We start from the raw sequence: 57671 nt of genomic DNA on the forward strand, positions 1-57671 counted from the left end.
CCGAGCGGCCGGCCGGGACGACGCAGGTCAGCGCGGGCGGTGAGCAGGTGCTTGTGCAGGTGGGCCACCGCCACATCCTGCCCCTTGATGAGCTCGCCAAGGTACTCCGGCAGACGGGTCACCACGTCCAGCTCCCCTTGCGAGATGCGATTGAGGGGCACGCCGGTCCACTCGGCGATGACGGCGGCAATCTGGGTCTTGTCGACGTGAGCGGAGACCAGCACTTCTCCTTGCTGCAGCTCGGCCAGCTCGCGCTCGAGGGTAGCCAGCTGCTCGGCAGCGGCCTGCGGATCGAGGGGCGCATCGGCGAGATCCAGCGCCTCTCTGGCCAGCATCTCATCCTGCTGATCGGCCAAGAGAGCTGCGCGCAGCTCGACAATCTGGTGCACCAGCCCCTGCTGTTGCTGCCAGCGGGCCTCCTGCTCGGCCAGTTCTTCACGGCAAGCCTGCTGGGCCGCCTGCAACTCGGCCAGGCGCTCTGCGTTGTCACCAAGACCTATCAGGCTCTGGCGCTCCAGCTGGCGGATCTCCAGCTCGCGCTGGCGCAGCGCATTTTGCAGGTGGCTGACCGCGCGCGGCGGGGTGGTGAGGTTGATGGCCACCCGGGCACAGGCGGTATCGAGCACGTCAATCGCCTTGTCCGGCAGCTGACGGCCGGAGATGTAACGGGCGGAGAGCTGGGCGGCAGCCTGCAGCGCCTCCTCATCGATCAGCACCCCGTGGGCTTTCTCGTAGATGCTGCGCAGGCCGCGCAGGATCACGGTGGCCTCGTCGGCATCGGGTTCACCGACCTTCACCAGCTGGAAGCGGCGCGACAGGGCTGCGTCTTTTTCCACGTATTTCTTGTACTCGCCCCAGGTGGTGGCGGCGATGGTGCGCAGCTCGCCCCGGGCCAGCGCCGGCTTGATGAGGTTGGAGACATCCAGCCCGCCGGCCTGGTTGCCGGCCCCGATCAGGGTGTGCGCCTCGTCGATGAACAGGATGACAGGTTGCACGGCGTCCTTGACCTCCTGCATCACCCCCTTGAAGCGCTTCTCGAACTCCCCCTTGACCGAGGCGCCGGCCTGCATGGCGCCAAGATCCAGGGTCATCAGCTCGACCCCGCGCAGCTTCTCCGGTACCTGACCCGCCACCATGCGCAGAGCCAGCCCCTCGATGAGGGCGCTCTTGCCGACACCGGCCTCCCCCACGACTATGGGGTTGTTCTTGCGACGACGGGAGAGGATGTCGATCATCAGATCGATCTCGTGATCCCGGCAGAGCACGGGATCCAGGCTGCCCTGGCGGGCCTGCTCAGTCACATTGACTGTAAAGCGGGCCAGCAGACTGGCATCGGCCGGCAGGGCGGCCTGGGCCGTCTTGCCGCCGGGGGTAGTGGTCACTTGTGTCTCGGCAGACTCCTTGACCCACTCGTCAAACTGCTGGCGCAGCAGCTCGCGATTGACCTTGGCGAGCAGGCGGGTCACCGAGCCCGGCAGATAACGCTGGGGGGTCATCAGCAGCACCAGCAGCATGACGCCGCTGCGCAGCTGGGCGTGTTGCAGCTCGGCGGAGGCGAGCAGCCAGCTGTCTTGCAGCCACTCCACCAGCATGGGCGAGAAGGAGGGGTAACCCTGGCCATAACCGTTGTCAGCCGGCGAGGGTTGCAGCAGGGCCTTCAACTCTTCAACGTCGACCTCGGCCACCTTCAGGATCTGGCGCACGTCGCTCAGCGGGGTCTCCAGCATCTTGAGCAGCAAATGCTCGATGCGGATCTCGGCTCCCTGGTGATTGACACAGAGGGCCGCGGCCTCCTCCAGCATGTGACGGCAGATGGGGTTGAGTCTTTCCACCAGTACCGGTAGCTCTATACGAATCAAGGCGTGCTCTCCTTAGTATTTTATTTTAATAATTCGCCCAGTTGACGCAGAACGTCCTGGGTCTGGTTATTGAGTTGGTGGTGATAGAGGCCGAAGATCAGCGCCAGGATCAACGCCCCGCCCATGAACAGGCTGCGCAGGGAAACCTGCTTGCGCAGCTGATAGCGGGAGGCCTGCTGCCCCAGATCGAGGTGAAACGCGCTGGGCGCCTCGCCGCCGGCCTCGGGGGCCAACTGCTTGTGCAGCTGGCGCACGATGCGCTCGAACTCCCCTTGTCCCTTGCTCATCACCTTGTAACGCCCTTCGAAACCGAGGCACAGACAGAGGTAGATGAACTCCAGAATGTCGCGATAACGCACCGGGTCTTCCTGCAGGCGGGCCAGCAGCACGAACACCTTCTCGCCGCCCCAGGTCTCGTTGTGAAAGCGGGTCAGCAGGGAGTGCTCGGACCATTCGCTCTGGCTGCCCCAGTCGCGGCCCATCACGGCCTCGTCGATGAAGGTGCAGAGGATGTAGCGAAACGACAGCACCACCCCGTTCTCGTAGCCCTGGGCCATCAGCTCCTGTTCGATGGCCTGGATCTCGGTCACCACCCGCTGGTAGAGCTCGGGCACCCGGTCGTAGCGCGACAGCAGGCGTACCCGCTGCACCAGCCCCAGCAAGGGGGTCACCGCATCGATCATCGGGTTGATGCTCTGGCCGCGCAGGCGGAACCAGTAATCCGAATCCATGTCAAGCTGCTCGGCATGATCGAACAGCAGGTCGCTGAGTTGCTCGTTCTTGATAATGTCCGTGGTCATCTCTGCTTATTCCTTGGTGCGATCACTGGCTGCGAATGGCCCAGAGCTGCATGTCGAGCTCGGGGAAGTCGCCGGCGATGTGGAAGGCAAGGGTGTTGCCCACCGCCAGCATCTGCCAGGCCGGGCTCTGCCGATCGAGCTGGAAGTAGCTGTAACCGGCGTGATAGGGCAGCTGGCGCGGCGCCACCGGCAGCGGCAGCAGCGGAATGCCGGGCAGTTGCAGGCTGATGAGCTCGCGGATCTTGTCGCTGGAGGCCACCTTGGTCTGCTGCAGCAGCTGTTTGCGCAGCTGCTCCTGCGGCATACGGGCACGCACCGCCAATACGAAGTCGGCGCTCTGCATCAGCTCGCTCTCGTTCACCATGGCCACCATGATGCCGTACTGGTGCTTGCGCAGCTGGATGGAGACGGCGCGCGGCGACAGCACTGTGCTGAGCGCCTGGCGCAGGGCCAGCATCACCGGCTCGAAGCTCACCTGCTGATCGTCGTGGCGATAGGCGGGGAACTCCGGCGGCAGGCGGGACTCGTCGGTAAAGGTCATCAGCTCGCCGCAGAGCTGCACCAGCGCCTCATGCAACCGCTCGGGGTGCAGGGTGCCAAGGCGAGCCAGATGGGAGAGCTGGGGCTGGGCCCGGTTGAGCAGTTGCAGCATCATGAACTCGGCCACGTCGGCCACCCCCTGCTGACCCGGCGCGGCGATGCGCTGGGAGAGGCTGCGGGCCCGCTCGGCGACCAACCCGGCCGATTCGCCGAGGAAACGCTTGAGGGTCGGGATGGCGGAGACGCTGATGCTGCAGGGCATGAAGTTGGGATCCAGCACCAGGCCGCCGTCCGGACGCTTGTCCAGAATGCGGGCAATGGCGAGCGACGCGTAGGCGCTGCGATCTTCCCGCTCCAGCATCAGTCGCAGGCTGACCCGCCCCACTTCGAGGGAGACCACGTCCCCCCCTTCGCTGTGCAAGTCGCGCACGTCGTGGCGATGGGCCTGCAACCGGGTGGCCACCTGGCCGCCCTGATTGACCTCGTTGACGCCGCTCACCGAGAGCGGCAACGCCAGATAGACCTTCTGGTTGGCCACCGAGGCATCGGTGACTTCCAGCGGGGTCGGCAGCACGTCGTCATTGGGGATGTTGAACACGGTACCGTCCGGCAGGATGCCGGTGGCCCCCACCAGGGCGATGCGACCAAACCCCAGGTAGTCCTCGTTGATGGCAAGCGACTGCAAGCCGTAGAAATAGTCGGACAGCGCGCTCAGGCGAGCGTGCAGCGCGTAATCCGAATGTCTTTGTTGTTGCTGGAAGTGCTGGGGCTTGATGAACAGCCCCTCACGCCAGATAACCCGATTTCGACTCGACATGGTTATTCTTCTTCTTTTTGCAGTTCCACTTCATCCAGGCGCAGGTGCACCAGGATTTGATAAGCCGTTCCCTTGCTCTTGATCTTGATGACCTTGCGCCACTCGGCGCTGTCGGGGTCGGCGTAGCGTGCGATCACCCCGATGTAACGGGTCTTCTCGTCGAGCTTGATGGGGGGCAGGTATTTGAACTGGCCCGGCAGCAGGGTGTAGTCCTGATGGTCCAGGTAGTTCTTGCCAAGGGCCTTCTCCACGTCCGCAGTCACCTGGTCGTAGTCGGTGGCGAGCAGCTTGGAATCTTCCGCCAGCAGCACCACCTGAAACTCGATGGGCGCCGCCTCCCCGCTCTCGTTGGGGTTGACGTCAGGCTCCGCCAGCAGGCTCAGCCCCAGGGTAGAGGGCTGATCATTGTTGCTGCCCACCTGGATATCCGGGTTCATGGCCACATCGGCCATCTTGCCCATGGTGGTACAACCTGCCAGGGCCAGCAGCGCGGCGCCCAGCATCAGCGCTCGTATCATCAAATCAGTCCCTGTTGCTGACGCACGGCCTGGTCATAGGCCTGGGCATACACCTGGTGGAACAGCTTGTCGAACCCCTGCTGGCGGGCGGAGGTGAGCTCGCGGTAGTAGTGCTGATACATGTCCCAGGCCCAGCCTTCGTCGGCCGTGCCCGGAGCACCGCTGCGGCGGTATTGCTCAAAGCGCCCCAGCAGGGCCTGCGGCGAAAACGCCTGCAGGATGCTGTCGAGCGCCGCGCCGATGGCCTGCTGGTTAGCCACATGGTGGATCCGCACGTTGTGCAGGCTCTCGGCCACAGCCGCCGGCGCGCTCAGGTGGACCGGGCTCTTCTGCTCGGCAAACAACACCGCCAGGGTCTCGTCATAATCAAGGCCCAGGCGCAGCGGGTTGTCCTCAATGGGACGCAGATGCTTGTCCGCCAGCGCCGCCTGTTCGTTTTGCAACTGCAGCAGCCCCTCCACCATGGCCCGCACCGTCTTGCCCATCTCTTCGAGCATGTCGTGGGCCTGCTGGGTGTCCTGCAGTTGCAAGGGTTGACCCAGGCCGCGCATCAGCGGAGTCAGGGCCACGTGATCGACGCCGTCCAGCGACAGCGGGTAATCGGGATGGTTCTCGATGGCGGGCATATCCAGAAATTCTTGGTTCATGGTGTTCTCGACAGCAGAAAAAGGGGCAAGAGGGGGGGCGTCCACATCCGGTTGTGAACGCAATGAAGCCTGCAGGCGACCGTCCGCCAGCGGGCCATCCATCAACGGATTGGGGGCCCTGCGCTCCTGCTGCAAGGCCAGCAAGGGATCGGCCGCCAGGATGCGCGGATCGTCTGTGGGCGCAACGGGTTCATCGCTGGTCAGCCACTCGTCGAGTTGCTCGGTGGGGCGATTGCCCAGCACCTGTTGCAGGCTCTGCTCGGGAGTGATGGCCCCCAGGTAGGCGCGCAGCCGGAACGGGCCGACCACGAGCTCGTCCCCCTGCTCCAGATGCACCTTGCGGGCCCGCCCGATGGGCGAGGTGGCACCGTTGATATAGGTCTGGCCGCTCAGATCGCACAGGCAGAAGCGACCGTCGTTGAGCTCGATGCGGGCGTGGGCGGGCATGACGGCCCCCAGCCTGTCGCGCAGTTGCCAGTCATCCTGTTCGGAGGCCCCCAGGGTCCCCCCCATCTCGTCGAAGCGGTACTGCACCTGCTGGCTGCCATCGAGCTGTTCGCTGTTGAGCACCACCAGGGAAAGTTGCTGGTTAAAATCGTCCACAGTTACTCCTGCACTGATTCCTGTAGTTAAATTTTCTGCGCTGCTGATCTCTGCACTTATTCCTGCACGCAGATGGTCACGAACGGATCACTCGGCGGCTGGCCGAGAAAGGTACTCCACCCCAGGCGGGCACTCTGCTCTTCCCCCAGCCTCAGTCCCCTCGCCTGCTCCTGGCCGAAACCCAGCCGCAGATCCCAGGCCAGCTGATCGCGCAGGATGAAGGAGACGAAGGTCACCAGAGCCTGGAAGTGCTCCCCGTTCGGCAGAAAGCCGAGAAACTGGCCAAAGCTCAGGTTGTTGATCTTCAACAAGAACTTGCCGGCACAGTCGTTCACCTTGTCGCCGATGACAAAATCGCTCCCCAAGGTGGCGCAGGCGCCGCCGAGGCGATTTTGCTGATCCTGATGAATAGGCACCTTGCGCCACTGCCAGGCGCTCACCTGCACATCGGCCAGATCGAAACAGTGGGCCACCAGACCGGCCACCACCTCGGGGGAGCGGCTGGGGCTGGCCAGCATGCCCGCGTAGGAGAGCATCTTGGCCCGGTTGACCGGCAGGCTCTGACAGACCGCCTCGTTGCCAAGCCCCACCAGGGCGAACATCAGGCGGGAGAAGCCATCCTCGCCGTTGTCCTGAAACCGCACGTGGTAGCGATACTTGCGCCAGATCCGGTGCAGCAGGGTCAGCAGACGGTGGTGGAAGAAGTCCAGAAACAGGCCGAGCTTCTGCTCCCCCTGGGCGTACTCCCACGCCAGCGAATCGAGGTAATAACCGGGCATCGGCGACTGACTGCCGTGCAGGCCGAGGAAGGCCACCTCCAGCTCGTGGCGACCCTGTCCATCCCGGCCAATCTGCAGCACGTCGCTGGTGGGAAACCCCAGAGAGGCGGTCGCCTTGAAGCGGATGTTCTCGTCACCGGGCAGGTAGTCGAGCCCCCGCTCCTGATCGGCGCCATCGAGCCGGTTGAGCAGCTCAACCAGCTGGAAGAAGTTGAAGCGGGGCGCCTCCCGGGCGGCGCTCACATCAGGGAGTGCTGACCGATCTGGACTGGCCATTGGTAGCGCTCCTTGTTGTCGAGATTGACCACCTCAAGCAGGTGGAAGGCGTTGACGCTGGCATAGAGCGAGAAGAAGTGGGCCAGCACGGTACTGAACAGATAAAGCTCCCCTTCGCTGCCAAAGGCGGACTGGCGGATGGAAAGCACCGACTTGAGCCCCCGCACCGGCATGCCGCGCACCAGCCTGTCCACCGGCTTGGTCTCGATCTCCTCGATCCCCGCCAGCCGCTTGCGCGAGGCCTGCTCGGCCTGCTTGTCGTGCAGCGCCGGAAAATCGTAGGTGCGCAGCACCTGCACCAGGGCATCGCGGCGCAGCAGGGAGACATAGTTGAGCGACAGGTTGGATATCAGCGTCCAGTGCAGACTGCCGTCCAGCGCCGGGCGCAGCGGCCGGGTCGGCCGGATCAGGTTGCGGAAGGTGGCAAACGAGGGCGAGCTACCGGTCGGTACGCAGACGCTGCCCACCTTGAGACGGGCGGCGCGGGAGCGGTTGGTGCAGGCGAGCGTCACCGAAATGGATTCATCCAGTTCGACCGTGGTGGTTTCATCCCCGCGCACGAACGAGAGGCTATGCTCGAAACCATCCCCGCTCACCGCCTCCTTGACCCGCACCCGGTAATAGAGCGCCAACCGCTGCTTGGCCCGCTCGATCTGGTGCTGGAAGCTCTCGAATGGCTGATAGATGCGTGGCGTGCCGCGGGAGCGGCCGAGGTTCCCCTCGACCCAGCCTTCCACCTGATCCACCGAGAAGATCTCGAAGCTGTCGGCGTGGCGATAGCTCGCCTTGAGGGGGTACTCCGCCTGACGGCCATTGAGGTTGACCGGCTCGCTGTCGTGCTGGAACAGGTTGATGGCCGGCACGCAGTTGAGCATGAAGGAGTCGGGACGGATCTTGAGCTCCGCCGGCAGTGGCCGGTCGAAGCAGAAGTGCACCTTGAATTCGCTCACCGGCAACGGCTGCTTGGGCCAGTCGCCACCGGAGAGTTCGAAGAAGAGGAAGCTTTCCGGGAAGCAGAAATACTCCTGCAGGATCCGGTAGCCGGAATAGACGTTGTTCGGGTAGGGCAAGAGCGCATCGCCGCGCTCGAAGCCGACCGGTTTGAGGGCCTTGGCCTCCTGGCGAAAGCGCTTGCCGTCGATCTCCAGCTCGATATGGGAGAGCTGGTTGGAGAGCCAGAAGTAGAGCTCATAGGCGGTGTAGCTGTCACCACCAAGGAAAAAGCGCAGCTTGTCCAGCTGCAGCTCGCAGAGCGGCAATGGGGCATGCAGGGCGATATCCAGCGAGATGGTGGAGAGATCGTTGCCGCTCTGGGCGGCGATATGACGGATATCGGCCGGATAGACCCAGGTATCGTGACAGGTCTGGAAATGACAGGTCACCTCGTCCAGGGGCAGGCTGTCGAGCTGACAGCCTTGGCCAACCAGCGCCGGCTGGGCGATGGCCCCCGGAATGACCGAAAACTGCATGATGGTCATGCTGGGCACGGGACGCAGGTAGTTGGGCCAGAGCATGTTGAGCAGACCGTGGGTCAGCTCGGGAAACTCATCCTCAATCTTGGCGCGCAGATTGCCCGTGAGGAAGGCGAACCCCTCCAGCAGGCGCTCCACGTCCGGATCGGTGTTCTGCTCCGACAGAAAACGGGTGAGCTCGGGATAGGCGTCGGCAAATTCGCGCCCTTGCAGGCGCAAAAAAGCCAGCTCATCCCTGAAGTAATGTTCCAGCGACATTGATCAGACCATGCGGTAGTGACGGTGACTGTCCATATGGACGTTGAACGAGGTAACTTGCTCGAGCTGCTCCAGCCGCACGTGGGCCGTCACCTGAAACGTCATCTCAAGCGGGCTCGCCTGATAGTCGGGTGAACGGACTTCCACATGCACGATCCGCGGCTCATAGCGGCGGATGCATTGCCGGATCGCCTCCCGGATCCGCCCCTTGATGTCGGCACTCCCCTGGGTGGCGTCATTGAGATCGATGACGCCAAGTTCGGGGGCACTGCGACAGTTGCCGGGACGGGTGTTGAGGATCTGATCGAGCTGCCGTTTGACGGAGTCCACCAGTTCATCCACTTCCGAACGGGGGGAGGAGCCAAGCCCCTCCCCCCGGATGCGATCAAACAGACTGGCCGCATTGCCTCTATCCCAGGATGAGAGATGCGGCATCGGGCCTTATTCCTTGTCCAGACGACCTACCAGAGAGAGCTCGAAGCTCGCTCCCATGTACTTGAAGTGCGGGCGCACGGCCATGGCAACCTGATACCAGCCCGGTTCCCCTTCCACGTCCAGCACCTTGATCTGGGCGGCGCGCAGGGGACGACGGCTACGCACGTCCGCAGGGGGGTTCTCCTGGTCGGCCACGAACTGACGGATCCAGTTGTTGAGTTCCCGTTCCAGATCCTGGCGTTCCTTCCAGGAACCGATCTGCTCGCGCTGCAGCACTTTGATGTAGTGGGCCAGGCGGTTGATGATGAACATGTAGGGCAGCTGGGTACCCAGCTTGTAGTTGGTTTCCGCTTCCTTGCCTTCCTTGGTGTTCGGGAACACCTTGGGCTTTTGCACCGAGTTGGCGGAGAAGAAGGCGGCGTTGTCGCTGTCCTTGCGCATGGTCAGGGTGATGAAGCCCTCTTCCGACAGCTCGTATTCACGGCGATCCGTGATGAGCACTTCGGTCGGGATCTTCGCCTGCAACTGACCCATGGCCTCATAGACGTGCACCGGCAGATCGTGAATGGCGCCACCACTCTGCGGACCAATGATGTTCGGGCACCAGCGGTACTTGGCGAAACTGTCGGTCAGGGAGGTGCCCATCAGATAGGCGGTGTTGCCCCACAGGTAGTGATCATGATTCGAGCTGATCTCTTCCTGGTAGTTGAAGCCCTTGATGGGGTTTTCGGTCGGATCATAGGGCAGACGCGCCAGGAAGCGCGGTGCAGTCAGACCCAGATAGCGGGCATCTTCCGACTCGCGCAGGGAGCGCCACTTGGTGTAGGCCGGCCCTTCGAATACCGATTTCAGGTCCTTGATGGAGGGCAGATCGGTGAAGCTGTCGACCCCGAAGAAGGCGGGGGCGACGGAAGAGATGAAGGGGGCATGGGCCATGGCGCCCACTGCACTGACATACTGCATCAGCTTGATGTCAGGGGAGCTGTGGGTGAAGGCGTAGTCACCAATCACGGCGCCGACCGGCTGTCCGCCAAACTGGCCATAACCGCTGGAATAGACGTGCTTGTAGAGGCCGGACTGGGTGATTTCAGGAGAAAATTCAAAATCTTCCAGCAGCTCTTCCTTGGTGGCGTGCAGCACCTGGATCTTGATGTTCTCGCGAAAATCGGTGCGATCCACCAGGAGCTTCAAGGAGCGCCAGGAGGACTCCAGCTCTTGCAGCTCCTTGGCGTGCAGGATGACGTCCATCTGCTTGCCGAGCTTCTTGTCGAGCTCGACGATCATGCTGTCCACCAGCGCCTTGTTCACCGGCTCTGTGGTGGTGCCGCTGTCCAGAATGTTGGCGATCAGGGCGGCAACACCCTGCTTGGCGACGCTGTAACCCTCATCCACCGGGGTGATGCGGGCCTGCGCCATGATTTCGTCCAGCAGGGACGAGGAGGCTGCACTCGCCCCCGCTTGAACCTGTTCTTCGACCAGAGACATAATTTTTCCTTATAAGTCAGTCAATTAATCTGCTGATCACTCGGCAGGCTTAATCAAATCCAGCTCCTTGAGCAATTGCTCGCGAGCGTCGTCACTGGACAGCAGATCCTGCAGACGGTTGCGGAAGGCGGGGATATTGCCAAGCGGCCCCTTCAGGGCAACCAGCGCCTCACGCAGCTCCAGCAGCTTACGCAGCTCGGGCACTTGCTGGGCAACGCTGTCAGGGGTGAAGTCTTCCAGGGACTGGATTTTGATCGACACGGGCAACTCGTCCTGGCTGTTCTCCTCCAGGCGGTTGGGAACCGAAAAATTCAGCTCCAGTGCAGATTCTTTCATGACGGAAGAAAAATTATTCTTGTCGATAGAGACGGTCTGACGCTCCTCGATGGGGGTCTCTTCAGAGCGCCCTTTCATATTTCCAACCACCATCATGGTCAACGGAAGCTCTATTTCCGCCTGTTGGCCACCGGTTGCCGGCACATATTTGATATTGATACGTTCTTTGGGCGCAACAGTGGCGCCATCAATCCCTTTTCCCATGCTCTAGATACCAAGTTGAGGATCCATGAAGACCCAAAAGCTTATAGCCAATGCTTTTGTCGGCAACTGTAAAAAATGACAGTTGACGTGCTCAGGACGAAAATGAACAAAAAAGCACCAACCAACCACGCCTTTTCGATATATTCCAGGAGAGAGCCTGGATATCCAAAAGGCAGCATTCAGCTTGTTATTAAATACAATCCGATTACGTCTCTACTCTTCGTTAGAGATCATGATTGACTAAAGAGTCATTTGTGACTAATGGTATATTTTTGATGATGGCAACGTCAACGAGAAATATATTTATAAATGTAACAAAAGCAATGAAAATATAAAAAAACCAACAAAATCAATAATATAACAAGCAATAATAATAGTATAAACTTGAAGTGTAAAGTGTAGGGAAGTTGCATGCCATGAAGAATCAAATAGGAAAAATCTGATTTTAAACCATCATGACTGCTCATGATAAATCATAAGTAAAGCTGATTTTACGAACACAAAATGAGATTTTTCTGACAACGCAAGGTGTTATTTTTGTCAAAAAAACCGCCAAAATGTATTATTAAGGCGGTATTGGATGGCGATAATGAGTGGGAAATGGCAATATCCACTCACGGTTACCTTTATCACTATGTCTCATTCATGTTATGGGGATAGCATCATATACCCTCTGATGCCTTCCCTATTTCACCGTGCTTATCCAGTCTGATGAACCAGTGCTGCGCCAGTTTTTGACCGGCACTTTTTTCTTGTGCCGTCATGCCTTTTTCAAGTTCACGGCTGGCGGCGGTTGCATCAATATTGCCATCCGTTGCGGCCAATAAATACCATGCATAAGCATGCAATCTATTGCGGGGGGCTCCCCATCCCTGCTCACGCATGATGCCCATGCGATATTGTGCTTGCCGATGATTGGCGTTTGCTGCTGCCCGATACTGTTTCATGGCTTCGGTATAATCAGCCTCACCACCCTGCCCCAGTCGCAGCATCTCGCCGTAGGCATATCGAGCCTCGACATTGCCCTGCGAGGCCGCCAGAGAGAGGCTCTTGCGCGCAGCTTTCAACTCCCCCCGTTCCTGTTGCAGGGTCGCCAGTTCAAGCTGAGCCTGGCTCACTCCCCCCGCCGCAGCCAGATTCAGCCAGTGCTCACGTGCGGTGATATCGCTTTGCTGCAGGCTCAATTGATATTCGGCTTCATGGGAACCATTGCCTGCCGCCAGCTCCAGCCAATAACGGCCAAGCGCCAGATCCTGGGCAACCAGATCCCCCCTCAGATAGCCCTGCCCCAACCACAGCTGGGCAGGAGCAGCCCCTGCATTGGCGGCGCGCTGATAGAGGTTGAATGCCTCTTCAGAGGGCGCCTTGCTCGCCAGTACCAGCAAAGCGTCCGGCTGTTGCTGGGCTGCGGCTTTCTCATACCAGCGCAGGGCAAGATCGGCGCGCTTGATCACCCCTTTCCCTTGCTCATAGCGAGCGCCAAGCTGGAATTGGGCATCCCGATTCCCTTGTTCGGCGGCTTTCTCCAGCCACTTGACCGCCTCTTCATCGGCCCCCGCCTGACCTGCATACCACTGCCCCAGAACCAGTTGGGCATTTCCATGATCCCGCTTGGCGGCCTGCTCGAACCAGTCGAGGCACTCACTGGTAAGCTTGCCCTTGTGCCGTTGCCGGCACTCCTGACCCAGTTGATAGCTGGCCTCCCCATTGCCCAACTTGGCGGAGCGCTGCCACCACTGCCTGGCCAGTACAGGATTTTTGGGCTCTCCCAACCCCGCCTGATACCAGCTTCCCACCTGTAGTGCAGCCTTGCCCCTAATATCGGCATTTGCCGCCAGCGGACCCACTTGATCGGCAGCCTGCTTCATCCAGCGCATCGCCTCGGGATAATCCGGCTTGGCCGCCAAACGATTGGCCAGCTCATATTGCGCCTTGCCCTGACCCTGCTGGGCGGCTTGGGAGAGTTCAGACTCGGTGAGTCGTGTAGTTGTAGAACATGCAATAAGCAAACTAGCTAATAACATCGATAGTAAAGCTCGATATACCATCTATAACACCCGCAGTTTTAAACAAGAGGATAATAAGAAATTTAGTAGAGATACCCAAAATACCAAAAGCACATAATAAAAAACACTCAACTATAATCTAGATAAAATTAAACGTATCACAGCAAAAGATTTGCCAAGCCTGATTTATGGTGTTCCTTTTTTATCAAAGATGCATAATGTTGATCATGGTAGTCAAAAGTTAAACCATCAATATATTCTTTTGAAATACTGTGGCAAGCATGACCTGGTAAAAAAAGTCATCTTCTATTTTGTATGGATAACAATCCACACCATATATGGAGCAATAGATGTAGCAAGCACTAGCGGTAAATTGAAAGAAATCTTCTTTACTATCTTTATCTAGCGTGCCGATCAACGCATTCATTCCTTTCGTAAGATCTTCTAGTGATAGAATCCCCCGTTCAATATAGGTTAGAAGACGCCCAGTTGAACGATAATGGCCATGCTCTCCCCAATCTCGGTCCATAACCAAGAATCCCTCATTTCCTCTAAAGAAATTCCATGGTTTTGTTTTGAACTCTGATATGAACTCAATTTCATTATATGGCTTCATTATTGCCATCTCATCGTATCATCAAAATAACTAAGCAGCTTTTCGATATACCCATCATGTTTTATGTTTTCCGCACCATGCAATGCGGCTTCTTTTGCCCCACCTTTAGTTTTCCCGCCAGGAACCCATTCACCAGAAATTGCCCCTGGTTCATTGCCAGTAGCCACTTTATATTTAAACCGACTATCACCTCACCCTTGGATTATGTATCCCCGGTGGGGAGCTACTCTTTCATTCATCGCCATTTTGCAAGTGGCTCTGAAATAGTTCCATTTTCAACATTAATATCATGTTGCCAAAAACGCTCACCTTTAAATGGCGGTTCATGTGCAAGAACAACTCTTACTGTTTTTTCTGCGGAAGCCGATTGGTTTGCTAAACAATATATGCAACTACCAAGTTCTTTGAATGACAAACGGGTAATAAAAAGTACCCTCCCCTCCTTATCAAAAAAACTAATGCTAGAGGCATTTAAAGCCGTCACGCCATCTAACTTTTTATCATAAGCAGCGTCAATATAATCACCTATTACTTTTGTTTTTTTACCATCACAAACCCAAGAAATATCATCATCATTTAAATAAACTCTCATTTTTATTCCTGTGGAAAGACTATGCAAGCTTGTTGCCATCGAGCGACTGCCAGTAGACTGGCCGCCCATGACATCATGCTTGAAATAGCTGAAAACCCAGCTCATCCTACTCGGTCGTCATCTTGCCGTAGAGGGAAAGAAAACAAATAAAAAGGTCATGGTATTACGTTGTCCTAACCTATACATATCCACTTCCTGAATTAATAAAGGTTCAGTCCAGTGACCGACGATAACCATACTATACAAATTTCTCTGATGATTTCCTATTACACCACACTTATTAACCCTATGCCCTGCACATATTAATACGGGCGCTTACTCTAGCAGGGTTAGTTTATCCATATAAATACATTAGTTTATCTACCAAATCTCTTTCCTCGGAACTGAATGGCTTTTTGCTAAATATACTAACATGTTCAAATATCGCTCTAATTGGAATGGGGCGTTGATCGTCAGATATTATATCGATGAAACGTTTAGCATCTGGATCTATACCTAAAAGATGATTTTCTATCAATCTTTTTGCATCATCTCTTAATTTATGTCTACCCATATCATTCTCCTGGCAATATATCGACCTTATCCTCCTTTATGTATATCAGTTGATATAACAGTTTCACTTCCCTGTCGGCAGCCTTCCACCTGGGAGAGTCTCAATATTTATTTTGCTCTAACCATAACGATACATAGCTTCATCAAGCATTTCTTTCTCAGCATCAGAGTACTTTGATTGGTCGCACCCTCTCATACTCTCCTTAATCCCCCTGATCGGTATTCTTCTATTTTTATCTTTGAGGATTTCAATTAAATATTCATAGTCAGAAATAAAATCCTCTTTATGATTTTCAATAATAATTATTAATTGCTCTCTAAAGTATTCACCTTCGGTCATAATCATTCCTTTGGTAAAACATCAATTGCATCAGCCTTTACAGATTAAAGCATTTCTTTATTAGGCACTAGTTTTACAATTCCATCCATTCCATACCTGGAGCATTTATCAATAAATACTTCCAAGTCATTACCTCACCAATAAAGCTATTTAACGCGGTAAAAACATAGGTCGTCCCAACATCTATTACCAACTCCCATATCCCCACCACACCCTTTATACTGCTACTCCACGATTGCTTCCTGGCTTTATTATCAATCTTTCATCTACTTTACGGTTGCGGCACATTTCAGCAAACCGAAATGTTTTATCTTCATTTCCCCTATAATCGTTAAATTCACCCTCAGTTATTTCATAATATTCTTCATAGTCAAACATGCCATTGCTAACCGGTATAGATAAATAATACATCCCTGATTTTTCTATGCCGCCGCATAAGCGGACGCCCTACTCGTGAGCCACGCCAAGTGCTTGATGGCATTCTCTGGATACTTCACACCGGCGCACCTTGGCGAGATCTGCCAGAACGTTTCGGCCCATGGAACTCGGTCTACAACGCCTTTCGACGTTGGCAAAGCACAGGTCGTATCGATGCCCTCCTTGCAGCACTGCAACTGCATCTCAATCAAGAAGGGCTTATCGACTTCGACCTCCGGTGCATTGACGGCTTCAATGTCAGAGCATCCAAAGATGCTGCCGGAGCGCGTAAAAAAACACTCCGGTGAATCAAGCTCTTGGTCGTTCTCGTGGTGGTTTTGGCAGCAAAATTCACTTGGTCACTGATGGTAATGGTTTACCGCTGGGGTTCTGCCTTTCGCCGGGGCCGTCAGCGGAAATCAGATATGCGACAAGTGCGTTGGCCATGGCAAGGCTCCCGACTTCATCAGGCCGTTATCGCACGCGGCCAACGCATCTTGCCGCAGATAAGGCCTATAGCAGCAGGGCTCTGCGGGCAGAACTCCGGCGCAGAAAGATAAAAGCGGTTATCCCGCAACGCAGCGACCAGCAACGGCACCATAAGGGACGTCCACTGGTGTTAGACAAAGCTCGTTATCGTAGGAGAAATGTGGTCGAACGGTGCTTCGGATGGCTGAAGAAGTTTCGCCGATTCTCAACGAGGTATGAAAAGCTGACAGGAAGTTTTGCTGCTTTTATCAAGCTGGCTTTCTGCCTTCGTTACTTACGGGAACTATTAGTGGACAGAAAGCCAGCATTTTGAGAACACAGCCTAAACTGGAATAGATAACCCTCACTATCTTTATCCAGTGAAGATATGAATTTATTAATTCCTTCCGTCAGATCTTTTAGTGATAACGCCCCTTTTTCAATATAGGTGAGAAGGCGCCCAGTCGAACGATGATGGCTATGTTCCCCCCAATCGCGGTCCATCACCAAGAACCTCTCACTTCCTTTGAAAAAATCCCATATATTTTTTTGAACTCTGATGCAAACTCAATTTCATTCTATTTTTTCATTCTTGTAATCTCATCGCACTATCAAAATAGCTCGGAAGATTCTCGATACTCCTATCATGCTTTTGTTTTCAGCACTATGTGATGCTGTTTATTTTATCTCGCCTTTATGGCAAACAATCACAATGCCACCAAGAATAAACCGAATTAATACGGGTGTAGTGACGCTCAATACTTAAATTTAATAGCACTGTGTATGTCAACCAATTCTGTACATAGCTATCACCTACCATTTATATGTTGAGCATAAATAAATGTCATATGAATACTTCTCGAAACTTATATTTTTGATAATTATCAATTATATCTTTAGCAAGAGAATCAACTTCACTTTCACTTGTCGATATTTCATTTGCATTGAACTTGAAGTTCCTTGTGAAATCTACTGAACCATTACAGTAAGCGACCTTCAAAATAAAATGACCATCATTGTTATATAATGAGTAGAACCAATTCTTCTTTATAATCAATCTCACTTTATTACCGCCCCTGTCTTTAAGTTTGTGACTATGAAGTCGCTTCTTTGAAGCCCTTCCATTGATATAACAGCCTCACTTTTTCCTGTTGGCAGCTTCCCCCCCAGGAATCCATTGTGAATTCGCCCCCACTCATTACCAGATGGAATCTGTAGCCCTAGCTTTTTGGGGTTAGGGAAATCTATTTTTAATAAAACATCACCCTGCAACTTTTCTGGGGGAATACCAAGTTGTTTTGCTAAATCTGTCATACTCCCACCTGAACTAGAAATAGCTTCATCAATATCGCCTTTTGTGCAAACAAACTCAGACTTCATTGCATCTGGTTTTCCCAATCCATATTCATGATAATCTGACGCTTTCATGATTCGTGAGGCTCCATTATCAAACTGAGCTAAATGTGAATCAATATATGCACTAGGAAAATACACTTCTGGGGAGAGTCTTTGCCCTTTAGGTGTATTTAATATTTCATCCAACTTACGCTGTGAAAGTGGTACACCCTCTGGCACCGTTGACACCGGAGGGCATTGCCCCGGCACATTACTTAACCCCAGCGGCTCCACCCAGCCCGTAGGGTTGGGGGCATACTGGTAGCTATTGAGCCCGCCAGCCAAGCCTATCGGGTCGGGGGTGATAAATCTACCCGTGTCGGGCTGGTAATAACGGTGACGGTTATAGTGCAGTCCAGTCTCGGCATCATAATACTGCCCCTGGAAACGCAAGGGGGTTGCCACCTCGGCAATTTCTTCCCGCCAGACATTGCCATAGGCTCGATAGCGCACCTGCCAGGCGGTGGCCCCGCTTGTGCGGGTCAGTGCCAAGGGCGTGCCCAGGTGGTCAAGCTGGTAGTGGAATACCTCGGCCTTCTGCCCCTCCCCTTCCAGCTGTGCCAGGGGTTTGAAACTGCCGGGTTCATAGATAAAGCTGCGGTACTGCTCGTCAGTACGATGCTTGTCGTCTCCGAGCAGATAGCAGCTCTCGGCAATCAGGTTGTTGGCCTGCCACAAGAATTCGATGGTCTTCTCACCATCCTAGTTTTCAATCTCGCTGAAGAAGAGATTGGTGGTGTCGTCGCGATACGTCAGTACCCTGCCACCCACGGGATGTGGCGACGCACCAAATGAAGCTAGAGGTGATATTCGCAGCGAGTCTCGCTGCCCGGCCAGCCCCACTAGCCCGCCACCTGACAGTAAAGGGGAAGTCAACATATAAAAAGATAAGAAAATGGCGTCATTCTGACCTTTACACATCCATCTTTTTAAAAAATGACTGAGTTAATAAAATTACCCAGCTATAACCTGATCTGCACTGATTAATCAGAAAATACCGGATTACGCGGGAGAATCGAACCTACGACACTGCTTGATATACAACCTCAATCATTCAAAGGCTCACCCAAAATCGCATGCACCACAACATTTACATTTTTATCTTTATATTCTAGACAGCCATAATTCACATTGCTTTACGTAGTCATCTTTGTGAAACTTATGAGAAACAACTTTTTCCACCTCATCCCATCCTCCATTAGAATTCTCTGAGTACAAAATCAACCATCCCTCCCGACCATCATTCTCGATCAGATAGCTATCACCATTCTTATTTAGCAAAGCGGTCCATGACAAAAAAACCTCTTTTAAATCTGTGAACTGCTCTAAAAAAACATTATTTGTCAAAGCTATTTGTTGAAGAACATCTTTCTCAATCATTATTTAACTTTCTCTACAAATATATCCTTCTCTGCTGTGAATAGCTATGTTCCTCCACCAGAGGATTATTGACTCATACCTCTAACAGAAAAAGCATCATCAATAGCCTTAGAGGTAGAACAAAGCGCCTTAGTTTTTTATTAACTACATATTGCTTCTTCAGTTTAAGTTCCACTGTACCTTTAGCCCTATTCTCCCCCATCTTACCAATACCCAACTCTGATGGTGTCACATTACTATGCATTGCATAATAACTACCTTGTGGGGCACCTGGTGATTGATACTGATATCTTTCTTACCTCTATTGATAATTTAAACACGTACATCGTAGTTAAAGTCAACTCTATTCAAATGACTAGGTATGCTTTCCTCGGAAAAACCCTGCCCCTTATAAAAGTCAAATGCAATTTTTTCCTGGCTCTCTGATTTATGTCAGCATTGATATCACCAGTACGGGACGTTGTTTACCAAATCAACCATCAAGCCACAACTGCCCCAGCCCCAAGTGACCGTTACACTCGGGGCTTTCTGACAGGCAGACCCAGGGTATTAGGTTTGTTTATGGCGCTGACATACGCCATTACCTATCCCACTTGGCCGTTGTAGTTACGCAGACTGACTTTCCCTGCCAACAACTGTTTGAACCCATACATCGTTGTCTCTGCAAGTGAGCGACGGTGATACCCCGATATCTTCTTCCAGTGCGCCAGTCCTTCCTTGCGCATCACCAGCACCGCGTCATTTCTTGCGTGTCCTTTTTCCAGGAAGTGAGCATCACGATTACCCTGTTCAGCGGCTTTCTCCAGCCACTTGACGGCCTCTTCATCGGCCCCCGCCTGACCTCCATACCACTGCCCCAGAACCAGCTGGGCATTTCCATGATCCCGCTTGGCGGCATGCTCGAACCAGTCGAGACACTCACTGACCAGCTTCCCCTTGTGCCGTTGCCGGCACTCCTGACCCACTTGATAGCTGGCTTCCCCATTGCCCAACTTGGCGGAGCGCTGCCACCACGGCTTGGCCAGTACAAGATTTTTGGGCTCTCCCAACCCCGCCTGATACCAGCTTCTCACCTGTAGCGCAGCCTTGCCCCTAATATCGGCATCTGCCGCCAGCGGACCCACTTGATCGGCAGCCTGCTTCATCCAGCGCATCGCATCGGGATAATCCGGCTTAGCCGCCAGACGATTAGCCAGCTCATATTGCGCCTTACCCTGACCCTGCTGGGCAGCTTGCAACAACTACTGCTCATTCTGAGTTGACATGTTTACCGAGCATCCTGAAATGGTCTAGGACAATGACAGAATGCCAGTCACTGACATTAATTTTAAAAACATATTCCTGTCACTACCTTTTAATAAAAATCAAATTTGCTCAGCGCACTTATACACTATTTCATCACAATCTTTTTTTACGAAATTGATAACACACTGACTGTTCTTTCAGTAAATTATAAAACATCATTTCTCTCATTATTACCAAACCTGAATAAATATACACCTAATACATCTTCACTATATCATAGACATCCAAATCATCGATAAAGCCAGACACTGACGCCTTAAACCAAGCTTTAAAAGCTTGGCAGAACACCTTCATTACATCTTCACATATTCTTGTGTTTTTATATAAAAGCCGAACCTTCACCAAAGAAAGAAACTCCAGTGTGGAATGTTTCAACATACAAGCGATGAGTAAATATCCATATAAAAGGATGACTCATCTTCACCAACAGAATAACTGTATTCATCTTTAGAAATAAAGATAGCGTTTCCATATTTGTTTATCATAACAAAGTCATCAAGAAATCCATTTGATGTTACAGACTGTTTTATAATTCCCTCTAAAACTCCCCCGTCAGAGCTTAGCTCAACCTCAACATCTATATTCACATCTTTAGAGTTAAAGATAAGCAACCATGCGCCTCCCTCCCCTTTAGAGATATGGATGAAGTGGCGAATCAAGGCAGTTATTGCAGCATCAGAATCATGATACTCATTGATGACATTAGCTCGAGAAAAAACCTTCTTATAAAACTCTGAAGCAGGGGACTGTTCAATAAAGCGATGTTTACAGTTAAGCCCCTCAAAAAACATCGAGGTATTTTTCTGCTTCATATAGGACTTAAGTCTAGAATTCATTTATTTACCTTCCCTTTTCTGAAACCAAACTTTATTTCAGGAAAATGCCCTGGGTACTGTTTGTACTTGCCGGGAAGCATGGGAGAACCTTTACTATCATCAGCGCCATGAAAGTGAGGGCCTCGACCAAACTTGTCATCATCATGAAGCACGATATATTTTTTGCTTCCATGAACATCAAACTCATAGACAGTTCGATTCTCATATTCTTTATCATAAACATATTTATGTGTTTTATATTGAGCTGAACGTGGGATGCCTGCTGCTTCTTTTGCAGCTCGAAAGCTCTCACGCCTTGAAGGCGACGCGTCGGGACACTGCCCCGGCACATTACTTAACCCTAGCGGATCCACCCAGCCTGTAGGGTTGGGGGCATACTGGTAGTTATTGAGCCCACCGGCCAAGCCTATCGGGTCAGGGGTGATAAATCTACCCGTGCCGGGCTGGTAGTAGCGGTGGCGGTTGTAGTGAAGCCCCGTCTCGGCGTCAAAATACTGCCCCTGGAAACGCAAGGGGGTTGCCACCTCGGCGATTTCTTCGCGCCAGACATTACCATAGGCTCGATAGCGCACCTGCCAGGCGGTGACCCCGCTTGTGCGGGTCAGTGCCAAGGGAGTGCCCAGGTGGTCAAGCTGGTAGTGGAATACCTCGGCCTCCTGTCCTTCCCCTTCCAGCTGTGCCAGGGGTTTGAAACTGCCGGGTTCATAGATAAAACTGCGGTACCGCTCGTCAGTACGGCGCAGATCATCACCTAGCTGATAGCTGCTCTCGGCAATCAGGTTGTTGGCCTGCCACAGGAATTCGGTAACCTGCTCGCCTTTTGCTCCCTTTACCGTCTTGCGAATGCGGCGACCAAAGGCATCGTAGTCATAACAGGCAGTGTTGCCATCGGGCAGTTCGGCCCTCACCAGCTGGTGCTGGCAGTCGTAGTGATAGCGGGTCACCAGTTGCTGACCCTTGCCGCGCCGCTCCAGCGCCAAGCGGCCAAATTCGTCGTACTCGAAGTGGCGATCGCCACTCAACAGCAGCCGATTCCCCTGGGTGCGAGCCCCATCGAACTGACCACCCGAACGCTCACCCAGGAGGTTGCCGGCCGGATCATGCAAGAAGCGCTCGGTCAGCTCGCCCCGCACCTCCAGCAAGCGGTCCAGCGGATCGTAGCGGTAGTGCTGCTCCCCCTGCACGCTGTCATCGATGCGCAGCAGGTTGCCTGTTCTGTCATAGCCATAGCGCCGCTCGCGGGCGACCTGCTTGCCCCGCTGCAGACGCAGTGCCGAGAGGCGCCCCTGCTCGTCATATTCGTACTGCTGGGTCAGTGCCCCTTGCTGCCTGCGCAGCTCAAGCCCACCCACCACCTGGTGGCGCGTGAGTTCGGCGCCGTTGAGATCAATGCCGCCAAGCGCGCCGTGCTGATAGTGATAGCCAAGCCAGTTGCCGTCGGGCAGTTGCCAGTGTGACAACCGTCCCATGGCATCGTATCGGAAATGGCTTGAGGCCCACCCCTGATGCTCGGCCACCAGATGACCAGCACCATCGTAGTCAAATGCCAGGGGCCAGGCACCATCGTCGACCCGGATGAGCTGACCGTGGCCGTCATACTCGAAGGCGATCTCGCGACCATCTGGCAGGAATTTTTTCAGCAAGCGCCCCATGGGGTCGCGCTCATAGCGGGTGACCAGTTCGGTCCCCTGCTTGCCGAACTCCACTTTTTCGCTCAGGCGTCCGTTGAGATCATATCGGTAGGCGGTGGTACGACCATCAAAGCCGGTTTCCCGTGCCACCAGCCCGTTGGGATGGTAATGGATACGATGCTGTTCACCATGCTCGTTCTCGATCTCGCTGAGAAAGAGCTTGGCGTTGTCGTAGCGGTATTTGAGCTCGCTGCCATCGGGGTTGATGCGCCGACTCACCAGATGCAGGCCGGGGTGATATTCGAAACGTGTCTCGCGACCCAGCTCGTCCCACTGCGCCGTGACCTTGCCATAGGCGTTGTACTCATAGCGGCGAACGCCGCCCCCGGGCAGATGGACGGCACTGAGGCGATCTGCCGCGTCCCATTCATAGCGTGTGATTGCGCCACGCGGGTCTTGCCGCACGGTCTGGCGGCCCCGCTCGTCATAGCGCCAGCGGCTTATCCCGCCATCGACCCCTTTTTCTTCGATCAGTTGGCCAAGGCGGTTCCATACCAATTCGGTGCGGGTGCTGTCCGGGTGAACCACAGAGCACAGCTTGCCCTGAGGGGTATAGCCATAACGGGTTTCGCTCCCCAGGGGATCCCGCCTGGCAATCAGATTCCCTTGCGGATTGTGCTCAAAGCGCCATTCGCGCTCCCCCTGCACTACCTTGCGAACCCGGCCATCCCAGTAGTGATAGGCAGTCTGACTGCCGTCGGGAGCCACTTCGAGGGCCAACATCCCCTCTTCGTCGTAGTGATAATGGGTCTCGGCCCCCAGCGGATCACGGGCCAGTACTTTCTGACCCTTGCCGTTGTAGGCAAACTCGGTTATCGCACCATCCGGATCCTGCTGGCGGACAAGACGTGCCTGGCTGTCGTGCTGATACACCTCCTGACTGCCATCGGCATTGAGTACCGTCACCTCGCCCTTGTCATCATCCCAGCCATAGGTGACATCAAAACCCGCCACATCGCTCCAGTGGCGGATGGCGCGGGCAGCCTTGCCTTCCCCTTCCCACTCCCAGAAGAAACCGGCACCGCCAGCCAGACGGCGCTCCACAATGACCCCATCATCACGATAGCGATAACGCTCGCACTCCCCGGCCCCATTCTCGGCCGCCACCAGGTGACCATGGTCATCGTAGTGGTAGCGTTGCAGCGTGGCCTGGGGCTGCCAGGCAATGCCATCAAAGCGCTGCAACTCGAGCGCCATGATGTGTTCGCCCTCGTAGGCGAGACGAAGGGCCAGCCCAGCCTCATTTTCAACCCAGGCGGGGCACCCTTGACGGTCAGAACGCACTGTCAGTCGATTGCCGTAGGGATCGGAAAAACCGGTCAGCCGCCCGATCTCGCCATGCCAGGTAAAATGCAGGAACGGCGAACCAGCCTTGGCCAGGATCACTTCATCAGCCTCGTCACCGAGGTAGACCGCCGCCTCCGACAGCAGGTTGGTCACCATGGGTCTGGCGGCTGATGGCAACGGCAGTTCCGTTGCCAGGGACTCCTCATCCCACCAGGTCAGGGTATCGCCGTGACGTTCAAGTCGGTGCGCAAGGGCATGTGTCCAGCCAAGCCCCATGCCGCAGGATTGCGCGACGGCGGAGGTGCGATAGAGGCGCCCGAAGACAAAGGGAAGCAGACCCGGCAGTTCGCCATCTTGCAGTGCCAGCAACTCTTCCCCCGTCACCATGGAGACCGGGCAGTTGTTCTTGCAGGTGCTGGCTTCCGGTTGATGGGGCCGGTTATTCGGGGTAACTGCCTGTTTGGAGGCATCCGGAGTCTTGTTCACCTGCTTGATTTCGGTGTGCCCCTGGAATCGGCGTTTGGCCGCCGTGCCTTTTTCCACCAGCGTGTTGGCATTGCCATCGACCAGCTTGAGATCCGCTTTTTTGGCCGGGCTCAACGGTGCAGCCCCGGTGATCAGCACCTTTTTCGCCTGCTGGGCGTGCTGGGTCAGGTTGTGTTTCCTGGAGAGATCGACCAGGGAGGTGACCAGTCGCATGACACGGTCACTGTTCTTGGCCATGGTGGCAGCCTTGGCACCATAGCGTGCAGCCAGGCCTGCCCCGCCGGTCAGTATCACCCCGATGATCACGTCAATCAGTACCGACGAAATTACCTGAGCACCAAACTCGGTCTGCTGATCCGGGGGCAGCATCTTGACCCAGCACACCAGGGCATAGGCATAAAGATAAAGCAGTGCTTCATCTTGCAGTACCAGCATGGCAGCTTCCATCTGGGAGGCTCCGGCCTTTGCCATGGCCGCTGCGTCCACCCCGAGCTCGGCCAGCTTTTTGGCGTTGCCTACCGGATCGGCCAGCAGGTTGTAGATGGTTTTAAGATCGTCCCACACTCCGACCAGTGCCTTGCCGATACCGCTTGCCGCCGCCAGCGCATGGCCGCCAAACCCGCCACCAGTACCGCTGTAACGGGCCCACGCAGCCTTGTGCTCACTGTTCCACTCCTTGGTAAGCCATGCCTCCAGATCTTTTTGAACCGGGGCATAAGAGGCAAACAGCGTATCCAGGTCGCTCTTCTTCACATTGGGGTAGAAGGTCACCCGATAGGACTTGCCCGGGGTCAGCTTACCAACCTCGGCAATACCCTTGGCATCCAGGGTTCCCTCCTTGACTACCGCCTCGCTGACAAAACGTCCGCGCACCAGTTTCCCCGCCTCCACCTTGTACGGGGTATTGCCGATGGGAATAAACCTGACGGATTCGAACAGATGAACCAACCGCAGCGTGCCGCTCAGCGGGCACTGCGTCACCACGGACTGCGCCTTCTTGCTGCCGGACGATGCCGTGATGGTCTTGTCGCCCACCTTGATGGTCTGCTCCATGTCCATGCTGAGCATGTCACCCAGGAAGAAACTCTCGGCATCCTTGCGATAGGCACTCAGGACGTTGCGATAATCGGCGATCACTTCGTTGAAGACGGCCTGGCCGACATTGCTCATGCTTGAACCTCATTGATCAGCGCCGCTTCCAGCGCCGGAAACAGATCGATATCGGGGGATGGATGACGGGAAACAAAGCGGGCGACCTTGCAGCGCAGGTTCGCCTCGGGAAACGCCCAGTAGAGCTGACCGTTGTGATCCGCCAACTGCTGCATCAGGTTGTTGATAAGAGGGGCGGGATCCTGTCTCGCCAAGGTCGCGGCAATGGCAGGGGGCAGCTCCCACCAGGGGAATTCGCGTGGTGCTGCGGCTTCTGACGCAGCCCATTCGAAGCCGTCCCCCCCGACCCAGATCCCGTTCACTCCAGGCAGCAGGGCGGTGAAGCCCTCTCCCAGCTGGACCAGAATGCGTTTCAGATAAACACCATCCCAGTAACGGAAGAAGACCGCCTCCCCCTGGTGCCAGATCTGGGTCAGCCCCTGCAGATGGGCATAGAGGGCATCGACAGGCTGCTCGCTCGCCACTATCCAGCCCCAGTCTCTCGCCTCGGCGCCCTGCGCCCACTCGATAAAGGGGCTCTCCTTGTCGAGGGCCACCAGATAGGGCATGACGGGATGCCAGTCTTCATAAGGGGTGCCGAGATAGAGCCCGCGTGGCGTTTCGCGGCCATCGAGCTGGTAGTAGTGCTGCAAGGGAGCCGCATCGCAGGCCCCCGCCAGCACGGCATAAAGAGGGGCTGATTGCCTCTGTATCCACGCTTCCAGCGGTGTGCTCTCAAATCTCACAGCCACCCTCCTTGCATTTTTCACACTCTTCACAGAAAGGGGCGGCACTCTTCATGGTGGCCAGTTGGGCAGGAGTGAGCGGTACCTTGGGTTTGGGGGGAACACTGACACCCAGAGGGCCCAGTGGTAACTTGCCGCCCCATCCCGAGCCGGCACCCGGGCTGCCGCCCGAGTTCATCTTGATGGTGGGCCCCACCAGGGTGACGCCGCCGCCATCGACCCTGATGAAGCAGCCGCCCACCTTGACGGTAATGTCTGAGCCCGCCTCCAGCACCACCTTGGCACCGGCTTTGACGTGCACTTCCTGCCCCGCCTGGGTGAGCCAGCGCTGACCGAGTTTTTGATGCATGGAGGTGTCAACGCCGAGTGAGTAGTCCCCCTTGATGTGATCCCGTTTTTCACCGTTCACAGTGAGGTGATCATTGGCCTTGATGCGGGTCACCCGCTCATTGTCGATATCGGTGTGCTGGTCGTGCTTGATGTGCCAGGCGGCGTCGTTCTCTATCAGCACGTTCAGGTCTTTCTGACCGTGGATGTAAATCTCTTCCTGCCCCGCCTGGTCTTCAAAGCGCAGTTCGTTGAAACCCTCCCCCTGATGAGTCTCGGTACGCAGCACGGTGCGGGTCTTGTTGGCTGGCAGCTCGTAGGGCGGCCGGTTGGTGGCGTGGTAGGTGCGACCGGTGATGATGGGCTGGTCGGGGTCCCCCTCCAGGAATGAGACGATAACTTCGTGGCCGATGCGCGGGATGGTCATCATGCCGTACTGACCCCCGGCCCAGCCCTGGGATACCCGCACCCAGCAGGAACTCTGGTCGTTGGAGCTGCCATATCTGTCCCACGGGAATTGCAGCTTCACCCGGCCGTGCTCGTCGCAGTAAATCTCCTCCCCCTCGGGACCCACCACCATGGCGATTTGCGGGCCGTCCACCATCGGCTTGTGAGGGGCCTCCGGGCTGCCGATGCGTGCCCGCCAGGTAGTGCTGGCTTTCACTACGCCGAATTCGTTGTGATAGACGGTGGGGCCGCTGCCCCCCTCCTCTTCCAGCGCCTGCGGCTGCAAGCCGGTGTGCTGGATGCGCACGATTTGCCAGTCGGTGTTGAGGCTGCCGTTAGGGTGCTCGGTGAGCGAGAAGCTCTGCCCCGGCTGCAAGGCGGCGCAGTTGGACTTAGCCTGGCCCGCCACAGCATCATTGCGCAGGGCATCGAGCCGATGCTGGGCAAAGGCCTTGCCGCTGCCATCCTGCTTGTAGCGGCCCGGGAAATCGAAGTGCTGATAAGTGTCCCGTTGATGCTCGAGCTCACTGCCCTGCTTTTTGTGAGAGAGGCCGTAGGCCGGGGTCTTGAAGCTGTAGTCTTTGAGCTCCACATCCGATGGGCGCACCGCCTCGCGGTAGTGGAACTGGCGCACATAGGGGCCCTGCTCGAGGGAACGGTTGCCGAGGTTGAAGAAGAGCTCGGGGCCTTGAGTCAATGCTGCGGCATCGTCAGCAAACACGATGCGGTGCTTGCCCGCTTCAAACTCGTGGAAGTAGAACATCCCCTCTTCGGCGGCGAGGCGGTTCACGAAATCGAGGTCACTCTCCCGATACTGAACACAGTATTCCCGCTTGGTGTGCTCATTCTTGAGCGCAAAGGCATAGTCGGTGATGCCGTGCTCTTGCAAAAGAATGCTGAGGATTTCATCGGGCTTTTGTGCCTGGAAGATGCGGGAATTCTGGCGAAGTGACAGCCGCCATAGGGCTGGCTGTACCATGAGCTGATAGCGGGTGCGGCGAAAGCCGCTGTCACCCTGCGCGAAGTCACTGACCACCCCGCACACCCGGCGCTGCAGCTCGCCGTTGTACCACACCAAGAGCTCGCACGGCTGGTCCAGCACGGCGCCAACGTCGATGTCGGGCTGAGCACTTGCCAACTCCAGGCGCAGGTTGAACGGCCGGTTGAGCGCTTCATCCAGCGCAAACTCGGCCACCACGAAGGTGCTCTCGGGCAGGGCCCCCACCTTGACGGTAAATTGTAATCCTGTGCTGTCTGCCATCGCTGCGCGCCCCTGAAATATCGTGCGGCCCCATCAGGTGGGGCACATCAAGCCGTGTGAGAGCTTCGCCATCGCCTGGATTTTTCTTTCACCATGGCTGCCGCACGCCCTTGACGGCGTGCGGCAAGACGTAAACTCGGATTTTTTCTTGCACCCGCTCACACCAGGCAAACGGACAGAAGAAAAAACGCGTGGGTTGAAAAATCGGAAATACGGTCTCCGGGCAGGTTGTCCTTGCAGATACGATAAAAGGGCACCGCAAGCAGTGCCCTTTGGCTCGGAATTACGCTTCGATCGGCGCACGCCAGTCATCCGCACCAGAGGTGCCGGCAACGGTGTGCTCCCAGTCGATCTTGCGGTAGGCCATGGAGACCTGGATCAGCTGGGTGAAGTCGGACTTCGCCGGATCCTGGCAGTGGGGCATCTGGCAGTCGATGTCAACGATGGTGGCATCGGTCAGCACAGTGCTGAAGAAGTGCTCCTGCTTGCCCTCGACGGAGGTGCGGTACCACTTCAGGGTCACTTTCGGCAGCATCTCGCCGGAGGCCAGGGAGTTGTACATCAGCGGCACGGCCTTGTTCAGGGCAACGGTGAACTTGAACGGCTTGTGGACACGCTGACCCGCCGGCTGACCGGATTGCGGATCGGTCGGTACGGTGACGACGTGCTGGAACTCTTGTACCAGCATCTCGTCTTCATGGCCCTGCACGAAGATGTTGCCGACGGAATCGGAGGTGAAAGCACCGGCAGTGATGTTGCCCTGGGTTTGACCTTCGATGCTGATATAACATGGAGTTGGCATGGAATTGCTCCTGATGGTTGAACGGTTATGACACTCGTCCGAATCCGTTAGCAGTGACCATGCCAATACATTTTTTTGTTTTAAAACAAATAGTTGAATAGAAAACCGATTCGCGCCCCCACACCATGACGCAACAAGTTGCGCAATCAATGCATTTACCCATTAAACCTTGCACATGCAGCATAAATGACTGGTGTGAATGCAACATATTGCGCGTGACGGAGTTTATCTCTGCCTTCAAGCTACTTCCCCAAACCAGGCCAGCGGCATCTCCGCTTCGCCTGCGAGCCACCCCCATCACAGGCAAGATCAGATTGTCGGCAACTAAAACAAAAGGGCCTGTCTCGCGACGGCCCTTTTGTTTTAGTTGGCTGTATGGGCGGGATGATTCACCACTGCGTGGCTCACCCCTTCGGGACGGCCTGCAGCCGTTCATCCCGGCAAGCTGCTCTGCTTGAACCCGACGGGGGCACTCCCCCCCTCTTCCGCGTGAGCGGAAAATGCTTCCCCAAAGCAAAAAACCGACCATGAGGTCGGTTTTAACATCTGAGGATGGGTCGGGATTGACTCGCGCCGTCCCTGGCGCTCGCCCTGCGGGCGGCCTCTGGCCGTCCATGCGGGCTATCCTGCCCGCCTGTCGAACCAGGGCCCGAACCAAGCCGCCCGTCACCGGATAAAACAAAAAGCCCCGTCGAAAGACGGGGCTTTTTGTTTTATTTGGCGGTGAGGGAGGGATTCGAACCCTCGATACGTTGCCGTATACACACTTTCCAGGCGTGCTCCTTCAGCCACTCGGACACCTCACCAAATTTTCACTGCTTGAAGTGGCTTTCGGAGCACGCTGCGCGTGCATCTTGCCGACTTCGTCGGTGGGCAGCCACTCGGACACCGCACCCAATTTTGGTCTGTGCTTTAACGTGTTCAGCCAACACGAATTCGCTGCGCCGTTGCGCTGGAACGGGGCGTAATGTAAGGGATAGGCGCGAGGCGGTCAATGCAATTTTTTATCTTTTGCCACTGTTTGCTCAATAAGCGAACCAAGTGACTAAAAATATGCCATTTCCTATCCCTTTCCATCAATTTTCAACCGCTTCGTGCAAATGTTCTCCTCGAATCGCCTCTTCCAGCGAACCGTAGAACTCCAGCTCTCCCGCCACCGGACGTACCTTGGCCCGCGCCAGGGTCTTGAGGGGCTGGAACTGCAACTCGGCCACCTTGAGCTGGACACCCGATTTGGCCATGCGCCGGGCAAATTGCTGGAAGGCGGAGAGCCCACCGGCATCCAGGATGGAGACGGCCTCCATCTGCAGGATCAGCGCCTTGTGCTCCCCCACCTGGGCCAGCAACTCGTCGAACACCCGCTCCGCCGCCGCAAAGAACAGGGGACCGTTGATCTTGTAGAGCAGGGTCTGCGCCGGCACCTCGCTGGCATAGCGGCCGTGCTCGGCCAGGTTGTGCAGCCGGGTCATCTTGGCGATTTCACGCATAAACAGCAGGGACGCCAGGATCACCCCGAAAGTGATGGCGATGACCATGTCGAAGATGACGGTGAGGGACAGGCAGACCAGCAGCACCAGCACATCCGAGCGGGGCGCCCGGCGCACCAGATCCACCACCTTGTGGGCCTCGCTCATGTTCCAGGCCACCAGCAGCAGCAGGGCGGCCATGGCAGAGAGCGGCAGCCAGGAGAGCCAGGGGGCCAGCACCAGAATGGCGGCCAGCACCACCAGCGCATGGACTATGCCGGAGATGGGCGAGGTGGCACCGGCCCGCACGTTGGCGGCGGAACGGGCGATGGCGGCCGTCGCCGTGATGCCGCCGAAGAAGGGGGCGAGGATGTTGCCAAGCCCCTGCCCCACCAGCTCGCCGTTGGAGCTGTGCTTGCGCCCCGTCATGCCGTCCAGCACCACGGCGCAGAGCAGGGATTCGATGGCCCCCAGCATGGCCATGGAAAAGGCGGCGGGCAGCAGCCCCTCGATGGCTGCCAGATCCCAGACCACGGGGGCGCCGTCCGGCCCGGGCAGGGCCCAGGGCATCACCAGGGTCGGGGCTATGGGGGGGATCCCCATGCCCTGGGTACCATCGGCCAGGGTATAGCTGAACTTGCTGCCAATGGTGGCGACGTCCACCCCGAACTGGTGCAGACCAAACCCGAGCCCCACCCCCACCAGCACGGCGGGCAGATGGCCGGGTACCGGCAGGCGCAATCTCGGCCAGAGCAGCAACACCGCCAGGGTTGCCACACCCACCAGGGTGTCTCCCCATTGCCAGCTTGGCAAGGCATGGGCCAGCGCCTGTACCTTGCCCAGATAGGTTTCCGGCATATCCAGGACCTGCAGGCCGAAGAAATCCTTGATCTGCAGGGTGGCGATGACGATGGCGATACCACCGGTGAACCCCAGGGTCACCGAGGGGGGAATGTACTCGATGAGGCGCCCGAGACGCGCCATGCCCATGGCCACCAGGAAACAGCCCGAGATGAAGGTGGCCATCAACAGGCCGCCCACGCCAAATTGCTGGGCCACCGGGTAGAGGATCACCACGAAGGCGGCAGTGGGGCCCGAAATGGAGAAGCGGGATCCCCCGGTCACGGCGATGACGATGCCGGCGATGATGGCGGTATAGAGCCCGTGCTGGGGCGGCACCCCACTGGCGATGGCCAGTGCCATGGCAAGGGGAATGGCGATGATGCCGACCGTGATGCCGGCGATGAGGTCGCGGCCAAAGCGCGCCACGCTGTAGGGTTCGTCAATGCAGGATTGGCGCAATGCGATGGCCAGCTTCACGCCTTGTAAGGAAGCTTGATTGTGCATGTCTAGGGTAATACCAGAAGAGGGAGACAAAGGCCGGGGTGAACCGGCACCCGATCATCATCAAGGGCCGGCAGAGCTGTCGACGCGGCGATGGTATCGAAGGCAACCATACCCGACCCGGCCAGATAATTCGATGGGCAGGATCAAGAAATGGCCATGAGCGCGCAATATTGTCGGTGACACCCCGAATATCAACGCCGTTTCCCGCCACGGCAGGTTTCCCCGGGCACGGTACTCTGCGGATGAACGACACCACGCCTCCTCCTGGCAGCATGCGGGAATCAGGGGACAAGGCAGGCACAACCCGGCCAAAGGCGCGATCTCAAGCTCCTGATTGTGCTGAAAATAGTCCGCGCTGCCCAAGTTTTGGGCAAACGGGCCAAAAAGCCATTTTTTACGCCGACAGGCGGGTTGACACCCGGGAGATGGGCCATTAATATCCGCCCCGTCTCGACGAGACAGGCCATTCCTCCTTAGTTCAGTCGGTAGAACGGCGGACTGTTAATCCGTATGTCACTGGTTCAAGTCCAGTAGGAGGAGCCAATTCCCTCGTAGTTCAGTCGGTAGAACGGCGGACTGTTAATCCGTATGTCACAGGTTCAAGTCCTGTCGAGGGAGCCACATTTTAAAGCCCAGCCTTTTGGCTGGGCTTTTTCATATCTGCTCTTCCGCGCCTGTCCACGGCCCCCTGCCCGATGGCGCGCCAAACCGCCACCTGCTTGCTTTCCTGATTCCCCATGGCCTTCGATGACGACCCTTACTCATCACCAGGGTGTCACAGAGATCCCAAAGACTATGATTGATTCGAAAAGGACCATTTGGATCCATTCAGTCAAGGAGCCATCATGTCACACCCTGCTTCACTGGCCAGTCGCCTGCATGCCCTGGCACTCAACGACACCCTGTTCCCCGATCTCCATCAACTCGAGAAGGCAGAACGGACCCGGACCATCTACCGGATTTTCCACACTGTCGCCAGCACGGCTGCACTCGGGCAAGAGGATATCGTTGACGACCTGGCCCCCCTCCTCACCCTGATGGAGTCTCCCTGCCTGACCCGGCAAGGGGGGCTCTGCCCCTTGCTGGCCAGTCATTACAATCTCTATCTCGGCACGCTGCTGGAGCTGGGGGATCGGCACCATCCGGAGATCATCGGCCAGATTGAGGAGGCTCTGGCCCTGCGCACTCACGGGCTCTATCTGGTCACCGAGCTCGGTTGTGGCAACAATGCCATGAGCATCGCAACCGAAGTCCGCTACGACAGTGCCACTGACGGTTTTATCCTCCATACCCCCCATCGGCATGCCGCCAAGTTCATGCCCTACATCGCCCTGGAAGGGCAACCCAAGAGCAGCGTGGTGATGGCCAGATTGTGGGTCGGCGAGCAAGACTGTGGCATTCATCCCTTTCTGGTGCCCTGCCGGGACACCCGTGGCGCACTGTGTCAGGGGGTCAGCGTCTCCAGCCCGGACGTGCTCGATCTCCCCTACTTCGACGTGGTGGATCACGCCATCATCACCTTCGAGCAGGTGGCGCTCCCCCGCTGGGCATGGCTCAGGGGTCATGAGCACGACATCAGTGCTGGGGGCGTCTTTCACTCTCGTCTTGCCAGCCAACGCGACATTTTCTTCAGCTCCCTGCGCCGTGTTGAGTGGGGAAAACTGGTGCTGACCGCCTCCCTGATCTCCGGCTTGAAACTGAGCCTCGCACTGGCCATTCACTACGCGCAGCAACGACCGCTGCACGCCCACAACGGGCGGGTCATACCGCTGGCGCACCATGCCCTGCACCGCCGGATACTGACTCGTGCCTATGTGACGGGGCTGGCCGCCATGGCGCTGTATGAAGGGGTAAAACAGCGACATTTGCCGGATGGACGGCACTCCTCCCGCTTTCAGACCGACGCAGGCCTGGTCAAGGCCGTCGCCGTCGAACTGATGCGAACCTCCCTGCAACATTGCATGCAGCGGTGTGGTGCCCAGGGAAAATTCCTGCGAAATCGCATCGCTCCTACCCTGCAACTGTGCGATCTGGTCGGCACCGCCGAGGGAGACAGCATGCCCGTCCTGATGAAGGTGGCGAAGGATATTCTGGCCTGGCCTGATGAATCCCTGGATGACGGCACACCCCTGGGCCAACTGCTGCTGCGGATGCGCCGACAGATGAATCAGCAACTGGCCGACGCGACGGACAAACTGGTCGCATGGCACGACCTCGGCTGCGAGGCGGCCCGCCTCGGCTGGCTAGCTGGCAACCTGGAAGCCTTGCGTCACCTGGGGAGCAGGGACGACATCCGCACGGCCTGCCGGGAGCAGCTCATGCTCGATTATGCTCCCCAGCTCCTGCACCACGGGCTTTGCAGCCCCGCCGAGATTGCCGCCCTGCCCGCACGCCAAGAAGCCACGCTGGATCATGTCTGGGAACATCACGCCGCCCGCGTGCCGGACGAGTTTGACGTTCGTGACCTCATGGCCGCGACGCCGCTGGGCAGCCCGGACCTGGCTTCGGCCTGGTTTGCCCTGGCCCCATCCCTGCATGATCCCCAGCCAGAAGGTTGAACGTTGGGGCCAGCAGGCCGCCCCTCCACTCCCGGTGCCTGAATCCCCCCAAGCCCGGCCATCGGTCGGGTTCTTTCTTATCCCCCTGCCCCACCTCGGGGCAAGGGCGCTCGCCTTCCCCCCGCATCCCGATGCGCCCGTCCCTTGCCCTCATGGCCTGTTGCCACAAGATGGCGCAGGCTTACCCTCTATGGGGTACCACTCTGGTGCGCCCTGCCTTGCCCCTTGATGACATAAAAGTCATCCATATGATTTTTCAATAAAAAATTACTGACACTGGCCTCGATAGCGACTCAATTGGCTGGCACAGCCCTTGCACTTTGTGATGCACGCAGGGACGTCACAAGGAGTTGCCTATGCTGCCTATCAAGCCCCCCGGACCCGGTTGTTACGACGAGATGCTGCTCACCGACAACCAGTTTCGCGATCATTACCACGCCTACCTCTCGTGGCTGCACCAGACCGACGAGAAGAGCATAGAGCGTAAGCGTGAAGAGGCCGACCTGCTGTTTCGCCGGGTCGGCATCACCTTCAACGTCTACGGAGACGGGGACGGCGCCGAGCGCCTCATCCCGTTCGACAGCATTCCCCGCATCATTCCCGCCCGGGAGTGGCAACATCTGGACAAGGGGATCCGCCAGCGCGTCACCGCCCTCAATGCCTTTCTGCACGACATCTATCACGATCAGCGCATCCTGAAGGCGGGGGTGATCCCGGCCGCCCAGATCCTCACCAATGCCCAGTACCAGCCCTGCATGCAGGGGGTCGACCTGCACCGGGACACCTATGTCCACATCACAGGGGTCGACATCATCCGCAACCACGACGGTGAGTACTATGTGCTGGAGGACAACCTGCGCACTCCCTCCGGGGTCTCCTACATGCTGGAGAACCGCAAGATGATGATGCGCCTCTTCCCGGAGCTGTTTCACAACCAGCCCATCGCCCCGGTGGAGCGCTACCCGGCCCTGTTGCTCCAGACCCTGCGCGAAAGCAGCCCGGTGGACAACCCCTGCGTGGTGGTGATGACTCCAGGACGCTTCAACAGCGCCTACTTCGAGCACAGCTTCCTCGCCCAGCAGATGGGGGTGGAGCTGGTGGAGAGCGCGGATCTGGTGGTCAAGGATGGTCAGGTGCTGATGCGCACCACCACGGGGCTGAAAAGGGTGGATGTCATCTATCGCCGCATCGATGACGACTTCCTCGATCCCCTCGCCTTCAACCCGGACTCCCTCATCGGCGTGCCCGGGTTGCTCTCGGTCTACCGCGCCGGCGGCGTGGTGCTGGCCAATGCCATCGGCACCGGGGTGGCGGATGACAAGTCCATCTACCCCTATGTGCCGGAGATGATCCGCTTCTATCTGGGGGAAGATCCCATTCTCAACAACGTGCCCACCTGGCAGTGCCGCGAGCCGGCTGCCCTCTCCCACGTGCTGGCCAATCTGGAGGAGCTGGTGGTCAAGGAGGTCCATGGCGCCGGCGGCTACGGCATGCTAATCGGCCCCTGCGCCAGTCGCGAGGAGCTGGCCCGTTTTCGCGAGCTGCTCAAGGCTCGGCCGGACAACTACATCGCCCAGCCGACCCTCTCCCTCTCTACCTGCCCGACCTTCGTCGACGCCGGCATCGCCCCCCGCCACATCGATCTGCGCCCCTTCGTTCTCACGGGGCAGGAGCTGCGCCTGGTGCCGGGCGGCCTGACCCGGGTCGCCCTCACCGAAGGCTCCCTGGTGGTCAACTCCTCCCAGGGCGGTGGCACCAAGGACACCTGGGTCATGGAGGGCAGCCCATGCTGAGCCGCACCGCAAGCGAACTTTACTGGATGTCCCGCCACCTGGAGCGGGCGGAGAACACGGCGCGCATGCTGGACGTCACCCAGACCATGTCGCTGATGCCCTCCATCGACGCCGATCACAGCGAGCTGGTGGCGCCTCTCACCATCAGCGGCACCCATGAGCCCTTCCTGGCCCGCTACGGCCAGGTGAACATGGAGAACCTGCTGCAATTTTTCTGCTTCGACGAGGAGAACCCGAGCAGCATCTTCAGCTGTCTGCGCATGGCCAGGGACAACGCCCACGCCGTGCGGGGCAAGATCCCCGGTGAGGTGTGGGAGAGCATCAACGCCGCCTGGATAGAGATCCGCCGGCGCCGCCAGGCGGGCCTCTCCAGCGGCCAGGCCCAGGAGTTCTTCGACTGGATCAAGGAGCGCTCCCACCAGTTTCGCGGCGCCACCTATGGCACCATCATGCGCGGTGACGTGCTCTGGTTCCTGCGCCTTGGCACCTTCATCGAACGGGCCGACAACACGGCGCGCATCCTGACCGTGAAGTATCAGGTGATCCGGGAGGACGAGGACAGCGTGCGCGAGTTCTACCGCTGGAACGCCCTGTTGCGGTCAGTGGGCGCTTACGAGGCCCACCAGACCCTCTACAAGACACTCTCCCACGCCTCCATCGCCGAGCTGCTGATCCTGCGCAATGACGTGCCGCGCTCCCTGCGGGCCTGCCTCGACGAAATGGAGCTGATCCTGGCCCAGATCGAGGGCAACGCCGGTCAGACGCCCCGGCGCCTGACCACCATACTCAACGCCCATCTGACCTATGGCGCCATCGACGATGTCTTTGCCCTCGGCATGCAGGCGTACCTGAGTGATTTCCTCAGCGACATCAGCGCCATCGGCCAGAGCATCCACGCCGCCTACCTGGAGGTATTATGAGACTCATCATCGATCACCAGACCCGCTACCACTATGCCGACGTGGTGCGCCGCAGCACCCAGTACCTGCGCCTGACCCCCCACAGCACGGCCCGCCAGCAGATCCTCTCCTGGGAGCTGGAGCTGCCGGGGGAGGCCACCTGCACCACGGACGGTTACGGCAACATACTGCACGTGCTGAGCCTGGAGTCCCCCCACGAGGGGATCCTGATCCGCGCCCACGGGGAGGTGGAGATCTGCGACGACGCCCCGGAAGATGAGGAGTCCTCCCTCATCTCTCCCCTGAGCTACCTGAGGCCCACCCCCCTCACCCGCCCGACCCCGGCCCTGCAGGATCTCGCGAAGGCCTGCCTGCCAGAGGAGCCGACCCTGGCCGACTTGCAGAGCCTGATGGCACGCATCCTGGTGCTGATGCCCTATCAGCCCGGCAGCACGGATGCCACCTTCAGCGCAGACGAGGCACTTGCTTCGGGCAGCGGCGTCTGTCAGGACCACACCCATGTCTTCCTGACCTGCTGCCGCCACGCCGGCCTGCCGGCCCGGTACGTGAGCGGTTACCTCTACAGCCAGGACAACAGCCACGTGGCGATGCACGCCTGGGCCGAGGTGTGGATCGAGGAGCGCTGGCACACGTTCGACGTCACCAACCTCACCAGCTCCACCAGCGAGCACCTCAAGCTCGCGGTCGGCATGGATTATCTGGATGCCTGTCCGGTGCGCGGCGTGCGCTATGGCGGCGGGTGCGAACAGTTGCAGAGCCAGGCGCAGGTGACCCGCCTGGATGGACAGCAGCAATGAAGACCGGGAGAGTCCTGGCGGGAGTGCGGTCATGACCTATTGCGTCGCCATGTGCCTGCAAGACGGCATGGTGTTTGCGTCCGATTCGCGCACCAATGCGGGGGTGGATCACATCGCCACCTTTCGCAAATTGCACCTCTTCACCCGGGAGGACAGGGTGATAGTGCTGCAAAGCGCGGGCAATCTGGCCACCACCCAGAGCGTCATCAGCCTGCTGACGGAGGGGCAGGAGCTCCTTGCCCTCCCCAGCCTCTACGAGGCTGCCGCCCTCATCGGCCAGACCATACGCACCGTCATCAGCCGGGATGGGGGTCAGCAGCAGGGCCATATCAACTTCGGCTGCAACATCCTGCTGGGGGGACAGATCCGCGGGGAGCACCACCGCCTGTTCCACATCTACCCGGAGGGCAACTTCATCGAGGCGAGCGCCGACACCCCCTACTTCCAGATTGGTGAGAGCAAGTACGGCAAACCCATCATCGATCGCATCATCCACCATGAGACGCCGCTTCAAACCGCATTGCAGTGCGCCCTCATCTCCATCGACTCGACCCTGCGCAGCAATCTGTCGGTGGGCTTGCCCCTGGATGCCCTGGTCTATCACGAGGGCAGCTTCTCGGCGACGAACCAGCACCGCATCACCGAACAGAACCCCCATTTCGTGGCGCTGCGAAAGGCCTGGGGCGAGGGGTTGCAACAGTTGTTCCAGGGTCTTCCCACCTTCCCCCTCTAGGCCGGGCGGGAGGCGCCAAGGCGCTTTCCCGCTCCTTTCTTTCCGGATATTCTGGCTGCCTTCCTTTTCGATGGAGTTTCCCATGCGCCGCTTCAACGTCATGCTCAACGGCAGCCGGTTGATGATGTTCCCCTTCTATGTCTGCATCCTTATCTGTGTCGCCCTCCTGATGGTGAAGTTCGCCATGCAGCTCTATGTGCTGTGCCGCGACATCATCGACATCCACTATCTGGATCTCATCACGGGGGTACTCACCCTGGTGGACTTCGTGCTGGTGGCCCAGATGCTTATCCTGGTGGCCATCTGCGGCTACGTGCAGTTCATCAAGACCCCGGAGCAGCGAGCGGCCCTCGGCGACAACTGGCTCAGCAAGATCAACTTCGCGTCCCTCAAACTCATCGTCATCAACTCCCTGGTGACCATCGCCGGCATCGAGGTGCTCAAAGCCTTCCTCGACGACGGCACCGGCAACGAGATCGAGATGAAGTGGTCGGTCATCGTCTTCCTCGCCTTCTCCACCGCGGCACTTATCTATGCGGTGACCGAGCGGCTGGCGGAGCACAAATAGGACCCGATGCCATTCAGGGTCTATTCATCAAGAGCCGAATTGATAACTCTTTTCATTACCCTTACTGCATTGTAAACTTGCTCGCCCCGGGCTGAACCGCCCGGGAGCTGGAGCACCCATGACGAGTCTTTCCCTCTCACCACGACACTGCTGGCAGTGGCTGGCCTATCACCATCAGGCCGCCGAGGGCTCCCTCTATCTGATGTTCTTCTCCGGCCTGCTGCTGTGGGAACCGCTGACCCCGCTCTGGTCGCTGGCACGCTGGAACCTGTTTTTGCACGTCGCCCTCTCGCTCACCCTGTTCCCCTTGCTGTTTGGCGCGTTCTGGCTCTCCCATCGCAGCCTGCTGAGCAAGAGCCGCAAGCCATTCTTGCGCACCACCGGCCGCATCATCGAAGCCTTGCTGTTTATCTGTCTGGCAAGCGGACTGCTGCTGGTGCTGCACGGCACCCCGGGCGATGACATGGGCAACCTTGCCAGCTGGGCCCACTGGCTGAGCGCGCTCGCGTTGACTCCCCTGGTGCTTCGCCACGCCTGGCGCTGGACCATCTTGAAATGGCGCACCTGATCTTATGTTGAAGTTGTTGTTATCCCTGATGTTGGCCACCCTGCTGCTGGGGACCGCCTCGGCCCAGGAGATGGGCACCGCCATGATTGCCTATGACGAGGGGAGTACCCCGCGCCTTGTCACCGCCAACCAGAACGCCGGCTCGGTCACCCTGCTTGAGCGCGATAGCGGCAAGCGACTCAAGGAGGCACAACTAGGTGGCGATCTGCGCCAGCTGGCCCGCGCCGATGACGGCACCCTGCTGGTCACCGATTACAGCGGCGATCGCCTGCTGCTCTTGGAGGATGATCTCGACCTGGAAAAGGCGATCCCCACCGGCCATAGACCTTACGGCGTCATCTTCGATCCCAAGCGGCAGTGGTTCTGGGTCACGCTGTTCGAGGGAGGGCGCCTTCAGGCTTATGACAGCACGGGCAACCTCCAGCTGGATGCAAAAACCGCCGAGACTCCCCGCGGGCTGGCACTGACCGACGACGATCGCCTGCTGCTCACCCACGCCATGACCGGCCAGCTCGCCATCTATGATCTCGCCAAACTTGAGAAGGGCGCTACCCTCCCCAAGCCCAAGCTCATCACCCTGGCGGAAACCCACAGCGATACCCCGAGCGACTCTCAGGGCTTGCCGCGCCTGCTGGACGGCATCGCCCTCTCCCCCGATGGCAGCGAAGCCTGGCTGCCCCACGTGCTCTGGAGTTTCGACCACCCCTTCCAGTTTCAGAGCACCGTCTTCCCGGCCGTCTCCATCATCGATCTCGATGAAGAGAAGGAGCGGGTCGATGAAAGAAAACAGCTCTTCTTGCAGATCAACCTGCCCAGCGTCGGCAACCGCAGCCAGATCGTCTCCAACCCGTTCGCGGCGCGCTTCGCCGCCGATGGCAAGCGGGTCTACCTGACCCTGGCGGGTTCCGAAGACTTGCTGGTGTTCGACCTGTCGCGCAGCGGCAAGCAGAACAGCAACCGCCACCGCCGCAAGAAGTTTCAGGGGGGCGCCAAGGCGACCCAGCTCTTGCGTCACCTGCCGGGCCAGAATCCGCGCGATCTGCTGATCGATGGCGACCACATCCTGGTCCACAACGTCATGGGGCAGGATCTCACCCGCCTCAATAGCGGCGGCAGCGGCCCGTTTGCCCGGGTCACCGTGGATGTGCCCCACTTCGCCAAGCTGGTAGAGACCGATCCCCGCCCCAAAGCCCTCAAGCGCGGTGAGCGGTTGTTCAACCTGGGTAATACTGCCGCCAACAGCCGCTTCCCCATGGCGGGGGACAACTGGATGAGCTGCAACTCCTGCCATCTGGACGGGTTCAACTTCACCAACCGCTATCTGATGGCGGCCCATCGCCAGCAGAGCGGTGACAACGCCATCAACGGCCACGCCAACCTCGCCAACATGGTGGCGGGGGACTTTATCGGCGAATACCTGCGCATGACCCAGCAGACCCAGGGCGGCATGGGTCATGACACCCGCGATGGGGCCGATGCGGTTGACCCCGCGAGGCCCCAGCCCGAGGTGCAGGCGATGATGGAGGATCTGCACGCTTTCGTGACCAGTGACGGCAACCTCCCCTATCTGGCCAACTGGCTGCGGCTCGATGCCCCGCGCAGGGATCCTGCCAAGGCGCCGACCACCCACCCGAAAGAGTGGCTCAACTCCGCCTCCTGCCAGAACTGCCACCAACAGGCGTTCAAGGACTGGAGCGAGAGCAACCACCGGCTGATGGGCAACTCCCACCCCTACTACAAGGTGGTGCAGGCGCTGGCCCGCGAAACCGAGGGCGAAGCCTTCGGCCAGTGGTGCCAGGGCTGTCACATGCCCCAGCAGGTGATGAACGGCCAGACTGATCTGCCCAAGGGCTCCCACATGTTCGAGCAGGGCGGAGCCTCGCTCATTGCCGCACACAAAGCAGGCGAGCCCGTGGTAGAGGAAGGCACCAGCTGCGTGCTCTGCCATCGCATCACCAAGCTCGAGGATGCAGGCGGCAACAGCGCCTTTACGGTCAATTTGAAAGACCGCGAGAGCTATGTGTTCGAGGATGCCGCCGGTGGCAGCCTCCAGCACTGGCTGGCAGAGCGGCAGATCAACGCCCGCCCCGCCATGCACAAGGCCTCCTACCAGAAGGATTTCTACCGGGACGCGGCCCTGTGCAAGTCCTGCCACAACGAGTTTGCCCCGGGCACCGGCGCCAATATCGTCAACACCTGGGACGAGTGGGAAAGCTCCAGCTTCGCCAAAGCCGAAGATCCCGCCAAACGGCGCACCTGCATCGACTGCCATATGAACCCCGAGCCGGGCAATGGCGGCGCGCCGGTGGCGGGCCAGTCCACCGAAAACGGCACCGTGAAAGAGCGGCTCTATCGCCACAACTTTACCGGTGCCCAGCACCAGCTGGTGGGGCTGCGCAATCCCGCGCTCGAGCAGGAGAGCCTGGCGCTCTTGCGCTCAAGCGCCACCCTCTCGGCCCGCATTGAAAACCAGAGTGGCCAACCCGCGCTGGTGGTGAGAGTCGCCAATACCGGCGCCGGCCACGCCCTGCCCACCGGGGTCGCCGATTTCCGTGAACTCTGGCTGGAGCTGACCGTTACCGACGCCAGCGGCAAGTTGGTGCTTGAAAGCGGCCAGCCGGTGAACGGCGCCGTCCCTGAGGATGCGCGGCTATTTAGAAAAGTGTTCGGCGATGCCGAGGGCAAGCCGGTGGGGCTCAAGTTCTGGCGCTACGCCAAGCTCCTTGAAGACACCCGCATCCCGGCCGATGGCTGGCGCGATGAAGCCTGGCCGCTGCCGGCGGATGCCCAGGGCCCCTTCAAGGCCGATATCAGACTCAATTTCCGCACCTACCCCAAGTGGGTCAATGATGCGGTGCGCGCCGCCGAGCCGAACTTGCCGGAGCCACCCATAGTGCAACTCAATCGGCTGCAACTGACCCTGCAGCCCCTCCCCCTCACGCCCGATACGGAGCCTCAATCCTGATGTTCGCAAGTTTTCTCATTACCCTGCGCGAGGGGCTGGAAGCCTTCCTGCTGGTCGGCATCTGCCTCTCCTACCTCGCCAAGCTGGGGGCGAGCCGCTACAACAAGTTCATCTATCTGGGGGTGGGGCTGGGTCTTATCGCCTCCCTCGTCGTCGCCTTCCTGTTCCAGGTGGTGGTGAGCCAGTTCGAGAGCGAGCGCTACAACCATTTGTTGATGGCGGGGATCCTGATGTTCGCCACCCTGGTGCTCACCTATATGGCTATCTGGATGCAAAAACAGGCCAAATCCCAGGTGGGGGCCATGACGGCGCGCATCGATGCCGCCATCGACGGTGGCAACCTGTTTGGTCTGGTGCTGCTCGCCTTCCTGGCGGTGATGCGCGAAGGCTTTGAAACCGTGCTCTTCTTCTCGGCCCTGGTCTACTCCGGGCAAGGGGTGGATCTGCACGAGGGGCTGATGGGCGCGCTGGCGGGGCTGCTGGTCTCTGTGGTGCTGGTGTGGGGGCTGCTGCGCTCCACCCGCAAGGTGGCGCTGGCCCCCTTCTTCCGCTGGACTGGGCTGCTTATCATCATCATCGCCGCAGGTCTGCTCTCGTCCGCCGTCAACATGTTGCAGGCAGCGGACGTCATCACTTTCTGGACCACTCCGGTCTTCAACATCAGCCACATCCTCGACGATCAGGGGGTATTCGGCACCTTCCTGCGCGCCCTGTTTGGCTACAACGCCTCACCGGCCGGCCTGCAGTTGCTGACCTGGGCCTGCTACCTCATCATCTTTGTCACCCTCTGGCATCGCAGCTATCGCCCCCAGGGGAGCGCCGCCCCGACCAGGGGCTGAGCCCGGGGATCACACTCTGTTCGGGAGCCGCGCACAGGCGCGCTCCCCCAGCTATCACGCCGTTTCGGAACACTCATGAACGACAACAACAAGAAGCACATTGCGGTGCTGGGCGCCGGCCCCGCCGGCCTGATGGCCGCCTGGCGCCTGCGCCAGGCCGGTTTTGCGGTCACCCTGTTCGAGCAGGAGCCGGTCGTGGGCGGCATGTGCGCCACCCAGACCTTCAAGGGGCGCGACGGCGAGTATCGCTTCGACTACGGCGGCCACCGCTTCATCACCAAGAACCCCGAGCTGCTCGCCTTTATCGACGAGCTGATGGGGGACGACCTGCTCCACGCCGAGCGAAAGAGCGTCATCCGCTTTGGCGGGCGTACCTATGACTACCCCTTGAACCTGCCCAACCTGCTCAAGACGGCGCCGCTGGCCCTGATGGCCGGGGCGGTGAAGGATCTGCTGCTGTTGCCCTTTGCCAGGAAACCCACCGATTTTGCCAAGGCGAGTTTTGCCGAGTGGATCCAGAGCCACTTCGGTCGCACCCTCTACCGCCAGTTCTTCGAGGGCTACACCGGCAAGTTGTGGGGCATCAACCCGGACAAGCTCTCCGCCGACTGGGCTGGCCAGCGCATCAGCCTGATCGATCTCAAAGACGTGGCGCGCCGCCTGCTGCCAAGGCGCAACGGCAGCATGTCGGTGCGCACCTATGCCCGCAAATATCGTTATCCAAAGTATGGCTTTGGCCAGATCTTCACCACCCTGGGGGAGCGGCTGGTGACAGAGGGCGTCACACTCAAGACCGGCGCCACCATCACCCGTCTCGAGCAGGCCGATGGCCGCATTGAACGGGTGTATTGGAAACAAGATGACGTGGAGCAGAGCGAGCGCTTTGATCAGGTGATCTCCACCCTGCCGCTGCCGCTCACCTGCCAGCACCTGGGCTTGCCGTGCGATCTCCACTACCGGTCGCTTCGCTTCGTCAATATGCCCCTCAAACAGGAGAACCTGTCGGACAACACCTGGCAGTACCTCTCCGACCCCCATATTCTGGCGACCCGTCTGCAGGAGCCGCGCCGCCGCAGCCCCTTTATGGCGCCTCGGGGGCAAACATCCGTGATGCTGGAGATCCCCTGCAATCCGGGGGATGCCACCTGGCAGGCACCGCTCTCTGATCTGCGCGGTCGGGTTACCGCTGATCTGGCGAGCCTCGGCGTTGATACCCAGAAGCTTGGCGATGAGACCTTCGAAGCCCGCAGCGAGTACGCCTACCCACTGATGGATCTCGGCTATCAGGCCCGCCGCAACGAAGCCATCAAGGCGCTGATGCCGATCACCAACCTCATCATGACCGGCCGTCAGGGGACATTCCGCTACATCTTCACCGACACCGCCATGGAGATGGGGATGATGGCCGCCGACATGGTGATCGACGGGGTGGACAGACGTCACGCCATCTTCAATCATCGCAACGAAAATACCGTCATTGAAACCCAGAGCGTGGCGTGAACACGATGATTGGTGTTCAACAGGCAGACAGACGCCGCAACACCTTCAATCATCGCAACGAAAATACCGTGATCGAGACCCAGAGCGTGGCCTGAGTGCCGCGCCATGGGCATAACCTCTTGGCAAATGTAAGGAGAACAGGATGACTATCCGCCCGGGTTTACTTGCCCTCACCCTGCTGCTGACCCTGAGCGGTCAGGCGCAGGCTTACTCCTACGCCGCCGCCGGCAAGGAGCCGCTGATCGATGCCCGCGAGGCACTGCTGGGCGCCGCCACTGATGGCAAGGATGCCAGTGCCACCTTGAGCGAGATTGCCGAGGAGCTGACCTATCTGGAAGAGCACCACCAGGTGGAGCTGCAAGCGCCACTGGCCGCCGCCATCAAGGCCAAAGACGCCGCCGCTACCGCCGCCCTGCTCAATCGCGCCTACAAGGCGGAGATCGAGCGCCGCCTCGAAGGGGCCAGCCAGAATCTTGGCGACTACCAGACCGCCAAGGTGCTGGTGGTCAAGAGCAAGCGCTTCCTCGATTTGATCCTCCCCTCCCTCAGTGAAGGGGAGCGCAAGGCCGCCGAACAGGCGCTGGCCAAGGTGCTGGACGCCATCGGCAACCCGGGAGTGTTCGGGGTGGGCGCCAAGCCCGCCGATGCCACTGCCTTCACCGAGGCCGAAAAAGCGCTGATGGCAGTGCTGGCACCGCTTTGATGGCTACCCGCCAATCATTGCGCCATCTCACTGTGACTAGAGGTGGGTTTCGCTGCGCTCTACCCACCCTACGCACGGCCTACCGATAAATGCACCCGGACGCCGGTTTGCCCCCTTCTCCCCTTGCGGGAGAAGGGCTGGGGATGAGGGGTAAGGTAATGGCCCGGCGTTGGCCTTCCCCCTGCTCCACCACCATTTGGCTGCTCATTCTGCTGCAACTGGCCTGGCTTGGCTGGCTGCTGACCTTCCCCGTGGCGCTTGATTCCGACGATGCCCTGAACTTCGCCCACGGGGTGGTGCGCTTCAGCGTGCTGGAGTTCTCTCCCCACTTTCCAGGCTACCCCGCCTTTATCTGGCTGGCGCGGCTGATCAATCTGGCGGTGGACGAACCGGCCCGGGCGGTGCTGTGGACAAGCCTCTTGGGGAGCTGTTTGCTGGCGCCGCTCGCCGCCTACCTCGCGGTCAGATTGTGGCAGCGGCCAAGCCTGCTGGCGCCGGTCTGGCTGCTGGTATTGGCCCTGCCGCTCACCCCGACCCTAGCGCTCTCCGGACTCTCGGACGGGCCGGCGCTGGCCGCCTGGCTGGGCGCGCTGCTGGCCTTGCTGCATCGCAAAGCGGCCCTGGCAGGTCTCTTGCTCGGCCTTATGCTGGCGCTGCGTCCCTCCTACTTCGTGTTGGCCCTGCTGCCCCTTTGGCTGGGGATGGCACAGCAGGGCGCGCGCGTCAGATTTGTGCTCCCCATCGCGCTGGTGGGGCTAGCCTGCCTGCTGTTTGTCTGGCAGGCCGATGGCCGGGCCTATTTCAGCGAGGGGCGCCGCTTTACCGACGGCCACTTTACCCTCTGGGGCAACACGGCGGCGGCCCACGGGGATCGACTGCTGAGCTGGGCCAATACCTTCAACGATCAGCTCACCCCGCTCTGGCCACTGTTGATGGGGGCCTTGCTGGTACTGCCACTCTGGAAGCGGTCAAAGGATCACAATCCAACCCCCTCCGTGCTCTGGCCTCTCTACTGGCTCGTTCTGCTGCTGTGGACCCTGTTTGGCCAGAATCCGGACAATCCCCGCCATCTTGCGCCCATCACCCTGCTCGGCCTCGTGCTGCTGGCAGGCTGGCTGCCACGCCGAGGAGTTGGGCTGGTCGCGTTGGCCGGATTGCTGCTGCTCGCGGTGACCCTCACCCCAGCCCGTCCATCCGCCATGGTGCAGGCGGCCAGGGTCGCCGAAAAAAACTGCCCGGCGCTGGTGACCCAGTGGGGAGTGAGGCTGCTTAGGGAAACCACAACCCTGCCTGTCACCGACGGCTGGTACCGGGGGGATGCCGCCCTTGCGCTCACCCAGGGGGCCTGCCGCCTCAGCCGCCGCCCCCTGGGGGCAGAGGCGCTACCAGGCCCTTATGACACCCTCTGGTTTGCCCCCCGCTTTCACGCCGAACCCGGCCTCTGGCTCGCCCTGCCCCGCTGAACCGGGCACTGGCGAGGGTATCGCACGACTCGTCTACACTCACAGCCGGGTCTGTCAGGAACCAGTGCAATGGAAAGAAACACGAGCGGAACCGGGGAGGGGATACGGGTCGCGCTGGCCCTGTTGCTGGCCTGCGCCCTGCTGATGCTGCCGCTCTGGTGGCAGGGGGGCAGCCAGGGACACGATCTGTTTCATCACCTGCTCTCCGGCCACTACTTTGCCCGCCAGCTCTGGCAGGGGGAACTCTATCCCCGCTGGCTGATGGCCATGAACGGCGGCTTCGGCAGCCCCACCTTCTTCTTCTATCCCCCGCTCCCCTACTACGTCAGCGCCCTCTTTGCCGGGCCCGGTGCCCACCCCCAGCAAGCCATCTACCCTTTGCTTGGCAGCGCCACCCTGGCCCTGCTGCTCTCCGGGGTGTTTGCCTATCTGTGGCTGCGTGCCACCACGCCCCCTGGCCGGGCCCTGGCCGCCAGCCTGCTCTATCTGGCGCTGCCCTATCATGTCGCCATGGATCTCTATGCCCGCTTCGCCCTGGCGGAGTTCTGGGCCTTCGCCTGGGCTCCCCTTATCCTGCTGGGGCAGGATCTCGCCCACCGCGGACGACCTCAGGGGTTGCCCCTGCTGATCCTGGGGCTGGCGCTGCTGGCCTTCTCCCACCTCCCCAGCCTCTTGCTCATGATGGGGCTGGTCACCTTGCGCGCCTTCTGGTTCGCCAGACGCACCCGCACTCTGACACCCTGCTGGCAAGCCCTCGGCGCCCAGGGGATGGGGCTTTGCATGGCAGCCGCCCTGCTGCTGCCCGCCCTGGCGGATCAGGGGGCCATCTCCATGGAGCTGATGCGCGGCGGCATGTTCGACTACAGGCGCAACTTTCTCGACCGCCTGCCCAGCGCCTGGGAGGACTGGCGTTTTCGCGGTCACCTGGCGTGGCAGAGCATGCTGACCCTGGTCCTGCTGCTCATCGCCTGGGCCGCCGCCCGGGAGCCGCGCCACCCCGAGCTGCTGTGCTGGGGGGCGATCGGCGTCGTCGCCTTCCTGATGATGCTGCCCCCGAGCCAGCCTCTCTGGAGCCTGCTTCCCCCCTTGCAGCGGGTGCAGTTTCCCTGGCGGCTCAACCTGGTGCTCGCCCTTGCCACGGTCGCCGTGGTGGCGCTCGGCGCCCAGCCCCATCGTCTCTGGCAGGGGCTCTGGTGGGGAGTATTTCTGCTGACCCTCCTCTCCACCCTGGCCTATGTGCGTCACGCCCCCCTCACCCAGGCCCCCGAACGGGAAGCCATGGCATTCGAGTTCGACAGCAAGCGCAGTGCCCGGGAATACAGGCCAAGGCAGGTGCCGGGGGGCATGTTCGCCCCGACTCTGCTCGCCTGGAAGGAGGAATTCCAGCCGCCCGTCAGCGCCGAACCCCCAGGCGCAAGCTGGAGCCTGACCCGCTGGCAACCCCGCGCCCTGGCGCTGGAGGTCAAGGCCCGGGTGCCGACCCGGCTGGTCCTGCACCAATACCATTACCCCGGCTGGGAGGCCCGCCTCGACGGGCACCTGGCGCTGACGGTGAGCGCCAATCGCCAGGGGTTGATGCAACTCTGGGTTCCGGCGGGCCACCACAGCCTCACCCTGACCCTGGCGGCACGCTGGCCGGAGCGCACCGGCAATGCCCTCTCCCTGCTCGGATGGCTTGCCTGGCTCTGGCTGCTCTGGCGCCACACCCGACAAAAGGGTATCGGGCAGGATGCACCTGATCGCGCCCGCCAAAACTGATAGACTCAACACCTGCCTCTTAACCCGGCCCAGCCCACGACTCGGATACCCTATGCCCCAAGCCAGCTCCCTCTCCCCCCGTTTCCTCTTCATCCTGCTCGGTGCCCTGGCGGGCCTGACTCCGCTCGCGGTGGACATGTATCTGCCCGCCATTCCCGCCATCGCCCGGGATCTGGCTACCAGCATCGACGGCGCCCAGCTCACCATCAGCGCCTTCCTGGGGGGCTTTGCCATCGGCCAGCTCTTTTACGGGCCGCTCGCCGACAGCTTCGGCAGAAAGCCGGTGATCCTGGCGGGCCTGACGATGTTTGCCGTGGCCTCCGTGGGCTGCGCCATGGCGGACTCCCTGCCTGAGCTCCTCGCCTGGCGCATGTTGCAGGCCGCAGGGGGCGCCGCGGGTTCCGTGGTGGTCAACGCCCTGCTGCGCGACCTGTTCGAGAAGGATGCGTTTTCCCGCGCCATGTCCTTCGTCATCCTGGTGATGACCCTCGCCCCCCTGGTGGCCCCCGTGGTGGGGGGGTATATCAGCGCTCACAGCGACTGGCGGGTGATCTTCTGGCTGCTGGTGGCCATCAGCCTGCTCATCTGCCTGGTGATGCAGTGGAAGATTGAGGAGACCCTCAAACCCGAGCACAAGCAGCCCCTCAAGCTCGGGCAGGTGCTTCGCAACTACTGGGGAGTGCTCTCCCACCGTGGTGCCATGGGCTATGTGCTGTGCGGCGCCCTGTCGAGCTCAGGCATGTTCGCCTTCCTGAGCGCCTCCCCCTATGTCTACATCGAGTATTTCAAGGTGCCGACCGAGCACTACGGCTGGCTTTTTGGCCTCAATATCCTGCTGATGATGGTGGTCACCTTCGCCAACAGCCGGCTGGTGAAAGGGGTGGGTGCCGAGCGCATGCTGCGATACGGCCTGACCGTGCTGCCGCTCGCCGGGGCCCTGCTCATCTACAACGCCTGGAGCCAGACTGGCGGCCTGTGGGGCATCGTCATCCCCGTCGTGCTCTTCGTCGGCCACATCAGCCTGGTGGGGGCCAACGCCATGACCGGCCTGATGGGCCACTTCCCCCAGTCCGCAGGCACCGCCTCGGCACTGGCGGGCACCCTGCGCTTTGGCCTTGGGGCCCTGGTTGGGGTGCTGGTCAACCTCAATCCCCCCGAATCGCCGCTCCCCATGGCCATCGCCATCGCCGGTTGCGGCCTGGGGTCGGCCCTCAGTTACTGGCTGCTGAGCGGCAAGCGCGTCCCCTGATGCCCTGCTATGAAAAAGCCCTGTCCATAGACAGGGCTTTTTGCATCGGGGCGCAGGCCTCAGTCATCTGCCTGCAACCCGCTACGAACCAGGATCTCGCTCTCCAGCCCATCCAGGCTTAGCTGGTTCTTCTTGCGCCAGTAGGCCTCAATCCCCTCCCGGCCCTGACGGGTCGACCAGTTGGCAAGATCCTCCCTGTCTCCCTGATAGTCAAACAGAGGCACCGACATGCCGCACGACGTCTGAACCCGTTCAATGTCCAGCAGGAAGATCTGGCGAGCCGCGACGCTTGGGGGGAACAGCGCCAGCAACGACGGCCACTGCGGATCAGTGCGGTGCAGCACCCGTGCCTGGCCATAGGCCCGCAGAATAAGCGGCGCCCCCTCGAAGGCGCAGAACATCACCGTCATGCGCGGCTGTTGCAGCACCTGGGCTGCGGACTCGTTGCCGCTGCCGGTCAGGTTGAGCCAGGCCAGGGTGTGGGCATCGAGGACGCGCAGCGAATCCCCGCCCTTGGGGGAGAGATTGACCGATCCCTTCGCGGCTGCCGTGCCGACGAAGAAGATCTTCTGCCCCTCGATAAAGGTGACATGGCGCGGCAAAAGCGCCTCGAACAGTTGTCCCATCCTGCCTCTCCCTGGTGCCTGGAACCGGGTTGCCTAAAACAGGGCGCTGTTGAGCCACAGGTGCGCCCCTATGCCGACCATATAGCCAAGCAAAATGGCAGGCAACCACTTGAGGTGCCCGACGAAGGTATACATGCCCCTGGCCTGCCCCATCAGGGCCACCCCGGCGGCGGAGCCGACCGAAAGCAGACTGCCCCCCACCCCGGTGGTCAATGTCACCAGCAGCCACTGCCCCGTGCTCATCTGCGGCTCCATGGAGAGCACGGCGAACATCACCGGAATGTTGTCGATCAGGGCGGAAAGCAGGCCGATGGCGACGTTGGCCAGGGTCGGATCGCCACCGTCATAGAGGAAATGGGAGGCAAGCGCCAGATACCCCATAAACCCGAGGCCGCCGACGCACATCACCACCCCGTAGAAGAAGAGCAGGGTGTCCCACTCCGCCTTGGCAATCTTGTTGAACACATCGAACGGCACCACCGAGCCCAGACGCAGCAGCCTGGCCTCGTCCCCGGTGCGCTCATACAGCACCCGTGCCCGGGCCAGGGTGACGGGCTGGGTCTTTCGCAGATAGAAACTGAAAAATTGCAGGTAGCCCAGCCCCATCATCATGCCGAGCACGGGGGGCAGCCCCAGGAAGTGATGGCAGGCGACGGCGGTCACTATGGTGAGCACAAAGAGCAACACGATGACAACGGCGCCGCGCCTTGGCACCACCATCTCGCCCGGCATGGCGGGCACCAGACGGGGCACCATCAGGCTCATCAGGGTAGCCGGCACCAGGAAGTTGAGCAGGGCGGGGATGAAGAGCAGCAAGAACTGCTGGAACGGCACCTTGCCCGCCTGCCACACCATCAGGGTGGTGATGTCGCCAAAGGGGCTGAAGGCGCCGCCCGCATTGGCTGCCACGACGATGTTGATGCAGGCCAGGTTGATGAAGCGGCGCTCCCCGTTGGCCACGTTGAGGACCACTGAGCACATCAGCAGCGCCGTGGTGAGGTTGTCCACCACGGGGGAGATGAAAAAGGCGAGAAAACCGGTGAGCCAGAAGAGCGTGCGCAGGCTGAAGCCCGCCTGCACCAGACGTACCCGCAGCACGGCGAACAGCAGCCTGTCCTCCATGGCGTTCACATAGGTCATGGCCACCAGCAAGAAGAGCATCAGCTCGGCATACTCCAGCAGGTTGTGCCGAAAACCGGCCTGAACCAGCTCGCTGTGCCCCTGCCCCGTATAGACCAGGCCGATGGCTATCCAGATGATGCCGGCGGCCACCAGCACCGGCTTGGATTTTCGCAGCTTCAGGTACTCCTCGGCCATCACCAGGGCGTAAGCCAGGGCGAAGATGGCGAGGGCGAAGAGCCCGACCCCGCTGTGGGTCAGATCGAGGGGGCCGTTGCCCGCAGCGGCGGGGGCACTGAGCAGGGCCGCCCCGGGCACGAGGCGAAGGAGTCCAGACATGGCGGCATCTCCTGGCAGGCGTCTGGCATTGAGGCTAGCAGCGCAAAGGGAAGCCGCCTCTTTGTCATCCTGATGAGCGGCCCGCCGCGGGCTCTCAGGCAAACATGAGCGAGGCCCGTTGCCGGGCCCCGTCATCAGGAGGTCTTCTTGCCAAAACCCGATTGCTTGAGGGTGTAGCCTGCGCTGTTTTGCCAGGCATCCAGCCCGCTTCGGTTGTTGCCCGCCACCAGGCTCGCGGCCAGGCTCGGGCTGTTGAAGAGCTGATCGGCGGTAAAGATGAAGCCCCCTTCGGGGTGGGGAACGAGCACCCCCTTGCCCAGCAGCTCCTGGCGCAGCTCGATCACCGCCTCGCGCAGGGAGGCCGCATCCTCGCCGTTGGCGGTGGAGCCCGCCTGGACCATGAAACCGGGGTTTTGCCGCTTGCCCACCGGATAACCATGGGCCTCTGCCCCCTTGCCGTTGAAGTGGTAGAGCTCGCGCTCCCCCGGCTTGTTGTCGGAGAGGGCCTTTTGCAGGGTCATCAGCTCGTTGTAGATATCGATGGGGACCACGGCAGCCTGCTTGACGCCCTTGCTGTCGACGATAAAACTGACTTGCTTGTGTAACATCCTTGCTCATCCTGTGACCCATGGAAGGCCCTATTCTAACCACCTCAGGCGAGCGGGATCCAGCGAGGATCCCCATCCCTTTTGCAGGCGCGATCACTAACTGGCATAGTGACGGACATTGTGAAAGCCATTGACCATCAAACGGTTATCCCATGCTTAGCCTGCGCAACCTCAGTAAACGCTTCGCCAACGGCGGCGAGACGCTCCCCCTGTTTGAGGGGCTGGATCTCGCCCTCACCCCGGGGGAAACCTGCCTGCTGCTGGGGCAAAGCGGCTGTGGCAAGTCCACCCTGCTCAACCTCATCGCCGGTCTCATCGCCCCGGACGAGGGGGAGATCTGGCTGGAAGAGACCCGCCTCGACACCCTGCCGGCAGACGAGCGGGCCCGCCTGCGTGGCCGCCATTTCGGCATCGTCTATCAGGATTTCAACCTGCTGCCGACCCTGACCGTGGCCGAGAACCTCGCCCTGCCCCTTCAGATAAACAACCTGCCCCAGGACGATGGGCGCCTCGATGCCCTGCTCGCGCGCCTTGGCATGAGCCACAAGCGCCACGCCTGGCCGGAGCAGCTCTCCGGCGGCCAGCGCCAGCGGGTGGCGCTGGCCCGTGCCCTCATTCATCAGCCCCGTTGGCTGCTCGCCGACGAACCCACCGGGAGTCTCGACGAGCACAACGCCGAGCAGGTGATGGCCCTGATGATGGGCGCGGTGCGCGATACCGGCGCCGGTCTCTTGCTGGTGAGCCACAACCCGGGCTATGGCGACCTGGCGGATCGGGTGCTGCGCCTTGAAGGGGGGCAGCTGGTCGAGCTCAAGGGGCGCCGCCATGGCTGACGTCTGCCGGGGGGCCTGCTGATGTTGCCGCTCAAGGCACTGCTGCGCCTTTATCGCTCTCACCCCTGGTTGCTTTTGATGAGCCTGGCCGGGCTCACCCTCGGGGTCACCCTGGTGGTGGCCATCGAGCTCTTGAACCACAGCGCCCGCACCAACTTCGTCGCCGCCCGCAGCCAGCTCGCCGGGGAGGCCAACTACCGCCTGGCCCCCCAGGGTGGCCTGGATGAGCAAGTCTACGTGAGGCTGGTGCGAAGCCAGTCGAACCTTGACGCCATGCCAGAGCTTCACGCCTGGCTCAAGGACGAGCAGGGGCGCAGCTTCCAGTTGCTGGGGATGGATCTCTTCAACCCCGGCCCCCTGCGCCGCCTCTTTGGCGATGCGCCATACAGCCAACCCGATGTCTCGTTGAATCGCGCCGACAGCGTCTGGCTGGCCGCCCCCGAGGCGAGGCGCCTTGACTGGCAACCGGGCCAGTCGCGAACCTTTGTGCTGGGGGATGAGGGGCAACGCCCCCTGACCCTGACCCTGGCGGGCACCTTCGAGCCCGGCGCCGTGCCCATGGAGCGGCTGCTGGTGACCGACATCGGCCTCGCCCAGCCCCTGCTTGGCAAGGAAGGCAGACTGGATCGCATCGTCTTCAAGCTAAGCGACGCAGAGGCCAATACCTTGCAAAGAGCCTTGCAGGCGGCCCTGCAATCCTATGCCCCCCATCAGCCCCTCTGGCTTGAGCCCATCAGCCCGGCCCTCGATGCCAGCCAGCTCGGGGATGCGCTGGCGCTGAACCTCACCGCCCTCTCCCTGCTCGCCATGGCGGTGGGATTGTTTTTGGTGTTCAACGCCCAGCGCTTCGTGCAGAGCGTGCGCCGCCCCCTGCTCGCCCAGCTCATCATCCTCGGGATGCCGCCGCGCCGGGTGCTGCGCTGGCTGACCCTGGAGCTCCTGATCCTCGCCACCCTCGGCACTATGCTCGGGCTGTTGCTCGGCAGCCTGTTGGCCCTCGCCCTGATGGGGCAGCTCACCCAGGCGCTGGCCGATCTCTATGGCCCCAACCCCATCGACCTGCTGCGCCTCTCCCCCGCCAGCCTTGGCAAGGCGCTGGTGATTGGCCTTCTGGGGATGCTTGCCGCCAACCTGCCCGGCTGGTGGCAACTGCTGCGCCAATCCCCCCTTGCGCTGCGAGAGGGCAACAGTCGCCCACCGGCTCACCCCTGGCAACGCCGGGGGCTTGCCATCGCCATTCTGCTGCTGTGCACCCTGTGTCTGTGGCAACCCGCCACTGGCCTTGGCGGCGCCCTCTTCGTGGCCGGGGGCTGGCTGCTCGCCATGGCCCTCCTGCTGCCCGATGCCCTTCGCTCCTTGCTGGGGCGACTGCGTGCACGCGGCCCCCTCACCGCCCGGCTCGGGGTGGCAGAAACCCTCCATCACCTGGATCGCACCGCCATCGCGGTGATGGCGCTACAACTGGCCATCGCCGCGGCCATCGGCATCGGGGTCATGGTGTCGAGCTTTCGCTCGAGCGTGGAGATCTGGCTCGGCCAGCGCCTGGCCGCCGATCTCTACGTCACCGCCCCCAAGGGGGTGGCCGGCAGCAGGGGCGCCCTCGGCGAGCAGACCCTCGACACCATCCTCGCCCAGCCAGATGTGCACGCCGCCTCGCGCCGCTCGGTGCACCCGGCCCGCTGGCAGGGGCAGCCCATCGAGTGGGCGCAGATGGACTTTATCCCCGAGCTCAAAGCCGCCTATCCCCTGCTGGCCGGGCGCTGGCCCGCCGCTCCCGACGAGGTGCTGGCGAGCGAACCGCTGACGGTACGCCTCGGGGTCAGGGTGGGCCAGCGCCTCGAGGTAACCAGCGAGGGGGGGCCGAGGGCTTTCACCGTCACCGGCGTCTATCAGGATTACGGCAGCGACAAGGGGCAGATACTGCACGCCTTCGAAGGGGGCAAGGTGCAATCCCTTGCCCTCTTCAGCCCGGATCCCGAGCGCCTTGGCGACAGGCTCAGGAGCCAGTTTGGCGAGCAGGTGAACCTGTTGCCCGCCCCCGCCATCCACGCCGCGGCGCTGAAGGTGTTCGATCAGACCTTCGTGGTGACCGAACTATTGAAGTTGCTGATCCTGGGGATCGCCTTCGTCGGCATCGGCTCGGCCTTTATGGTGCTGGGGCTGGCCCGGCGCGGCGAGTTGCAGACCCTGCAAAGCCTTGGCCTGAGCCCGCGCCACTGCCGCCAGCTGCTGGTGTGGCAAGGGGCGGGCCTCGGGCTGCTCACCGCGCTCCTGGCACTGCCGGTGGGCTATGGCCTCGCCTGGGTGCTGATTGAGGTGGTCAACCCCCGCGCCTTCGGCTGGCGGCTGGCCTTCGAGGCCGCCCCCTTGCACGCCGTCACGGCGCTCCTGCTCGCCCCCGTCTGTGGCGCGCTCGCCTCCTGGTACGCCGCAAGGAGAGTGGTATGAAATATTGGTTAGCGCACTGGCTCAGCCATGGCTTGACATTCCCATTGACTACATATCTGCCACCGCCCTTGATTCAGCGCAGAGAAGCGCACAGAGCTGCCGCGAACCATCCCCTCTCCCTTCGGGAGAGGGCCAGGGTGAGGGGAATCTTGTCCTCTTTACGGTCCCTGTGGCTTGCAGCCCTCTTGATCCCGCTTATTGCCATAAGCGGCCACGCGCAGGCCAGCGATCTGGGGAGCATCCTGGGTGGCGGTAGCAATCACTTCAAAAAGGCTCTGCCGGGCCAGTCCATCAACCTGCCCACGGATCACGCTGCCCACCCCGACTACCGCTCCGAGTGGTGGTATATCACCGGCAACCTGAAAGACGAGCAAGGGCGCGGCTACGGCATGCAGTGGACCCTGTTTCGCCAAGGCATCGAGCAGGGGATCACCTCGGAGAACCCCTGGCTCACCCCTCAACTCTGGTTGGCCCAGTTCGCCATCACGGATGTGAGCAAAGGCAGCCACCAGCAGGACGAGCGCACCAGCCGCCAGGGGCCGGGGCTCGCCGGTGCCAGCGGCGGTAAGTATTGGCTGAAAGAGTGGGTCTTGGCCTCTCAAGGAGAAGCGCTCTTTCCCGCCACCCTCAAGGTGCAGAGCAAGGCGGGGGATCTTGATGTGAAGGTGAGCGCCGCCAAGCCCGCAGTACTACAAGGCAAAGCGGGTTACAGCGAGAAGAGCCCGGGCAACGCCTCCTTCTACTACTCCTACCCGCGCCTGACCATCAGCGGCACTTTGACCCTGGATGGGGAGACCCGCCACGTCAGCGGTGAGGGGTGGTTTGATCACGAGTGGAGCAGCTCGGTATTGGCCGAGTGGCAATCGGGCTGGGACTGGTTTTCGCTGCAGTTTGACGATGGCCGCGAGCTGATGCTGTTTCGCCTGCGCACCAAGGCAGGGCGCACCGAGCCGGAAAACCGCTACGGCATCCTGATCGAACGGGACGGCAGCAGCCGGGTGCTGGATCCTGCGCAGATCCGTCTCACCCCCGGCAAGACCTGGCGCGGCCCCAAGGGGCAAGCCTACCCCATCGAGTGGCAGCTGGAAGCCGCCGAGTTGAACCTGACGATCCGTGCCCGCCAAGCCAATCAGGCCATGACGGGACGCTTCGACTACTGGGAAGGGGCGGTGTCCGTCTCGGGGGATGCAAAAGGTGTTGGCTATCTGGAGATGACGGGGTATTGAACCCAAGGCCTGCCTCATTTCTCGCTGCGTCTCTTTGTGTGTTGCGGGGCGAAGTCTACGCCCCATTACCATCTCTACGGTTTGGTTCTGAGGCAACTTCCCAATAACAGCCA

45 protein-coding genes, 3 tRNA genes and 3 pseudogenes are annotated in these 57671 nt (G+C 59.7%); 20 read left to right on the plus strand and 31 right to left on the minus strand.

Features of this window, described 5'->3' with window-relative positions:
• From BN1120_RS08885 to BN1120_RS20700, 16 genes are all read right to left on the minus strand, one after another.
• The coding region (locus BN1120_RS08885; protein ID WP_042015692.1) for an AAA family ATPase at positions 1 to 1859 on the minus strand (1859 nt) is incomplete at its 3' end.
• A 20-nt stretch (positions 1860 to 1879) separates the two neighbouring features.
• Positions 1880 to 2659, minus strand: a complete 780-nt coding sequence (gene icmH, locus BN1120_RS08890; protein ID WP_042015693.1) for a type IVB secretion system protein IcmH/DotU — start codon at positions 2657 to 2659, stop codon at positions 1880 to 1882.
• A 22-nt stretch (positions 2660 to 2681) separates the two neighbouring features.
• Positions 2682 to 4016, minus strand: coding sequence for a type VI secretion system baseplate subunit TssK (gene tssK, locus BN1120_RS08895; RefSeq protein ID WP_029303266.1), 1335 nt, complete (start codon positions 4014 to 4016; stop codon positions 2682 to 2684).
• Between the two features lie 2 nt (positions 4017 to 4018).
• Positions 4019 to 4534 carry a type VI secretion system lipoprotein TssJ gene (gene tssJ, locus BN1120_RS08900; protein ID WP_041215374.1) on the minus strand — a complete coding sequence of 172 codons (516 nt, stop codon included), beginning with the start codon at positions 4532 to 4534 and terminating at the stop codon, positions 4019 to 4021.
• Positions 4534 to 5784 (minus strand): type VI secretion system-associated FHA domain protein TagH, encoded by a 1251-nt coding sequence (gene tagH, locus BN1120_RS08905; RefSeq protein WP_042015696.1) that lies wholly within the window; start codon positions 5782 to 5784, stop codon positions 4534 to 4536. The genes tssJ and tagH overlap by 1 nt, the downstream gene beginning before the upstream one ends.
• A 56-nt stretch (positions 5785 to 5840) precedes the next feature.
• Positions 5841 to 6839 carry a type VI secretion system baseplate subunit TssG gene (gene tssG, locus BN1120_RS08910; RefSeq protein WP_041215375.1) on the minus strand — a complete coding sequence of 333 codons (999 nt, stop codon included), beginning with the start codon at positions 6837 to 6839 and terminating at the stop codon, positions 5841 to 5843.
• A complete protein-coding gene (gene tssF / locus BN1120_RS08915; protein ID WP_042015697.1) occupies positions 6803 to 8569 on the minus strand; it encodes a type VI secretion system baseplate subunit TssF in 1767 nt (588 codons plus the stop codon). Before tssF ends, tssG begins: the two co-directional genes overlap by 37 nt.
• Positions 8570 to 8572: 3 nt before the next feature.
• Entirely contained in the window at positions 8573 to 9004 is a 432-nt protein-coding gene (gene tssE, locus BN1120_RS08920) for a type VI secretion system baseplate subunit TssE (protein ID WP_042015698.1), read from the minus strand.
• Positions 9005 to 9010: 6 nt separating this feature from the next.
• The gene (tssC, locus tag BN1120_RS08925; protein ID WP_042015701.1) at positions 9011 to 10489 is read right to left on the minus strand and encodes a type VI secretion system contractile sheath large subunit; all 1479 of its coding nucleotides are present in this window, start codon (positions 10487 to 10489) and stop codon (positions 9011 to 9013) included.
• 36 nt (positions 10490 to 10525) lie between these two features.
• Positions 10526 to 11029, minus strand: a complete 504-nt coding sequence (gene tssB, locus BN1120_RS08930) for a type VI secretion system contractile sheath small subunit (protein ID WP_041215379.1) — start codon at positions 11027 to 11029, stop codon at positions 10526 to 10528.
• A 662-nt stretch (positions 11030 to 11691) separates the two neighbouring features.
• Positions 11692 to 13053 carry a tetratricopeptide repeat protein gene (locus tag BN1120_RS08935; protein WP_231959476.1) on the minus strand — a complete coding sequence of 454 codons (1362 nt, stop codon included), beginning with the start codon at positions 13051 to 13053 and terminating at the stop codon, positions 11692 to 11694.
• Positions 13054 to 13276: 223 nt separating this feature from the next.
• Positions 13277 to 13660, minus strand: coding sequence for a hypothetical protein (locus tag BN1120_RS21235; RefSeq protein WP_145983757.1), 384 nt, complete (start codon positions 13658 to 13660; stop codon positions 13277 to 13279).
• Positions 13661 to 13886: 226 nt separating this feature from the next.
• On the minus strand, positions 13887 to 14348 hold the full coding sequence (locus BN1120_RS21240; RefSeq protein ID WP_145983758.1) for a hypothetical protein: 462 nt from the start codon (positions 14346 to 14348) through the stop codon (positions 13887 to 13889).
• Between the two features lie 229 nt (positions 14349 to 14577).
• Entirely contained in the window at positions 14578 to 14796 is a 219-nt protein-coding gene (locus BN1120_RS21245) for a hypothetical protein (RefSeq protein WP_145983759.1), read from the minus strand.
• Positions 14797 to 14913: 117 nt separating this feature from the next.
• On the minus strand, positions 14914 to 15135 hold the full coding sequence (locus BN1120_RS08940; protein WP_042015704.1) for a hypothetical protein: 222 nt from the start codon (positions 15133 to 15135) through the stop codon (positions 14914 to 14916).
• 216 nt (positions 15136 to 15351) lie between these two features.
• Positions 15352 to 15513, minus strand: a complete 162-nt coding sequence (locus BN1120_RS20700) for a hypothetical protein (RefSeq protein ID WP_197713262.1) — start codon at positions 15511 to 15513, stop codon at positions 15352 to 15354.
• Between the two features lie 20 nt (positions 15514 to 15533).
• On the opposite strand from BN1120_RS20700, the gene BN1120_RS20705 reads away from it, so the two are divergent.
• Positions 15534 to 16354 (plus strand): IS5 family transposase gene (locus BN1120_RS20705; RefSeq protein ID WP_407923537.1). Its coding sequence is split into 2 segments (ribosomal slippage): positions 15534 to 15843 and positions 15843 to 16354, totalling 822 coding nucleotides; the frame shifts between segments, so codons are not numbered across the junction.
• Between the two features lie 725 nt (positions 16355 to 17079).
• Here the strand turns inward: BN1120_RS20705 and BN1120_RS22005 are convergent.
• The 12 genes and pseudogenes from BN1120_RS22005 to dauA form a co-directional block, all read right to left on the minus strand.
• Positions 17080 to 18093, minus strand: a complete 1014-nt coding sequence (locus tag BN1120_RS22005) for an RHS repeat domain-containing protein (RefSeq protein WP_459539683.1) — start codon at positions 18091 to 18093, stop codon at positions 17080 to 17082.
• Between the two features lie 426 nt (positions 18094 to 18519).
• Entirely contained in the window at positions 18520 to 18795 is a 276-nt protein-coding gene (locus tag BN1120_RS08950) for a hypothetical protein (RefSeq protein WP_042015709.1), read from the minus strand.
• 73 nt (positions 18796 to 18868) lie between these two features.
• Positions 18869 to 19072 (minus strand): annotated as a pseudogene (locus BN1120_RS21955) (polymorphic toxin type 46 domain-containing protein); the annotation flags it as partial.
• Between the two features lie 235 nt (positions 19073 to 19307).
• A pseudogene (locus BN1120_RS21255) lies at positions 19308 to 19559 on the minus strand (IS5/IS1182 family transposase); the annotation flags it as partial.
• A pseudogene (locus BN1120_RS21260) lies at positions 19560 to 20060 on the minus strand (tetratricopeptide repeat protein); the annotation flags it as partial.
• Between the two features lie 411 nt (positions 20061 to 20471).
• Positions 20472 to 20936: a hypothetical protein gene (locus tag BN1120_RS08965; RefSeq protein ID WP_042015711.1), complete on the minus strand. Its 465-nt coding sequence runs from the start codon at positions 20934 to 20936 to the stop codon at positions 20472 to 20474.
• Complete coding sequence (locus BN1120_RS08970; protein ID WP_042015713.1) at positions 20933 to 25570, minus strand: RHS repeat-associated core domain-containing protein; 4638 nt, start codon at positions 25568 to 25570, stop codon at positions 20933 to 20935. The genes BN1120_RS08965 and BN1120_RS08970 overlap by 4 nt, the downstream gene beginning before the upstream one ends.
• On the minus strand, positions 25567 to 26295 hold the full coding sequence (locus BN1120_RS08975) for a DUF4123 domain-containing protein (RefSeq protein WP_042015716.1): 729 nt from the start codon (positions 26293 to 26295) through the stop codon (positions 25567 to 25569). Before BN1120_RS08975 ends, BN1120_RS08970 begins: the two co-directional genes overlap by 4 nt.
• Positions 26285 to 28330, minus strand: coding sequence for a type VI secretion system Vgr family protein (locus BN1120_RS08980; protein ID WP_042015718.1), 2046 nt, complete (start codon positions 28328 to 28330; stop codon positions 26285 to 26287). Before BN1120_RS08980 ends, BN1120_RS08975 begins: the two co-directional genes overlap by 11 nt.
• A 283-nt stretch (positions 28331 to 28613) precedes the next feature.
• The gene (gene hcp1 / locus BN1120_RS08985; RefSeq protein WP_042015720.1) at positions 28614 to 29132 is read right to left on the minus strand and encodes a type VI secretion system effector Hcp1; all 519 of its coding nucleotides are present in this window, start codon (positions 29130 to 29132) and stop codon (positions 28614 to 28616) included.
• Between the two features lie 718 nt (positions 29133 to 29850).
• Positions 29851 to 29938 (minus strand) — tRNA-Ser (locus BN1120_RS08990).
• 270 nt (positions 29939 to 30208) lie between these two features.
• Positions 30209 to 31945 (minus strand): C4-dicarboxylic acid transporter DauA, encoded by a 1737-nt coding sequence (gene dauA, locus BN1120_RS08995; protein WP_042015721.1) that lies wholly within the window; start codon positions 31943 to 31945, stop codon positions 30209 to 30211.
• Positions 31946 to 32412: 467 nt separating this feature from the next.
• Here dauA and BN1120_RS09000 point away from each other — a divergent pair.
• The 16 genes from BN1120_RS09000 (at position 32413) to BN1120_RS09075 (ending at position 50359) form a co-directional block, all read left to right on the plus strand.
• Positions 32413 to 32488 (plus strand) — tRNA-Asn (locus tag BN1120_RS09000).
• 2 nt (positions 32489 to 32490) lie between these two features.
• A tRNA-Asn gene (locus BN1120_RS09005) sits at positions 32491 to 32566 on the plus strand.
• A 224-nt stretch (positions 32567 to 32790) separates the two neighbouring features.
• Complete coding sequence (locus BN1120_RS09010) at positions 32791 to 34503, plus strand: acyl-CoA dehydrogenase family protein (protein ID WP_042015723.1); 1713 nt, start codon at positions 32791 to 32793, stop codon at positions 34501 to 34503.
• A gap of 356 nt (positions 34504 to 34859) precedes the next feature.
• On the plus strand, positions 34860 to 36296 hold the full coding sequence (locus tag BN1120_RS09015; RefSeq protein WP_010674397.1) for a circularly permuted type 2 ATP-grasp protein: 1437 nt from the start codon (positions 34860 to 34862) through the stop codon (positions 36294 to 36296).
• Entirely contained in the window at positions 36290 to 37216 is a 927-nt protein-coding gene (locus BN1120_RS09020; RefSeq protein WP_042015725.1) for an alpha-E domain-containing protein, read from the plus strand. Before BN1120_RS09015 ends, BN1120_RS09020 begins: the two co-directional genes overlap by 7 nt.
• Positions 37213 to 38013, plus strand: a complete 801-nt coding sequence (locus BN1120_RS09025) for a transglutaminase family protein (RefSeq protein ID WP_010674395.1) — start codon at positions 37213 to 37215, stop codon at positions 38011 to 38013. Before BN1120_RS09020 ends, BN1120_RS09025 begins: the two co-directional genes overlap by 4 nt.
• 31 nt (positions 38014 to 38044) lie before the next feature.
• Positions 38045 to 38746: a peptidase gene (locus BN1120_RS09030; protein WP_042015728.1), complete on the plus strand. Its 702-nt coding sequence runs from the start codon at positions 38045 to 38047 to the stop codon at positions 38744 to 38746.
• Positions 38747 to 38828: 82 nt separating this feature from the next.
• Positions 38829 to 39314, plus strand: coding sequence for a YqhA family protein (locus tag BN1120_RS09035; RefSeq protein ID WP_010674393.1), 486 nt, complete (start codon positions 38829 to 38831; stop codon positions 39312 to 39314).
• 118 nt (positions 39315 to 39432) lie between these two features.
• Positions 39433 to 39882 carry a hypothetical protein gene (locus tag BN1120_RS09040; RefSeq protein WP_042015730.1) on the plus strand — a complete coding sequence of 150 codons (450 nt, stop codon included), beginning with the start codon at positions 39433 to 39435 and terminating at the stop codon, positions 39880 to 39882.
• Between the two features lie 4 nt (positions 39883 to 39886).
• Positions 39887 to 42847 (plus strand): YncE family protein, encoded by a 2961-nt coding sequence (locus tag BN1120_RS09045; RefSeq protein ID WP_042015732.1) that lies wholly within the window; start codon positions 39887 to 39889, stop codon positions 42845 to 42847.
• On the plus strand, positions 42847 to 43686 hold the full coding sequence (locus BN1120_RS09050) for an FTR1 family iron permease (protein ID WP_042015733.1): 840 nt from the start codon (positions 42847 to 42849) through the stop codon (positions 43684 to 43686). The genes BN1120_RS09045 and BN1120_RS09050 overlap by 1 nt, the downstream gene beginning before the upstream one ends.
• A gap of 75 nt (positions 43687 to 43761) precedes the next feature.
• Positions 43762 to 45186, plus strand: a complete 1425-nt coding sequence (locus BN1120_RS09055) for an FAD-dependent oxidoreductase (protein WP_042015734.1) — start codon at positions 43762 to 43764, stop codon at positions 45184 to 45186.
• Between the two features lie 142 nt (positions 45187 to 45328).
• Complete coding sequence (locus BN1120_RS09060; RefSeq protein ID WP_042015735.1) at positions 45329 to 45889, plus strand: hypothetical protein; 561 nt, start codon at positions 45329 to 45331, stop codon at positions 45887 to 45889.
• Between the two features lie 200 nt (positions 45890 to 46089).
• Entirely contained in the window at positions 46090 to 47352 is a 1263-nt protein-coding gene (locus tag BN1120_RS09065) for a hypothetical protein (RefSeq protein ID WP_042015758.1), read from the plus strand.
• Between the two features lie 69 nt (positions 47353 to 47421).
• Positions 47422 to 49110 (plus strand): hypothetical protein, encoded by a 1689-nt coding sequence (locus tag BN1120_RS09070; RefSeq protein ID WP_042015736.1) that lies wholly within the window; start codon positions 47422 to 47424, stop codon positions 49108 to 49110.
• A 52-nt stretch (positions 49111 to 49162) separates the two neighbouring features.
• Positions 49163 to 50359 carry a Bcr/CflA family multidrug efflux MFS transporter gene (locus BN1120_RS09075; protein ID WP_042015737.1) on the plus strand — a complete coding sequence of 399 codons (1197 nt, stop codon included), beginning with the start codon at positions 49163 to 49165 and terminating at the stop codon, positions 50357 to 50359.
• 59 nt (positions 50360 to 50418) lie between these two features.
• Here BN1120_RS09075 and BN1120_RS09080 read toward each other — a convergent pair whose 3' ends face one another.
• The 3 genes from BN1120_RS09080 to BN1120_RS09090 all read right to left on the minus strand — a co-directional run bounded on the left by BN1120_RS09080 (position 50419) and on the right by BN1120_RS09090 (position 53051).
• Complete coding sequence (locus BN1120_RS09080; protein WP_042015738.1) at positions 50419 to 50985, minus strand: pyridoxamine 5'-phosphate oxidase family protein; 567 nt, start codon at positions 50983 to 50985, stop codon at positions 50419 to 50421.
• A 33-nt stretch (positions 50986 to 51018) separates the two neighbouring features.
• On the minus strand, positions 51019 to 52443 hold the full coding sequence (gene nhaD, locus BN1120_RS09085; protein ID WP_042015740.1) for a sodium:proton antiporter NhaD: 1425 nt from the start codon (positions 52441 to 52443) through the stop codon (positions 51019 to 51021).
• Between the two features lie 134 nt (positions 52444 to 52577).
• Entirely contained in the window at positions 52578 to 53051 is a 474-nt protein-coding gene (locus BN1120_RS09090; protein ID WP_010674381.1) for a DUF4357 domain-containing protein, read from the minus strand.
• A gap of 152 nt (positions 53052 to 53203) precedes the next feature.
• Between BN1120_RS09090 and BN1120_RS09095 the strand changes: the two genes are divergently transcribed.
• From BN1120_RS09095 to BN1120_RS09105, 3 genes are all read left to right on the plus strand, one after another.
• Positions 53204 to 53884 (plus strand): ABC transporter ATP-binding protein, encoded by a 681-nt coding sequence (locus BN1120_RS09095; protein ID WP_042015741.1) that lies wholly within the window; start codon positions 53204 to 53206, stop codon positions 53882 to 53884.
• Between the two features lie 21 nt (positions 53885 to 53905).
• Positions 53906 to 56332: an FtsX-like permease family protein gene (locus tag BN1120_RS09100; RefSeq protein WP_042015742.1), complete on the plus strand. Its 2427-nt coding sequence runs from the start codon at positions 53906 to 53908 to the stop codon at positions 56330 to 56332.
• Positions 56333 to 56517: 185 nt separating this feature from the next.
• Positions 56518 to 57558 (plus strand): lipocalin-like domain-containing protein, encoded by a 1041-nt coding sequence (locus BN1120_RS09105; RefSeq protein WP_042015743.1) that lies wholly within the window; start codon positions 56518 to 56520, stop codon positions 57556 to 57558.
• Positions 57559 to 57671 lie beyond the last annotated feature (113 nt).

Origin of the sequence: Aeromonas caviae (genome assembly GCF_000819785.1) — a bacterium.
GTDB classification, from domain to species: Bacteria; Pseudomonadota; Gammaproteobacteria; order Enterobacterales; family Aeromonadaceae; genus Aeromonas; species Aeromonas caviae.

Excerpts from the sequence above, each read along its gene's own strand:
- tssB (WP_041215379.1), bottom strand. The coding sequence starts at position 11,029 with ATGGGAAAAGGGATTGATGGCGCCACTGTTGCGCCCAAAGAACGTATC.
- BN1120_RS09070 (WP_042015736.1), top strand. The coding sequence starts at position 47,422 with ATGGAAAGAAACACGAGCGGAACCGGGGAGGGGATACGGGTCGCGCTG.
- BN1120_RS09020 (WP_042015725.1), top strand. The coding sequence starts at position 36,290 with ATGCTGAGCCGCACCGCAAGCGAACTTTACTGGATGTCCCGCCACCTG.
- BN1120_RS09055 (WP_042015734.1), top strand. The coding sequence starts at position 43,762 with ATGAACGACAACAACAAGAAGCACATTGCGGTGCTGGGCGCCGGCCCC.
- BN1120_RS09015 (WP_010674397.1), top strand. The coding sequence starts at position 34,860 with ATGCTGCCTATCAAGCCCCCCGGACCCGGTTGTTACGACGAGATGCTG.
- BN1120_RS09040 (WP_042015730.1), top strand. The coding sequence starts at position 39,433 with ATGACGAGTCTTTCCCTCTCACCACGACACTGCTGGCAGTGGCTGGCC.
- tssF (WP_042015697.1), bottom strand. The coding sequence starts at position 8,569 with ATGTCGCTGGAACATTACTTCAGGGATGAGCTGGCTTTTTTGCGCCTG.
- hcp1 (WP_042015720.1), bottom strand. The coding sequence starts at position 29,132 with ATGCCAACTCCATGTTATATCAGCATCGAAGGTCAAACCCAGGGCAAC.
- nhaD (WP_042015740.1), bottom strand. The coding sequence starts at position 52,443 with ATGTCTGGACTCCTTCGCCTCGTGCCCGGGGCGGCCCTGCTCAGTGCC.
- tssG (WP_041215375.1), bottom strand. The coding sequence starts at position 6,839 with ATGGCCAGTCCAGATCGGTCAGCACTCCCTGATGTGAGCGCCGCCCGG.
- icmH (WP_042015693.1), bottom strand. The coding sequence starts at position 2,659 with ATGACCACGGACATTATCAAGAACGAGCAACTCAGCGACCTGCTGTTC.
- BN1120_RS09060 (WP_042015735.1), top strand. The coding sequence starts at position 45,329 with ATGACTATCCGCCCGGGTTTACTTGCCCTCACCCTGCTGCTGACCCTG.
- BN1120_RS21245 (WP_145983759.1), bottom strand. The coding sequence starts at position 14,796 with ATGGGTAGACATAAATTAAGAGATGATGCAAAAAGATTGATAGAAAAT.
- BN1120_RS09010 (WP_042015723.1), top strand. The coding sequence starts at position 32,791 with ATGTCACACCCTGCTTCACTGGCCAGTCGCCTGCATGCCCTGGCACTC.
- BN1120_RS08950 (WP_042015709.1), bottom strand. The coding sequence starts at position 18,795 with ATGATTGAGAAAGATGTTCTTCAACAAATAGCTTTGACAAATAATGTT.
- BN1120_RS21240 (WP_145983758.1), bottom strand. The coding sequence starts at position 14,348 with ATGAGCTGGGTTTTCAGCTATTTCAAGCATGATGTCATGGGCGGCCAG.
- BN1120_RS08970 (WP_042015713.1), bottom strand. The coding sequence starts at position 25,570 with ATGAGCAATGTCGGCCAGGCCGTCTTCAACGAAGTGATCGCCGATTAT.
- BN1120_RS09050 (WP_042015733.1), top strand. The coding sequence starts at position 42,847 with ATGTTCGCAAGTTTTCTCATTACCCTGCGCGAGGGGCTGGAAGCCTTC.
- BN1120_RS08940 (WP_042015704.1), bottom strand. The coding sequence starts at position 15,135 with ATGACCGAAGGTGAATACTTTAGAGAGCAATTAATAATTATTATTGAA.
- BN1120_RS09080 (WP_042015738.1), bottom strand. The coding sequence starts at position 50,985 with ATGGGACAACTGTTCGAGGCGCTTTTGCCGCGCCATGTCACCTTTATC.
- BN1120_RS20700 (WP_197713262.1), bottom strand. The coding sequence starts at position 15,513 with ATGTTTGACTATGAAGAATATTATGAAATAACTGAGGGTGAATTTAAC.
- BN1120_RS09075 (WP_042015737.1), top strand. The coding sequence starts at position 49,163 with ATGCCCCAAGCCAGCTCCCTCTCCCCCCGTTTCCTCTTCATCCTGCTC.
- tssK (WP_029303266.1), bottom strand. The coding sequence starts at position 4,016 with ATGTCGAGTCGAAATCGGGTTATCTGGCGTGAGGGGCTGTTCATCAAG.
- BN1120_RS09035 (WP_010674393.1), top strand. The coding sequence starts at position 38,829 with ATGCGCCGCTTCAACGTCATGCTCAACGGCAGCCGGTTGATGATGTTC.
- BN1120_RS09025 (WP_010674395.1), top strand. The coding sequence starts at position 37,213 with ATGAGACTCATCATCGATCACCAGACCCGCTACCACTATGCCGACGTG.
- tssE (WP_042015698.1), bottom strand. The coding sequence starts at position 9,004 with ATGCCGCATCTCTCATCCTGGGATAGAGGCAATGCGGCCAGTCTGTTT.
- BN1120_RS08965 (WP_042015711.1), bottom strand. The coding sequence starts at position 20,936 with ATGAATTCTAGACTTAAGTCCTATATGAAGCAGAAAAATACCTCGATG.
- tssC (WP_042015701.1), bottom strand. The coding sequence starts at position 10,489 with ATGTCTCTGGTCGAAGAACAGGTTCAAGCGGGGGCGAGTGCAGCCTCC.
- dauA (WP_042015721.1), bottom strand. The coding sequence starts at position 31,945 with ATGCACAATCAAGCTTCCTTACAAGGCGTGAAGCTGGCCATCGCATTG.
- BN1120_RS09095 (WP_042015741.1), top strand. The coding sequence starts at position 53,204 with ATGCTTAGCCTGCGCAACCTCAGTAAACGCTTCGCCAACGGCGGCGAG.
- BN1120_RS08935 (WP_231959476.1), bottom strand. The coding sequence starts at position 13,053 with ATGTTATTAGCTAGTTTGCTTATTGCATGTTCTACAACTACACGACTC.
- BN1120_RS09045 (WP_042015732.1), top strand. The coding sequence starts at position 39,887 with ATGTTGAAGTTGTTGTTATCCCTGATGTTGGCCACCCTGCTGCTGGGG.
- BN1120_RS09100 (WP_042015742.1), top strand. The coding sequence starts at position 53,906 with ATGTTGCCGCTCAAGGCACTGCTGCGCCTTTATCGCTCTCACCCCTGG.
- BN1120_RS09090 (WP_010674381.1), bottom strand. The coding sequence starts at position 53,051 with ATGTTACACAAGCAAGTCAGTTTTATCGTCGACAGCAAGGGCGTCAAG.
- BN1120_RS21235 (WP_145983757.1), bottom strand. The coding sequence starts at position 13,660 with ATGGCAATAATGAAGCCATATAATGAAATTGAGTTCATATCAGAGTTC.
- BN1120_RS09030 (WP_042015728.1), top strand. The coding sequence starts at position 38,045 with ATGACCTATTGCGTCGCCATGTGCCTGCAAGACGGCATGGTGTTTGCG.
- BN1120_RS08980 (WP_042015718.1), bottom strand. The coding sequence starts at position 28,330 with ATGGCAGACAGCACAGGATTACAATTTACCGTCAAGGTGGGGGCCCTG.
- tssJ (WP_041215374.1), bottom strand. The coding sequence starts at position 4,534 with ATGATACGAGCGCTGATGCTGGGCGCCGCGCTGCTGGCCCTGGCAGGT.